This is a genomic window from Blastocatellia bacterium, assembly GCA_035275065.1.
Taxonomy (GTDB): domain Bacteria; phylum Acidobacteriota; class Blastocatellia; order UBA7656; family UBA7656; genus DATENM01.
On sequence record DATENM010000037.1, the window covers coordinates 1 to 57,671 of the forward strand.

General features: G+C 62.8%; 43 protein-coding genes (1 of these 43 running past the window's edge). 9 read left to right on the forward strand and 34 right to left on the reverse strand.

Features of this window, described 5'->3' with window-relative positions:
* The first annotated feature begins 202 nt into the window (after window positions 1-202).
* The 5 genes from VJ464_07890 (at window position 203) to VJ464_07910 (ending at window position 11,528) form a co-directional block, all read left to right on the forward strand.
* Window positions 203-2,647 (forward strand): ABC transporter permease, encoded by a 2,445-nt coding sequence (locus VJ464_07890; GenBank protein ID HKQ05034.1) that lies wholly within the window; start codon window positions 203-205, stop codon window positions 2,645-2,647.
* A gap of 24 nt (window positions 2,648-2,671) precedes the next feature.
* Window positions 2,672-5,089 carry an ABC transporter permease gene (locus VJ464_07895; GenBank protein HKQ05035.1) on the forward strand — a complete coding sequence of 806 codons (2,418 nt, stop codon included), beginning with the start codon at window positions 2,672-2,674 and terminating at the stop codon, window positions 5,087-5,089.
* A 120-nt stretch (window positions 5,090-5,209) separates the two neighbouring features.
* A complete protein-coding gene (locus VJ464_07900) occupies window positions 5,210-6,382 on the forward strand; it encodes a hypothetical protein (protein ID HKQ05036.1) in 1,173 nt (390 codons plus the stop codon).
* 86 nt (window positions 6,383-6,468) lie between these two features.
* Window positions 6,469-8,955, forward strand: coding sequence for an ABC transporter permease (locus tag VJ464_07905; protein HKQ05037.1), 2,487 nt, complete (start codon window positions 6,469-6,471; stop codon window positions 8,953-8,955).
* 116 nt (window positions 8,956-9,071) lie between these two features.
* Window positions 9,072-11,528, forward strand: coding sequence for an ABC transporter permease (locus VJ464_07910; protein ID HKQ05038.1), 2,457 nt, complete (start codon window positions 9,072-9,074; stop codon window positions 11,526-11,528).
* 57 nt (window positions 11,529-11,585) lie between these two features.
* Here the strand turns inward: VJ464_07910 and VJ464_07915 are convergent, their stop codons facing one another.
* From VJ464_07915 to VJ464_07990, 16 genes are all read right to left on the reverse strand, one after another.
* Complete coding sequence (locus VJ464_07915; GenBank protein ID HKQ05039.1) at window positions 11,586-12,362, reverse strand: lytic transglycosylase domain-containing protein; 777 nt, start codon at window positions 12,360-12,362, stop codon at window positions 11,586-11,588.
* A 20-nt stretch (window positions 12,363-12,382) separates the two neighbouring features.
* Complete coding sequence (locus VJ464_07920) at window positions 12,383-13,399, reverse strand: hypothetical protein (protein ID HKQ05040.1); 1,017 nt, start codon at window positions 13,397-13,399, stop codon at window positions 12,383-12,385.
* A gap of 206 nt (window positions 13,400-13,605) precedes the next feature.
* Window positions 13,606-14,256, reverse strand: coding sequence for a hypothetical protein (locus tag VJ464_07925; protein HKQ05041.1), 651 nt, complete (start codon window positions 14,254-14,256; stop codon window positions 13,606-13,608).
* A 141-nt stretch (window positions 14,257-14,397) separates the two neighbouring features.
* A complete protein-coding gene (gene rfbC / locus VJ464_07930; protein ID HKQ05042.1) occupies window positions 14,398-14,958 on the reverse strand; it encodes a dTDP-4-dehydrorhamnose 3,5-epimerase in 561 nt (186 codons plus the stop codon).
* A gap of 21 nt (window positions 14,959-14,979) precedes the next feature.
* The gene (gene lhgO / locus VJ464_07935) at window positions 14,980-16,170 is read right to left on the reverse strand and encodes an L-2-hydroxyglutarate oxidase (GenBank protein HKQ05043.1); all 1,191 of its coding nucleotides are present in this window, start codon (window positions 16,168-16,170) and stop codon (window positions 14,980-14,982) included.
* Window positions 16,171-16,248: 78 nt separating this feature from the next.
* Window positions 16,249-18,174: a nucleoside-diphosphate sugar epimerase/dehydratase gene (locus tag VJ464_07940; protein ID HKQ05044.1), complete on the reverse strand. Its 1,926-nt coding sequence runs from the start codon at window positions 18,172-18,174 to the stop codon at window positions 16,249-16,251.
* 7 nt (window positions 18,175-18,181) lie between these two features.
* A complete protein-coding gene (locus VJ464_07945) occupies window positions 18,182-19,294 on the reverse strand; it encodes a DegT/DnrJ/EryC1/StrS family aminotransferase (protein HKQ05045.1) in 1,113 nt (370 codons plus the stop codon).
* A complete protein-coding gene (locus VJ464_07950) occupies window positions 19,291-19,941 on the reverse strand; it encodes an acetyltransferase (protein HKQ05046.1) in 651 nt (216 codons plus the stop codon). The genes VJ464_07945 and VJ464_07950 overlap by 4 nt, the downstream gene beginning before the upstream one ends.
* Window positions 19,938-21,797 carry a sugar transferase gene (locus tag VJ464_07955; protein HKQ05047.1) on the reverse strand — a complete coding sequence of 620 codons (1,860 nt, stop codon included), beginning with the start codon at window positions 21,795-21,797 and terminating at the stop codon, window positions 19,938-19,940. Before VJ464_07955 ends, VJ464_07950 begins: the two co-directional genes overlap by 4 nt.
* The gene (locus tag VJ464_07960; GenBank protein HKQ05048.1) at window positions 21,797-23,974 is read right to left on the reverse strand and encodes an alginate lyase family protein; all 2,178 of its coding nucleotides are present in this window, start codon (window positions 23,972-23,974) and stop codon (window positions 21,797-21,799) included. Before VJ464_07960 ends, VJ464_07955 begins: the two co-directional genes overlap by 1 nt.
* 7 nt (window positions 23,975-23,981) lie before the next feature.
* Entirely contained in the window at window positions 23,982-24,719 is a 738-nt protein-coding gene (locus tag VJ464_07965; protein ID HKQ05049.1) for a methyltransferase domain-containing protein, read from the reverse strand.
* 32 nt (window positions 24,720-24,751) lie between these two features.
* Complete coding sequence (locus VJ464_07970; protein ID HKQ05050.1) at window positions 24,752-25,999, reverse strand: glycosyltransferase family 4 protein; 1,248 nt, start codon at window positions 25,997-25,999, stop codon at window positions 24,752-24,754.
* Window positions 26,000-26,005: 6 nt separating this feature from the next.
* Window positions 26,006-27,157, reverse strand: coding sequence for a glycosyltransferase family 4 protein (locus tag VJ464_07975; GenBank protein ID HKQ05051.1), 1,152 nt, complete (start codon window positions 27,155-27,157; stop codon window positions 26,006-26,008).
* 21 nt (window positions 27,158-27,178) lie between these two features.
* Complete coding sequence (locus tag VJ464_07980) at window positions 27,179-28,561, reverse strand: hypothetical protein (GenBank protein ID HKQ05052.1); 1,383 nt, start codon at window positions 28,559-28,561, stop codon at window positions 27,179-27,181.
* 15 nt (window positions 28,562-28,576) lie between these two features.
* The gene (locus VJ464_07985) at window positions 28,577-29,851 is read right to left on the reverse strand and encodes a glycosyltransferase family 4 protein (protein ID HKQ05053.1); all 1,275 of its coding nucleotides are present in this window, start codon (window positions 29,849-29,851) and stop codon (window positions 28,577-28,579) included.
* A gap of 80 nt (window positions 29,852-29,931) precedes the next feature.
* Complete coding sequence (locus tag VJ464_07990; protein ID HKQ05054.1) at window positions 29,932-30,972, reverse strand: radical SAM protein; 1,041 nt, start codon at window positions 30,970-30,972, stop codon at window positions 29,932-29,934.
* 165 nt (window positions 30,973-31,137) lie between these two features.
* Here VJ464_07990 and VJ464_07995 point away from each other — a divergent pair, with 165 nt between their 5' ends.
* Window positions 31,138-32,475, forward strand: a complete 1,338-nt coding sequence (locus tag VJ464_07995; protein HKQ05055.1) for a hypothetical protein — start codon at window positions 31,138-31,140, stop codon at window positions 32,473-32,475.
* Window positions 32,476-32,485: 10 nt separating this feature from the next.
* Here VJ464_07995 and VJ464_08000 read toward each other — a convergent pair whose 3' ends face one another.
* The 18 genes from VJ464_08000 to VJ464_08085 form a co-directional block, all read right to left on the reverse strand.
* A complete protein-coding gene (locus VJ464_08000) occupies window positions 32,486-33,475 on the reverse strand; it encodes a glycosyltransferase family A protein (GenBank protein ID HKQ05056.1) in 990 nt (329 codons plus the stop codon).
* Window positions 33,472-33,882 (reverse strand): cupin domain-containing protein, encoded by a 411-nt coding sequence (locus tag VJ464_08005; GenBank protein HKQ05057.1) that lies wholly within the window; start codon window positions 33,880-33,882, stop codon window positions 33,472-33,474. Before VJ464_08005 ends, VJ464_08000 begins: the two co-directional genes overlap by 4 nt.
* On the reverse strand, window positions 33,879-34,805 hold the full coding sequence (locus tag VJ464_08010; GenBank protein HKQ05058.1) for an NAD(P)-dependent oxidoreductase: 927 nt from the start codon (window positions 34,803-34,805) through the stop codon (window positions 33,879-33,881). Before VJ464_08010 ends, VJ464_08005 begins: the two co-directional genes overlap by 4 nt.
* On the reverse strand, window positions 34,793-35,938 hold the full coding sequence (gene rfbG, locus VJ464_08015; GenBank protein ID HKQ05059.1) for a CDP-glucose 4,6-dehydratase: 1,146 nt from the start codon (window positions 35,936-35,938) through the stop codon (window positions 34,793-34,795). The genes VJ464_08010 and rfbG overlap by 13 nt, the downstream gene beginning before the upstream one ends.
* A complete protein-coding gene (gene rfbF, locus VJ464_08020; GenBank protein HKQ05060.1) occupies window positions 35,902-36,690 on the reverse strand; it encodes a glucose-1-phosphate cytidylyltransferase in 789 nt (262 codons plus the stop codon). Before rfbF ends, rfbG begins: the two co-directional genes overlap by 37 nt.
* Before the next feature lie 2 nt (window positions 36,691-36,692).
* On the reverse strand, window positions 36,693-37,592 hold the full coding sequence (locus VJ464_08025; GenBank protein HKQ05061.1) for a glycosyltransferase family 2 protein: 900 nt from the start codon (window positions 37,590-37,592) through the stop codon (window positions 36,693-36,695).
* A gap of 14 nt (window positions 37,593-37,606) precedes the next feature.
* Entirely contained in the window at window positions 37,607-39,184 is a 1,578-nt protein-coding gene (locus VJ464_08030; GenBank protein ID HKQ05062.1) for a flippase, read from the reverse strand.
* 132 nt (window positions 39,185-39,316) lie between these two features.
* Window positions 39,317-40,435, reverse strand: coding sequence for a DegT/DnrJ/EryC1/StrS family aminotransferase (locus VJ464_08035; protein HKQ05063.1), 1,119 nt, complete (start codon window positions 40,433-40,435; stop codon window positions 39,317-39,319).
* The gene (locus tag VJ464_08040; GenBank protein ID HKQ05064.1) at window positions 40,435-40,854 is read right to left on the reverse strand and encodes an FdtA/QdtA family cupin domain-containing protein; all 420 of its coding nucleotides are present in this window, start codon (window positions 40,852-40,854) and stop codon (window positions 40,435-40,437) included. Before VJ464_08040 ends, VJ464_08035 begins: the two co-directional genes overlap by 1 nt.
* Before the next feature lie 108 nt (window positions 40,855-40,962).
* Window positions 40,963-43,389 (reverse strand): polysaccharide biosynthesis tyrosine autokinase, encoded by a 2,427-nt coding sequence (locus tag VJ464_08045; protein HKQ05065.1) that lies wholly within the window; start codon window positions 43,387-43,389, stop codon window positions 40,963-40,965.
* A 104-nt stretch (window positions 43,390-43,493) separates the two neighbouring features.
* Window positions 43,494-44,558 (reverse strand): polysaccharide biosynthesis/export family protein, encoded by a 1,065-nt coding sequence (locus VJ464_08050; GenBank protein HKQ05066.1) that lies wholly within the window; start codon window positions 44,556-44,558, stop codon window positions 43,494-43,496.
* A complete protein-coding gene (locus VJ464_08055) occupies window positions 44,555-45,940 on the reverse strand; it encodes an O-antigen ligase family protein (protein HKQ05067.1) in 1,386 nt (461 codons plus the stop codon). The genes VJ464_08050 and VJ464_08055 overlap by 4 nt, the downstream gene beginning before the upstream one ends.
* A 311-nt stretch (window positions 45,941-46,251) precedes the next feature.
* Complete coding sequence (locus VJ464_08060; GenBank protein ID HKQ05068.1) at window positions 46,252-47,529, reverse strand: tetratricopeptide repeat protein; 1,278 nt, start codon at window positions 47,527-47,529, stop codon at window positions 46,252-46,254.
* A 462-nt stretch (window positions 47,530-47,991) separates the two neighbouring features.
* Window positions 47,992-49,194, reverse strand: coding sequence for a CapA family protein (locus tag VJ464_08065; GenBank protein HKQ05069.1), 1,203 nt, complete (start codon window positions 49,192-49,194; stop codon window positions 47,992-47,994).
* Window positions 49,195-49,973: 779 nt separating this feature from the next.
* The gene (locus VJ464_08070; protein HKQ05070.1) at window positions 49,974-50,852 is read right to left on the reverse strand and encodes a hypothetical protein; all 879 of its coding nucleotides are present in this window, start codon (window positions 50,850-50,852) and stop codon (window positions 49,974-49,976) included.
* A 77-nt stretch (window positions 50,853-50,929) separates the two neighbouring features.
* Window positions 50,930-51,514 (reverse strand): sigma-70 family RNA polymerase sigma factor, encoded by a 585-nt coding sequence (locus VJ464_08075; GenBank protein ID HKQ05071.1) that lies wholly within the window; start codon window positions 51,512-51,514, stop codon window positions 50,930-50,932.
* 68 nt (window positions 51,515-51,582) lie between these two features.
* Window positions 51,583-54,060: a CHAT domain-containing protein gene (locus VJ464_08080; protein HKQ05072.1), complete on the reverse strand. Its 2,478-nt coding sequence runs from the start codon at window positions 54,058-54,060 to the stop codon at window positions 51,583-51,585.
* Window positions 54,061-54,420: 360 nt separating this feature from the next.
* Entirely contained in the window at window positions 54,421-54,699 is a 279-nt protein-coding gene (locus VJ464_08085) for a hypothetical protein (GenBank protein HKQ05073.1), read from the reverse strand.
* 370 nt (window positions 54,700-55,069) lie between these two features.
* Between VJ464_08085 and VJ464_08090 the strand changes: the two genes are divergently transcribed.
* From VJ464_08090 to VJ464_08100, 3 genes are all read left to right on the forward strand, one after another.
* A complete protein-coding gene (locus VJ464_08090) occupies window positions 55,070-55,768 on the forward strand; it encodes a sigma-70 family RNA polymerase sigma factor (GenBank protein ID HKQ05074.1) in 699 nt (232 codons plus the stop codon).
* A gap of 7 nt (window positions 55,769-55,775) precedes the next feature.
* Window positions 55,776-56,480 carry a zf-HC2 domain-containing protein gene (locus VJ464_08095; protein ID HKQ05075.1) on the forward strand — a complete coding sequence of 235 codons (705 nt, stop codon included), beginning with the start codon at window positions 55,776-55,778 and terminating at the stop codon, window positions 56,478-56,480.
* 283 nt (window positions 56,481-56,763) lie between these two features.
* Window positions 56,764-57,671: the 5' portion of a glycosyltransferase family 39 protein gene (locus VJ464_08100; protein ID HKQ05076.1), read on the forward strand. The gene runs 778 nt beyond the window's last position; 908 of the gene's 1,686 nt are visible here — the first part of the coding sequence; the start codon lies at window positions 56,764-56,766; its stop codon lies off the right edge, out of view.

Genomic DNA, 57,671 nt, shown 5'->3' on the forward strand with positions numbered 1-57,671 from the left:
TGACCCGATGACCTACGCCGCCATCGCGCTCGTGCTCGCCGCGGTCGCGCTCGTCGCCGCCTTCCTCCCCGCGCGCCGCGCGACGAAGGTGGACCCGATGGTGGCGCTTCGATATGAGTGATGAGTGATGGGTGACGAGTGATGAGAGAAGGCGGGCCGTGTCTTCCTCTCATCACTCATCACGTCCTTCTGAGGCGAAGCGATGGAGACGTTAATTCATGACTTGCGTTTCGGCGCCCGGATGCTGCTGAAGAATCCGGGCTTCGCCTCGGTAGCGGTACTGACGCTCGCCCTGGGGATAGGGGCGAACACGGCCATCTTCTCGGTCGTCAACGCGGTGTTGCTGAGGCCGCTAAAGTACAAGGAACCGGACCGCCTCGTCTGGTGGTGGGAGCAGCAGCCCCAGCTCGCCAGGGCGCCGTTCTCGCCGGGCGACTTTGTCGATTTTCAGACGCAGAACCAGACCTTCGAGCAGGTGGCCGGGATCCGCGACATGCTGCTGACGTTGACCGGCGAAGGCACTCCCGAACCGCTGCGCGGCGAGATTGTTTCGGCCAACTACTTCGACATGCTCGGCGTCGCCCCGGCGCTCGGTCGCGTGCTGCAAGCCGACGACGGGCAAAAGGGCGCGCCCCGCGTCGCCATCCTCAGCCATCCCTTGTGGCAGCGGCGCTTCGGCGGCGACGCCAGGGTGATCGGCCAGAGCCTGCGCATCAGCGGCGAAGACGTGACGGTCATCGGCGTCATGCCGCCCGACTTCCAGGCGCCAGCCGAGCGCGCCGAAATTTGGGTCAACCCCCATGCGACGGTGCCGGATTTTGTGTTCACTGAACGCAACGAACAGTGGCTGCAAACTCATGGCTCGCATTTCCTCAAAGTCATGGGGCGGCTGAAGGCGGGCGTCACGCGCCAGCAGGCGCAGGCTGACATCGATGCGATCTTTGACCGCATACATCAGCAGTACCCGCAGACGGCCAACCACACCGTCCGCCTCGTGCCGCTGCACGAACGCATCACCGGCCAGCTTCGCTCGGCCCTGTTGATTGTCTTCGGCGCGGTCGGGCTGGTGTTGCTGATTGCCTGCGCCAACGTCGCCAATCTGATGCTGGCGCGGGCCACCGGGCGCTCGCGCGAGATGGCGATTCGCGCCGCGCTCGGCGCCAGCCGCTGGCGCACCATCAGGCAGTTGTTCACCGAGAGCCTGCTGATCGCCCTGGTCGGCGGCACGGTCGGCGTGTTGCTGGCAGCGTGGGGAGTCCGGCTGCTGGTGTCGCTCAGTCCCGCCGACACGCCGCGGCTCAACGAAATCGGCCTCGACCTGCCGGTGCTGGCTTTCACGCTGGCGGCGTCGCTGCTGACCGGCATCCTGTTCGGCTTCGCGCCGGTGTTGTTTGCCTCGCGCATCGACATCAACGAAACGCTCAAGGAAGGAACGCGCAGCGTTTCGGGAGGCGGGGCACGGCACCACTTGCGCAACGGGCTGGTGATGGCCGAAGTCGCCCTGGCGCTGATCGTGCTGGTCGGGGCGGGGCTGCTGGTGCGCAGCTTCATGCGCTTGCAGGCGGTTGACCCCGGCTTCAACCCGGATCACTTGCTGACGATGCGGGTCGGGTTGATCGCCCCGCAGTACGGGAAGCCTGGCGTGCGCCTGCAATTCCTCAAGGCGCTCGGGCCGAAGCTCGAAGCCATCCCCGGCGTCGAGTCGGTGGCCATCGGCACCGACTTGCCGATTGCCGGCACCAACAGCTCCAGCAACCCCACCGTCGAAGGCCGCGCCCCGAACAAAGAGGGCGAAGAGTTGATCGCCGGCATGCACATGGTCAGCGCCGGTTACTTCAACGCGCTCGGCATCCCCTTGCTTAAGGGGCGCGAGTTCAACGACCGCGACAACGAGGACGCGCCGCCGGTGGCGGTCGTCAACGAGACGATGGCGCGGACGCTCTGGCCCGACCAGGACCCCATCGGCAAGCACTTCACCTTTGATTCGCCAAAGTCGCCGAACTTCCGTTGGACGGAAGTCGTCGGCCTGGCCGCAGACGTCAAGCACGATGGCTTGAACGTCGAATCGGGAATGCACGCCTACCAACCGAACCTGCAAAACCCCTGGCCGTTTGACACCATCGCGCTGCGCTCGCGGCTCGACGACGCGGCGCTGCTGGCCGCCGCGCAGCAAGCGATTCAGACGCTTGATCCCAACGAGCCGGTCTTTGAAACCAGGGCGATGAGCAAGATCATGTCGGAGGCGGTCGCCGAGCGCCGCCTGACGCTGGCGCTGTCGAGCCTGTTCGCCATCGTGGCGCTGCTGCTCGCGGGCATCGGCATCTATGGCGTGATCGCTTACTCGGTGACGCAGCGCACGCATGAAATCGGCCTGCGCCTGGCGCTGGGGGCGCAGCGGACGGACATTCTGCGGCTGGTGCTGAAGCATGGCGCGCTGCTGGCGGTGACCGGCGTGGGCGTCGGCGTGGCGGGCGCACTGGCGGCCACACGCTTGATGCAAAGCCTGCTCTTCGAAGTCAGCGCCACCGACCCGCTGACCTTCCTCAGCATTGCCGTGCTGATCATCTGCGTGGCGCTGTTGGCCTGCTACCTGCCGGCGCGCCGCGCGACGAAGGTCGACCCGATGGTGGCACTCAGGTACGAATAAGAGGGACTGGTCAAGGAGAAACTTATGAACACACTCTGGCAAGACCTGCGCTATGGCGCGCGAATGCTGTTCAAGAATCCTGGCTTCACGGTTGTCGCGGTCTTAGCCTTGACGCTCGGCATCGGCGCAACGACGGCCATCTTCAGCGTCGTCAATTCGGTGCTGCTCAAACCGCTGCCCTACCCCGATTCCGAGCAGCTCGTTTTTTTATCCGAGTCGCATCCGATGATCGAAGGGATGTCGATCTCTTACCCGAACTATAACGACTGGCGCGCCCAGAACGAGGTCTTTGAAAACATCGGCGTCTATCGCCGCCAGAGCTACAACCTGACGGGCACGGGCGAGCCCGAACGGCTGACCGGCGGCATGATGTCGGCGGATATGTTCGCGGCGCTGCGAGTCAATGCCATGCGGGGCCGCGTCTTTACGAGCGATGACGATAAGGTGGACGCCACGCCGGTCGTCGTTCTGAGCTACGGCCTGTGGCAGCGGCGCTTCGGCGGCGACCCCGGCATCCTCAATCAACAACTGACACTCAATGAGCGCAGCTACACGGTCATCGGCGTGATGTCGCCCGATTATCAGTTCCCGGCCCGCGTCGAGTTGTGGACGCCCGTCGGGCTGTCGGCCAAAAACCCCGGCTGGGAGAGTCGCGGCAATCATCCGGGGCTCTACGGCATCGCCCGCCTCAAGCCGGGCGTAACGCTTGAGCAGGCCCGCGCCAACATGGAGAGCATCGCCGTCAACCTCGAAAGGCAGTACCCCGATTCCAACACCGGCAACCGCGTGTCGATCACCCCGGCGCTCGAAGCTTTTGTCGGCGACGTCCGACCGGCGATGCGTGTGCTGCTCGGCGTCGTCGCGCTGGTCTTGTTGATCGCCTGCGCCAACGTCGCCAATCTCTTGCTCGCCCGCGCTACATCAAGGCAGAAAGAGATGGCGATACGAACGGCAATGGGCGCTAGCCGCTGGCGCATCATCCGCCAGTTGTTGACCGAAAGCATCTTGCTATCTTTCGCCGGCGGGGCGCTCGGCCTGCTGCTGGCGAGCTGGGGCGTGAAGCTAATCATCGCCATCAGTCCGAACAGCATCCCGCGGGCGCGCGAGATCGGCGTCGACAATCGCGTGCTGGTCTTCACGATTGCCATCGCCGCATTGACCGGCATCATCTTCGGCCTGGTGCCGGCGCTGCAAGCCTCGAAGCCCGACCTCAACGAAACGCTGAAAGATGCCGGGCGCGGCTCGACGGGCCGCCGCCACGTTCTGCGCAACGCGCTGGTGGTTGCCGAAGTGATGATGACCATGATGCTGCTGGTCGGCGCCGGCTTGATGATTCGCAGCTTTTACCGCTTGCAGCAGGTTGATCCCGGCTTTAATGCTGACAACCTGCTGACCTTTAACGTCGCGCTGCCGCCGCAAAAATATAAGGAAGAGGCGCAACAGGTCGCCTTCTTCGAGCAGCTTGCCGACCGTCTGCGCCAGTTGCCGGGGGTCGAAGTGGTCGGCCTGTCGTCGGGCCTGCCGCTCGGCAACAACGGCTGGCAGACGTCGTTCGTCATCGATGGTCAGCCGCCGCCCGATCCCGGCAAGACGCCGCTCACCGAAGCCGCCGTTGCCACGCCGGATTACTTCCGCGCCATGGGAATTACGCTGCTGAAAGGGCGCTCCTTCACCGCCGCCGACACCAAAGACACGCCGCGCGTCACGCTCATTGACGAAGAGTTCGCGCGCCGTTACTGGCCGGACGAAGACCCGATTGGCAAACGCCTGCGCATTGGCGGCAATAACCCCAATAATCCGACCACCGAAATCATCGGCGTCGTGCGCCGCGTCAAGATGGACGGCTTGAAGCAGGATTCGGATCGCGTGCAGTCTTACTACGCCTTCCGCCAGCAGCCGAGCAACGGCATGACGGTGACCATTAAAACCACCGGCGACCCGATGGCTCTGGCCACAGCGGCGCGCGAGCAGGTGCTAGCCATTGATCCCAATCAGCCGATAGCCAATCTCAACTCCATGCAGAAACTGCGCGCCGATTCGATTGCGCCGGAACGTTTGAACCTGATGCTGTTCAGCAGCTTTGCGGTCGTCGCGCTGCTGCTGGCATCGGTCGGCATCTATGGCGTGATGTCGTATTCAGTGACGCAGCGCACGCACGAGATCGGCATCCGCATGGCATTGGGCGCGCAGCCGCGTAACGTGCTCGGCATGGTCGTGCGACAAGGCATGGTGCTGACGATTGCGGGCCTGGCGCTCGGACTTGGCGGCGCACTACTAGCGACGCGGCTGATGGCGAGCCTGCTGTTCGGGGTCAGCGCCACCGACCCGTTGACCTTCATCGCCATTCCGCTGCTGCTGGCGGGAGTGGCTCTGGGAGCCTGTTACGTGCCCGCCCGCCGGGCGACGAAGGTTGACCCGATGATCGCGCTGAGATACGAATGATCCGATTGCGGATTGCGGATTGCGGATTATCGAACTTGCTCTGGAGTTTTATTAGCTAAGAAGAGAATCCGCGGTTCCAGATTCCGCAATCCGCAATCCGCAATTCAAAGGGGAATTATCATGCTTAAGAAATCACTCGCTTCACTCTCTCTCTTGATGCTTTCTGCCGCCGTCTGCTCGCTGCCGCTCGTCTGCGCGGCGCAGGCGACGAAGAAGTCGTCGAGTTCGACAACCCACATCGAACACTCCAACGATACCGACGAAAACCGCTGGACCTGGCACCAGATTGACGACCACGTCGATCTGCAAGTGACGATTCGCGGCAAGGTCGAATTCGCCGAAGACTACAGCGACATCACCGCGATCTCGCCAGCCAACGGCGAGCTGCGCATCAGCGAGCGGCGCGGCGGCGTGACCCGCAAGTTCGAGGCGACGCCGGGCGCCGACGGCATCAAACGCGCTTACTCGGTCAATGGCGAGCCGAAGCCGCTGGACGCCGAGGCCCGCGCCTGGGTCGCGAAAATCCTGAACGCCACGGTGCGGCAAGGCGGCTACGACGCGCCGGCGCGCGTCACCCGGCTGCTCGAACGCGGCGGGCCGAGCAGCGTGCTCGCAGAGATTTCCAAGCTTGAGGGCGACTACGTCAAGCGCCTCTACTTCAGCGAGCTGCTCAAGCAAGGCAACCTCGACGCCGAGACGGCGCGGCTCGCCTTGCGGCAGGCGGCGCGCGAGATTTCGTCGGACTACGAGAAGGCGGAAATGCTCATCCGCATGGCCGGCACCTATCTGCGCGACGACCGCTTCCGCTCGGTCTACCTCGAAGGCGCCGGCACAATCCATTCCGACTACGAGCGCGGGCGGGCCTTCAAGGCGGTGTTGAAGAAAGACATCCTCGACAAAGACAACCTGCTTTTCGTGCTCAACTCCGTCAACGTCATCAAGTCCGACTACGAGAAGGCCGAGTTGCTGGTGAAGCTCTCGCACGTCTTCCCGTTGGATGAAAGCTTACAGTTGGCGTTTCTCGACGCCGCCAAAACCATCAAGTCCGACTACGAGAAGGGCCGCGCCATCACGGGCCTGCTCGACACCAATCCGGCGAATCAACAAACCTGGCTGACCGTGGTCAAGGGGGCGACTCTCCTCGACTCGGATTACGAGAAGGCGCAGTTGCTCATTCGTGTCGCCGACACCCACCGGCGCGACGAGACGGTTCGCGGCGCGGTCGTGGACGCGGCGCGCGGCATCCAGTCCGAGCATGAGCGCGGGCGCGTGCTGTCGGCCATCTATCGATAGAGCGGCTTTCGGCTTGATGTGGCGCAAGGCTGTTAGCTTGCGCACGGACTCGCGCAAGCTAACAGCCTGCGCCACATGAGGGTGCGATGAGTAACCTGGTTCACGACATTCGTTACGGCCTGCGTGTGATGACGAGAAGGCCCGGCTTTACTTTAATCGCCGTTCTCACCCTGGCCTTAGGGGTCGGCGCCAATACGGCGATCTTCTCGGTGGTCAACGCCGTCTTGCTGCGCCCGCTGCCTTACCGCCAGCCCGAACAACTGGTCAAGGTCTTTCAAGCCGCGCCCTCGTCGGAGAAGGACGCGGCGCCGACGGTATGGTCTTACCCGCGCTTCGAGGTCTTGCGCGATCAGAGTCAGAGCTTCGCGGCCATCGCCGCATGCAGTCAGATGGGCCTCAACCTCACGGGCACAGACGAGCCGGAGCGTTTGCAGGCCGAGCTGGTTTCGGCCAGCTACTTCCCGCTGCTCGGCGTCGAAGCCATCGCCGGGCGCACCTTCAGCGAAGACGAAGACCGCAAGGGTGGCGCGCAGCCTGTGGCGCTGCTCGGCTACGCGCTCTGGCAGCGGCGCTTCGGCGGCGACCCGGCAGTCGTCGGCAAGACCATCGAGCTAGACAAGCGCAGCTTTACGATTGTCGGCGTGATGCCTGCCGGGTTCAATGGGCAACAGGGCACGGCGCAGGTGTGGCTGCCGATCACCAACGCGCCGCTGCTGCGTTACCCGCGCGTGCTCGTGAACGCGCGAAATTACTGGTTAGAGGTGGTGGCGCGGCTGCGGCCTGAGGTGACGGTCGCGCAGGCCCAGCAAGAGATGCTGAACGTCAGCGAGCAGATCGAGGCGGTTTATCCCAGCCCGTCAGAGCGCGGGCCGGGCGGCTCGGCGCGGCCTGTGGTGACGCTGCGGTTTTGGCGCGATGCCAATGTTGATCCGGCGATTCGCCGCTCGTTTATTATCTTGCTGGCGGCGGTCGGCTTTGTGTTGTTGATCGCCTGCGCCAACATCGCCAACCTCTTGTTGACGCGCGCCGTGTCACGCGAGCGCGAGATCGCTATTCGCCTGGCCGTCGGCGCCAGCCGCGCGCAGATCATCCGCCAGTTACTCACCGAAAGCGTGATGCTGGCGCTCGCAGGCGGCGCGCTCGGCCTGTTGATCGCCTGGTGGGGCGTTGACCTGTTGACCAGTTTCAAGCCGAGCGATAACGCGCAATTCTGGTCGAGCTACACGCGCACCTTCGACTTCTTCAAGATTCATCTCGATGGCCGCGTGCTGGCTTTTGATCTGGCGCTGGCGCTGGTGACCGGCTTGATCTTCGGACTGCTGCCGGCGTTGCAGGCGTCGCGCCCGAACCTCAACGAGGCGCTGAAAGAGACCGCCGGCAGCTCGGCAGCCGGCTTCCGTCCGCAGCGCCGGCTGTCGCCGCGCAGCCTGCTGATCGTCGCCCAGATCACTTTATCGTTTGTGCTGCTGGCGAGCGCCGGGCTGATGGTGAAAAGTCTTCTGCGACTGCAAGCCGTCAACCTCGGATTCGCGCCCGCCGGCGTCGTCACCATGTCGCTGTACGGTCGCGGCGTTAAGCCGGAGTTTTACACGCAACTACTTGAGCGCGTGCAAGCGATGCCGGGCGTCGAATCGGCAAGCCTCGGCTCGACCGCGCCGCTGCTCGGCTATTCGAGCATGACGGTGATGGACGTGCAGGGCCGCCAGGAGGGACAGCCCGCCTTCGTCGGCCTGCACAGCGTGTCGCCCGATTATTTTGCGACGCTCGGCATTCAATTGATTCGCGGGCGCGTCTTCAGCGCGCAAGACCGCATCGGCGCGCCGCGCGTCGCCGTCATCAACCGCGCCGCCGCCGAGCGCTACTTTGCTGACGAAGAGGCCATCGGCCAGCGCATCAAGCCTTACGTCGGCGCCGAGTACCCGAACGCCGAAGAGTTCGTCGAGATCGTCGGCATCGTTGATGATGTGAGATATGGCAAGCTCGAAGAGCTGATCGGCCCCGACGTCTATCTCTCATCTTTGCAGCCGACCGACGCGGCTTCTCTGCTGATTGTGCGGACGTCTGCGGATAAAGCCGGGCTGGTCGCCGCCGTGCGCCGCGAAGCCCTGGCCTTAGACCGCAACGTGCCGGTGACGCGTGTGCTGACGATGGCCGAGCGCAGCAACGAAGTCACTTCGCGCACACGCTTCATCGCCTTGCTGCTGGGATTGTTCGCGGGGCTGGCGCTGCTGCTTTCCGGCATTGGCCTCTATGGGGTGATGGCTTACAGTGTGGTCGTGCGGCGGCGCGAGATCGGCATCCGCATGGCATTGGGCGCGCGGCCCGCGGACGTCTTCCGGCTGGTGATGCAAGAAGGCACAATACTGGTGGCCGCCGGCTTGATCGTCGGAGTCGGCGCCGCTTATGCCGCGACGCGTGTGCTGGCGAGCCAGTTGTACATGGTGAGCGCCACTGATCCGACAACCTTCACCTTGATCGCGCTGCTGCTGACTGGCGCGGCCCTGCTGGCCTGCTACCTGCCGGCGCGCCGCGCGACGAAGGTTGATCCGATGGTCGCGCTGCGCTACGAATAGGGGTTGGGTGTTGGGTGCCGGGTGTTGAGGAAGAGGGCGCCGCGTTGTCCGGCACACATCACCTGACACCTATCACCCGGCACCCAACACCCATTACCCTCACTGGAGGTTTGCTGATGGAAACTTTGATCAAAGACATTCGCTTCGGCTTACGGATGCTTATGAAGAATCCCGCCTTCACGGCGGTGGCGGTCATCTCGCTGGCCTTAGGCATCGGCGCCAACGCGGCGATCTTCAGCGTCATCAATGCCTTCTTGCTCGCGCCGCTGCCGGTCGCCGAGCCCGCGCAATTGGTGTCGCTCTTCACCATTGATCAGAAGAATCCCGGCCCGTTGCCGGTGTCGCATTATAACTTTCTCGATTACCGCGATAAGACCGACGTATTCGATGGCCTGGCCGCTTACAACTTTGCGGCGGTCAATCTGAATCGCAACGCCGGCGAAGGGCGGCAGCTATTCGCTGAAGTCGTCACCGGCAACTACTTCGACGTGCTCGGCGTCAAGCCGCTTTATGGGCGAACCTTCTTGCCCGACGAAGACCGCACGCCGGGCACGCACCCGGTCGTCGTGCTGGGCTACGGCTGCTGGCAGCGCGACTTTGGCGGCGACCCCGCGATTGTCGGACAAACCATCTCGCTCAACCGCCTTGATTTTACTGTGGTCGGCATTACGCAAAAAGATTTCACCGGCACAGACATCGGCGGCTCGCCCGACATGTGGATTCCGATGATGATGCACCGCGAAGTGCAGCCCGACCTGGCGATGTTTTATGACGCGCGGCGCGGCCTGGCCTTCACTGTGGTCGGGCGGCTGAAGCCGGGCGTTTCGCTGCCGCAGGCGCAATCGGCTGTCACCGCGCTTGCCGGGGAGCTGGAACGGCAGTACCCGCAAGACAACGAAGGGCGCAGCGTCCGCCTGGTGCCGCTGCTCGAAGCGCGGCTCGACCCGCAGGGCAATGGCGACACCGTCCGAATGTCGGCGTTGCTGATGAGCATTGTCGGCATCGTCCTGTTGATCGCTTGCGCCAACGTCGCCAACCTCTTGCTGGCGCGCGCAACTCGGCGGCGGCGCGAGATTGCGATCCGCGTGGCCATCGGCGCCAGCCGCGCGCGGCTCATTCGCCAGATGCTGACCGAGAGCCTGGTGCTGTCGCTGATTGGCGGCGCGGTCGGCCTGCTGGTGGCGTTCTGGACTAAAGATGTCATTAGCTCGCTGGTGCCCTTCGGCGGCGGCCCGAATGCCAGCGCCATTCAATTAGACGGGCGGGTGATTTTCTTCACACTCGCCATCACGCTCTTAAGCGGCCTGCTGTTCGGGCTGGCGCCGGCGTTGCAAGCATCGAAAGCCGATCTGGTGCCGACGCTCAAAGGCGACATCACCGTGCCGGTCGGCCAGCGCGGCTTCCGCTTGAACCTGCGCAAGGTGCTGGTCGTCTTGCAGGTGGCGCTGTCGCTGTTCGCGCTGATCACCGCCGGATTGTTCGTGCGCAGCCTGCAAAAGGCGAAAGCCGTCAGCCCCGGCTTCATCACCGACAACGTCGTGCTGATGGGCTTCAACCTCGGGCGCGAAGGCTACAGCGAAGCGCAGGCCCGCCAGTTTCACCGCTTGCTGTTGGAGCGCGTTTCGGCGCTGCCCGGCGTGCAGGCGGCGACGATTGCGCGTGACCGCCCGGTGAGCTTCGGCCTGCTGCGCAGCGTCTTTCTCGAAGGCCAGGAGCCGGCGCCGGGTGGGCGCGGCGTGCTGGTGCAGACCAACGACATCGGCCCGCGCTACTTCGAGACGCTCGGCATTTCGCTCGTTCAAGGGCGCGACTTCGCCGAAACTGACGACCAGAAAGCGCCGCCCGTGGTCATCGTCAACGAGGTCATGGCCAAACGTTTCTGGCCCGATCAGGACGCCGTCGGCAAACGCTTTAAGTTTTTCGGTGATAAAGAGTACCGCCAGGTCGTCGGCATCGCCCGCGAGGTCAAAGTAACCAGCCTTACAGAGCGCCCGCGCCCGCTGGTCTACATGCCGCTGGAACAGGATTACGCGCCGCAGGTGAACTTGCACGTCCGCGCCGCCGGCGATGCGACGCAGTTGATCGCGGCGCTGCGCGGCGAGATTCAATCGCTCGACCCGAAGCTCTCGGTGCTGAATGTCGAGAATATGAGCGAGCGCGTCAATCAATCGCTTCAGGGCGAGCGCACGCAAGCGACCTTGTTTGGGTCGGCAGGCGTACTGGCGCTGTTGCTGGCGGCGGTCGGCCTGTATGGCGTGATGAGCTACATGGTGGCGCAGCGGACGCGCGAGATCGGCATCCGCATGGCGCTCGGCGCAAGTCGCGGCAACGTGATGGGGCTGGTATTAAGACAGGGAGCGCTGATGGTTTCGGCGGGTGTGGTCATCGGTCTGGGCGCGGCCTTCGGGCTGACGCGGCTGGTGGCCAGCTCGCTGTTCGGCGTCACCGCGGTTGACCCGCTGACCTTTGCCGGCACCTCGCTGGTGCTGGTGCTGGTGTCGCTCGCGGCGAGCTACGTGCCGGCGCGGCGCGCGACGAAAGTTGACCCGATCATCGCCCTGCGCTCTGAGTAAGGTCGCTTACAAATCGTCCAAAGGGATGAGTGAAAGATGTGATCGGCGGGCGGCGATTCAGTTGCCGCTTTTGGCGGCATCGCCTGACGTGGAGGTGAAGCGGATGATTTGATTGTAGGAAGGGTTGGCGTCCGCTTTCGGCGGCTCGGCGGCGCTGGGGGCGGCAGTCACGGGAGGTGCGGCAGCGGTGGCCGGCTGGCTGGTTGCGGTGCCGAGATGCAGGCCGCTGTAGCGCATGTAGATCGTCCGCACGTAATTCTGCGTCTCAAGGAATGGCGGGATGCGGTTGCCGTAGAACTCGACGGCGCCTTCGCCGGCGTTGTATCCGGCCAGCGCCAGCCGCACGTCGCCGCTGAAGCGGTCGAGCAGCCAGCGCAGATACCTGGCGCCGGCGAGGATGTTTTCGCGCGGGTCGAAGATGTTCTTGACGCCGAAACGCTCGGCGGTCGCCGGCATCAACTGCATCAAGCCCGAAGCGCCTTTCGGCGACACCGCCATGCGATTGAATCCCGACTCGGCGCGCATCACCGAAACGATCAAGCAGGGGTCGAGGCCGTTTTGCGTCGAGGCTTCGTAGATCATCGAGTCGAACGCCACATTGCCGGTCGAGATGTGGCGGCTGGTCGAAGCGCTCGGCACCTTGAGCTGAGCTGATGCCGGGGTGGCTGCCGCGTCAGCAGCCTGACGGTGCAGGCCCTCTTCTTTGCGCGCGCGCTCCTGGTCTTCAAGCGACATCGGCACGGGCGGGCGCGGCGGCGGCTTCAATGTCGTCTGTGCCCGCGCCGCGAGCGGAAGCGCCAGCACCAGCAACATCATGACTACGGCTTTCGACATACCGGCCAATTCTATCACACTTACTGAATCGTAACGTGAGTTATTTCCAGATGGTCATCGGCGCGCAGGTAGAAGGCCAGCTTGTCCTTGGCGTCCACCTGTTTCGGGTCAAAGACGACGATGCCGGTCAGGGTCTCGCCCGCCGCCAGCCGGTTCTCCGACTTGTTCTGCACCACCTCGACGGTCAGCGGCTTGGTCTCTGTTCCGGTGGCGGTCTCAAGGGTCAATGCGTTGAAGGTGAAATCTTCGGCGCCGGCGTTTTGAATCGTGTAGCGAATGTAGGCCCTGTCTCCGAGCAACATGACGCGCGACGGATCAAGCGAGACGATGATCTTTTTCTTGGTCGTCACCTTCGGGTTAGCGATGCGAATCTCGCGCAGCAGCATCAGGGCTTGCACGAAACGGCGGTCGGATTCCTGGGTGGCGCGTTCTGACGACTGGCGGCTAGCCTCGTTGATGCGGACCTCGGCTTCGCCGGCGATGCGGTCGGCCTGCTGGCGAGCATTGCGCAGGATTTCATCGGCTTTGCGGCGGCCCTGCTCTTCGGCATCGGCGCGGATGCGGTCGGCGTCGGGACAGGGGCTAGAGGGACTGGGCCGCGTCCCGTCCGTGCCGGCGGAAGTCGCGTTCGGCGTCGCATCGGTGACATTGATGACGCGGTGCGCCTGCGCCGGCGGCACAATGTTCAAATCGAAATTGTAAGTGCGCTTACCATCGCCGGTTTTGACGAACATATTGCTCTGGCCCCTGGCGCCGACCGGCTTGACGTAGATGTCGTTGCCAGGTTTTTGATCCGAACCGCTGCGGGCGACGACGAAGGTGCCTTTGCCGTCTGCCGCGTTGTAGAGATCGCCGCAGATGATCTCGGCGACCGGCTCAGGAAAGGCAATGCGCGTCGAGATGCCGACCGACGTCTTGACGACGCCGATCTGGTCGGGGCCGAGCTGTAAGGTGACGATGGGCGATTGCGCCAGCGCGGCGCTGGCCAGCGTCAGCACACATAGGACGATGAGAGGAATAAATCGCGTGAACTTCAATTGCGCCTCCTCGGATTGATCATGATTTCGCTTTGCGCCGCGCCGCAGGTTGGCGGCGCGACAGACGCTGTTGTGGCAAGACATTCTGGCAAAAGCGCTTCGCTCGGGCAAGTCGAAAGCGGAGCCGGGTAAGGAAAAGCCCCGGCGCTAGATTCGCCGGGGCTTTCTGAAAATCGCCGGCACCATCTCCGTGCCGGGCGGCGGGCTCAAGAAGCGCTGACCGGCTGACGGCCCACTGCCGAAGTGTCGCCATTGCCGAGCGCCACACCGGCGGCAACTGCCGCGCCGACGCCAAGCAGCGCTAACAGCCCAATCAGCCCGGGCCCAAGCAGCAAGCCAGCGGCTTTGCGGCGGCCGCATTCAATCATGATGCTGCTGCCGGCCGGCGCCGTGAATTCCACCGGGTCGTCAAAGCTCTTGTCTTTGTTGGGAAGGATGGTTTCAACCTTCGGGACGGTCACATTCACCTGGCCGGCGCGGTCTTCGATGCGGACTCTGCCGCCGCAGGTCGTCCGCCCTTGAATCATTCCCGCTCCGCAGTTCATCGTCAGCGTCGTGTGGTGGCCAAGCTCAATGCGCCCGAGCGCGCCCAGGTCAATGATGACGCCGCCATTATCGCTCGTCGAAATGACGCTGCCATTCATCACTGTGGCGCCGGTCTGGGCCTCGTTGCCATTGACCATCACCTTGCCGCTTTTGATCGTCAAGGTGCCGGTGCAATCCTGCACGGCGGCAGGGTCGTTGACAGGTATTTTCACTTCATCCGCCGCGAAAGCGCGCAGCGTGAACAGGCTGGTCACGGTGAAGGCCAACAGGAGGCTGAGCAGTGTTTTCAGAGTTCTAAATGGCAATCTCATAACCCTTCCTTCAACAGCAATCGCTCGGGCAAGTGATGGCTGTGCAACGCCGAAAATGGCAGCCTCAGAATAGGACATGGGCTTGCAAAAGTCAACGGTTTTTTCCTTTTTATTCTTCTGTCAACAATAGTTGTACGGCGACTAGGATGCTTCGTAAACCGGCAGGTCGGCTGCCTGAATGTCGGCGAGCGGCAGGTGCGCCAGGTCTTTCGGCGAAAGCAGGGGATGGGCGATGCGCCAGTCTATGGCGAGCGCCGGGTCGCTCCACAAGATGCCGCGCTCATACTGCGGGAAGTAGTAATCGCTGCACTTATAAAGAAACTCGGCGGTCTCGGTCAGCACCGCGTAGCCGTGCGCGAAGCCCGGCGGCACATAGACCATGCGCTGATTCTCGGCGGACAGCTCCTCGGCAATGTGCCAGCCAAATGTCGGCGAGCCACAACGCACGTCGACGACAACGTCTAGCACCGCGCCTTGAATAACGCGGCAGAGCTTTGCCTGCGGGCGGTGGACCTGGTAATGCAGGCCGCGCAGCGTGGCGCGCACAGAGCGGGCATGGTTGTCCTGCACGAAGCGGTCGCGGATGCCAAGCTCGGCAAATTTCATCTCTTGATAGCTCTCAAAGAAAAAGCCGCGCGCATCGCGCCAGACTGTCGGCTCGATCAAACAGACTTCCGGCAATGGCGTATCGATTCGTCTCATCGCTTATTACTCATAGCTGATTCAGAACTGCGCCGCCAGCTTTTCGACGATCAGATGGCCGATGGCCAGCGCCGCGGTGGCTGCCGGCGACGGCGCATTCAGGACGTTGACCAAACGCGGCTGCTCGGCGACAGCGAAATCATCCACAATCGCTCCCGCCGCGTCAATGGCTTGAGCGCGCACGCCTGCGGGCGCTGGCACCAGATGACGGGCGCGAATCTCCGGCACCAGCCGCGCAAGCGCCCTCACAAATGCCGACTTGCTCAACGAGCGCCACATCTCGTGCGCCCCCATGCGCCAGTGTTGTCGCGCCAGTTTCAAAAAGCCTGTGTAGGTGATGGCTTCAAGCAGGTCGCCCGCACGCACGTCGCGCTTGCGGTAGCCTTCGCGCGCAAACGCCAGCACGGCATTCGGGCCGCATTCGACGCCGCCTCGGATCATCCGCGTGAAGTGGACGCCGAGGAATGGGAAACGCGAGTCGGGCAGCGGATAGATCAAGGCCCGGCAGAGCGGCTCGGCCTGGCCGGTCAATTCGTAATACTCGCCACGAAACGGCACGATCCTGAGCGGCGGTCGCACGCCCGCCAGCCGCGCCACGCGATCCGCGTGCAAGCCGCCGCAGTTGACGGCGTAGCGCGCCGCGAACGCGCCCGCTGTGGTTTCGGCGACAATTTCTGTCGCCGTTGTTTTCAGGCCGGTGACCTGCGCCCCACAGCGGACTTCGCCGCCGCGCTCACGGACGCGCTCGGCCAGGCGCTCGCAAACCGCCCGATAATCCGTGATGCCGGCTTCAGGTACATGGATGGCCTGCAATCCTTCGGCGTGCGGCTCAAGCTCGCGTAACCGCTCGCGCCCGATGATCTCGCAGCGGACCTGATTGGCCCGCCCGCGCTCGTAAAGCGACTGCAAAAGGGCAAGCTCAGATTCATCAACGGCGACGATGACCTTGCCGCAGAGGTTATAGGGGATGCCCTCGCGCTCGCAGAAGGCTTGCATCGCCTGCTTGCCGGCGCGGCAGGCCGCCGCCTTCAGCGAGCCGGGTTTGTAATAGATGCCTGAGTGCAAGACGCCGGAGTTGTGGCCCGACTGGTGCGCCGCCAGCCGCGATTCTTTTTCGAGAACGATGACCGACAGGCGCGGGTACTGTTCGGTCAAGCGGTAAGCCGTCGCCAGCCCGACGATGCCGCCGCCGATCACCATCACGTCATGCATGGCCGATTCATTAGTGTGGCGCAAGGCGGTTAGCTTGCGCGAGTCACAGCGCAAGCTAACCGCCTTGCGCCACATGGTCTAATCCGCCGCGCCGGTAGCGCACTCGACCTCAGCGAGCTGCGCCTCGGGCAGAAACTCGCTCAACGAGCGCCGCAGTTCCGCGTCCTGTCCGTTCTCGCTTAAAGCCGCGAGGCGCGCCAGCAGCTCGCGCACCTGTCCGGGCGGGTGAACGGCGAGATGGCCGACAAAGATTTTCGGGTGGCGGGTTGTCGCCAGGCCCTCTTCAGCGATTTCAAGCTCTTCAAAGAGCTTTTCGCCGGGCCGTATGCCGCTGAAGACGATCTCCACATCTTCGCCGGGCCGCAGGCCCGAAAGCGCGATCAGGTCTTTCGCCAGATCGAGAATGCGCACGGGCTGTCCCATGTCGAGGACGAAGATTCCGCCGCCGTCGCCCATCGCCCCGGCCTGCAAGACCAGTTGACTGGCTTCGGGTATCGTCATGAAGTAACGCACCATCTCCGGGTGCGTGACCGTCACCGGCCCGCCTTTGCGAATCTGCTCGCGAAAGATGGGAATCACCGATCCCGCCGAGCCGATGACGTTGCCAAAGCGCACCGCCACGAAGCGCGTTCGGTAGCGTTGATTCAAGTCTTGCACGACCAGCTCGGCGACGCGCTTGGTCGCGCCCATAATCGAAGTCGGGCGCACCGCCTTGTCGGTCGAAATCAACACGAAGGCTTCGGCCTGCTGCTCGCCGGCTAGCTGTGCGACCAGGCGCGTCGCCAGCACATTATTCTTCACGGCCTCGGTGACGTTGCCTTCCATCATCGGCACATGCTTGTGAGCAGCGGCGTGCAACACGACCTGCGGGCGATAGGTCTGAAAGATGGCGCGCATACGCACCGCGTCGCCGACGTCTGCGACCAGGGCGACGATGCGCAGCGCCGGCCAGGTCTCGCGCAGCTCGCGATCAATGTTGAAGAGGGCGAACTCGGCGCGCTCGACCAGCACCAGTGTGGCGGGCGCAAAGGCGGCGATCTGCCGCGCCAGCTCTGCGCCAATCGATCCGCCCGCGCCGGTCACCAGCACCACCTTGCCGGCGAGAAATTGGCGCGTCTCCGCTTCGTCCAGGTGAACCGGGTCACGCCCCAGCAGGTCTTCGATCTGCACGTCGCGGATGCGGCTCACCTCGACGCGCCCCTGGAGAATTTCATGCAGCGCCGGGATGATGCGGACGCGCACAGGGATGCGCTCGCACAGCTCGACGATGCGGCGAATCTCCTGGCCCGAGGCACTGGCCAGCGTGATGACGACGTGATCGATCTTGAGCTTCTCGACCAGCTCGCGCAGATCGTTGGGGGTGCCGAGAACACGCACTCCATAAATCACCGAGCCTTGTTTATCGGGGTCCTTATCGATGAAGCCTTTGACTTCGATGTCGAGGTTGCCGCGGCTGCGAATCTCGCGCGCCGCCAGCGCCCCTGCGCGGCCCGCGCCGATCAGCAAGACAGGTTTCTTCGGCAGGCTGCGCGCCGTGCCGGTCTGCAACTGTTTCTCGTAACGCTCGTAGAGGGCGCGGCGCAGGACGCGCATACCAAGCACGCCGCCAAAGGCCAGCAGCGTGTCAACCAGCATGACCGACAGCGGCACGCGCCATTGATGATACTCAGCGGGCAGGGCGACGCGGATGAAGAGGATCGGCAGCAGCGCCCAGTAAGCCGCGTTGACGAAGGCGCGCACTTCGGCCATGCCGATGAAGCGCCAGATGAAGGCATAGACGCCGGCCAGTGCCAGCGCCCCGAATTGCAGCAGCACGACATAAGGCAACTGGCGCAGCGCCGCCAGCCAGTTGTCTCGCGGCACGTCGAAATCGAAGCGCAGCAGATAAGCCAGCGCAAAGGCGGCGACCAGCGTGACCAGATCGATGGCGAACTGGACGCGGCGGTTGAGCAGCCACGCCCACCAGACGCGCGACCGATTTCGGATGGCGTTTGCTTCGATCATAAAACGCTTATTCTTGTGCGGCCTCGGCGAGCGCGGCGACCACTTCTTCAATCTGCGCGTCGCTGAGGTTATTGTGAAACGGCAGAGCGATGGTGCGGCGCGCCACCGATTCGGTGATGGGCAGCTCGCCCGCCGCGTAGCCGAAGCGCTCGCGGATGTAAGGCTGCAAATGCGCCGGCGAAAAATAGCCGCGCACGGGGATGCCGCGCGCTTCCATTCGCCGCATCACCGAGTCACGGTCTAAGCCTTCGGCAAGCGTCACCACATAAACGAACCAGCTCATGCGCACGTCGGGTTTGACCGCGGGCGTTCGCAGCCAATCGAAGCGCGCCAGCCGTTCGCTGTAGCGTTGCGCGACCTGCGCGCGCTTCGCCAGGAACGTCTCGATGCGGCGAAGCTGACTGACGCCGAGCGCCGCCGACATCTCGTCCAGGCGGTAGTTATAACCCAACCGGTCATGCTCAAGCCAGGCGCCCATCTCGCCGCGCCCCTGGTTGCGCAAACTGCGGCAGAGCCGCGCGATGTCGTCCGAGTCGGTGACGATGACGCCGCCTTCGCCGGTCGTGATCTGCTTGTTGGGGTAGAAGGCGAAGGCCGCCGCGTCGCCAAAGCGACCGAGCTTCGTTCCCTTGAAAGCGGCTCCCAGAGCCTCGCACGAGTCATCAATGATTTTCAGGCTGTGGCGCTCGGCGATGCGGCGAAGGGCGTCCCAGTCCGCCGGGTGGCCGAATACATCAACCGCCATGATCGCTTTGGTGCGCGCGGTGATCTTACGTTCAAGGTCTGCCGGGTCGAGGTTGTAGGTGTCGCGTTCGATCTCGACGAAGACCGGCATCGCGCCTTCATAAAGAAAGGCGTTGACGCTGGCCGCGAAGGTGAACGATGGCACCAGCACGTCGTCGCCCGCGCCGATGCCAAGCGCTTTAACGATCAGGTGCAGCGCCGCCGTGCCCGAGCTGACCGCGACCGCATGGCGTGTGCCGACGTAATCACAAATGGCCTGCTCGAACAGGATCGTCCGCGGGCCAAGCGCCAGCCGCCCTGTGCGCAGTACGCCCAGCACCGCTTCAATGTCCGAGTCATCGAGGTCCGCAGAGGCCATCGGAATTCGCTCGTTCATCGTCCCTCTTTGTCTAAGACCTTTGCCGGGACGCCGACCGCCGTAGCGCCTGCCGGAATGTCGCCCGTGACCACCGCGCCCGCGCCAATGGTCGCCCACTCGCCAATCATTCGACCGGGAATGACCGACGCGCCGATGCCGAGAAAAGCGCCGCGCGCGACCTGCACCTCGCCCGCCAGATGGCAGCCCGGCGCGATGTGAGCGAAATCACCAATGCGGCAGTCATGGTCAACCGTCGCGCCGGTGTTGATGATGGCATGCGCGCCGATGACCGTGTCGGGCTGAATGACGGCGCCGGCAAAGACGACAGCGCCATCTCCGAGTCTCACCGAAAGGTGCAAGCAGGTCTGCGGGTGAACGGCGATGACCCACTCGACGGTCGGCAACTGTGCCTGCAAGCGCGCGGCTAATCGCATTCGCGTCGCGTTGTCACCGATAGCAAGAACCGCGCGGCGATAGCCTGAGCCTGCGAAGTCGTCGAGCGGGCCGCGGACTTCGACGCCGAGCAGACGGCTGCCTTGCTTGCTCCGGTCATCATCGAAGACGGCGGCGACCGTAAAGCCCGCGGCCTGCAATGTGGCGATGACGACTTTCGCATGGCCGCCGGCCCCGAGCACGGCAATGGCGTCGGGCCGCGCGGCGCTCACTGGTCTTTCCCTTCCGAGCCGATGAAGAATGGCATGGTGGCGTGGCCTTCGGCGCTGATGCCTTCACGCTTGCAGAGTTGCGCGAACGTACGCAGTAGGATGCTCAGGTCAAGCCAGAGACTCACACGGTCAACGTACCAGACGTCGAGCTTAAACTTGTCTTCCCATGCCAGCGCGTTGCGCCCGTTGACCTGCGCCCAGCCGGTCAAGCCCGGCTTCACCTCGTGCCGCCGCGCCTGCTCAAGGGTGTAGCGGTCGAGGTATTCCATCAACAGCGGGCGCGGGCCGACGAGACTCATCTCGCCGCGGAGGACGTTGAATAGTTCGGGCAATTCATCGAGGCTGGTGGCGCGCAGGAATTTGCCGAAGCCGGTCAGCCGCTGGCTATCCGGCAGCAAGCGACCCGCGTCGTCACGCGCTTCGGTCATGGTGCGAAACTTCATCAAGGTGAAGGCGTGACCGTTCAGGCCGGGCCGCCGCTGGCGAAACAGAACCGGCGAGCCGAGTTTGACGCGCACCAGTACGGCAAGCAGCAACAACAACGGCGCGAGCAGGATGAGCGAGGGAATGGTAAGCGACAGGTCGAGCAATCGCTTGCCCACACGCCGGTAAGACAGCAGACGAAACGGCTGCCGACGGCTTGCGGCCAATCGCCGGAGCAGGGCCGCGAAATCATCAGTCTGCCCGCGGCGGTCGAAATGCTCGGTGACATAAGCGCGCGCGCGGCGGCCCATCTCGGCGGCCTGCTCGCGGTCGGCGCTCAAGGCCAGCACCGCTTCGGCCAGCCCCGCGTCATCGCCCGGCGGCACGAAGACGCCGCCCGCCGCCGCTTCGATCACCTGGCGAATGACGCCGTCAATGGCCAGCAGCGTCGGGCGACCGGCGGCCATGTAATCAAAGACTTTGTTGGGATAGGTGGTGCGAAACATCGCGATGTCTTTGAGCGTCGCCACACAGGCATCGCTTGCGGCCAGCACCGTAGGGATGGCTGATTTCGGGCGCGCACCGGTAAATGTGACATTCGCCACATTCAACTGGCGGGCGAGCGATTCGAGTTTCGGACGCTGTTTGCCATCACCGACCAGCAGGAAATGAATCCGCGAATCTTCATTGAGTCGCGCGGCGGCGCGCAGGATCACTTCGATGTCGTTGGCCAGCCCCAGCGCGCCGGCGTAGGTGACGACGAACTTGTTTTGCAGGCCGAACGCTTCACGAACGCTCGCGCCCCTGGCCTCCGGGTCAAACATCGTCGTGTCCGCGCCGTTGGCAATCAGGGTGATCTTGTCGGGCGGCACGCCTTTGTCAATGAGATAGTCGCGATAGGCCGGCGAATTGACCAGCAGGTGCGCGGCGCGGCGATAAAGAAACCGCTCTAGCCGGCGCGACAAAACGATGAGCCCGCGATTGCGCAGCACGCCCATGTCTATGGCAAACTCCGGCCACAGGTCACGGATTTCCAATAGCAGCGGGCGGCGACGCGCGAAGGCAATGAGCCACGCCGACAGCCCCTGAAAGATCGGCGGTGACGTGCCCATCACCAGATCAACCCGACCGGCCCGCCAGGCGGTGCGAATCGCGTCCAACATGAAACTCAAAAATGACACGACGCGCCAGACGAAGCTGCGGTGCAGCGCCGGGTACGCATAAGCGCGCAGGACGCGCACGCCATCCAGATTCTGTTCTGTAACCTTCGCATCATCATCAACCGCGCGTTGGCCGGTCAGGTAACTGAGACGGCTCGCCACAACAGTGAAATCGATGCCGCGCTCGACGGCGCTTTTCGCCAGCTCGTAATGGCGCGTGCCGCCCGGCTCATTCGGGCCGACGAACGCTTGATGGATCAACAGCACGCGCATCACGCCATCTCCAATCGGTCGGTCAGCGCGCCGTCAATCGCGGCTGAAGCAATCAACCGCTCATTGGCGCTTGCGTCCAGATGAACAACTGCTCGCCAGCCGCTTGATCGAATAACCAGCGAGCCGGGCGCTGCGGTAACCGAATAATCGTCGGGCGCAAAGATGGTGATGAACGCGGCTCGCGCGGCGTGACATCGCAAGTCCAGCGAGAGCGCCGGCTCGCGGTCGTAGTAGTAAGCCGAGCGCCAGCCGCGCGCGCTGCGCGGGTCGGCCCGCATAATTGAGCAGCGCCCCGCGCCCGACAGATCGAGCAAGCGCGCCGCGTACGCGCCCGCCGCCGTGTGCAGGGTCAGCCGGTGCTGCGCCTCATCCCATGCGAACGGCAGGTCGGCAAAGAGCCACTGCAAACGGTAATCGTGATCCGCTCCGCCGAGCAATTGGTCCGCGACAACCCAGCACTCGTCGCCGACGCGCATGACCGCGCGCCGGTGCGCGACCGGCGACGGCAAGCGCCGGTAGCCATCGTGTTCTCCATGCCAGTAGACCAGATGGCCGCCCGCCGAGCGCCGGTAATCGGTCATCCCACCGCGCAGCCACGGCAGCCAGAGAAAGCGGCCAGCGCGCTCCATCTGGTCACAGCCGTCCACCATGACCGTGTTGTGATACGCCGTGCGCGCTAGCTCGTTATCCCAGGGCGCGGGCGCGTGATAGCTGAAGGTGCCGGCGTCCGTGGCAATGTTTTCGCCGCGCCACCACAGGTCAACGTGCAGCATATCGGCTTGCGCCGGGCGATCTTTAAACGTCGCGGCGCGCACGAAAGCGAAGCCGGCGGGCGAGCGCAATGTGTAATAACCGCCACACTCGGCTTGCAGGTCGGCGCGCGGCGGTGGCGCCACCGGCGCGGCGAGCGCCCGCGGGCCAAACAGCCAGAGCAGGTCTTCATCCCACGGCCCCGCCGCGTAACAGCGAGTTTGATCAATCAAGTAATGTGTCGCCTGCACGACCGGCCTGTAATCTTGAAAGTCGCCGTTGTCGAGCGGCAGCACCAACGCGCCATCGTTGTGGCCATAATTCGGCACGCGCCCGCTCGTTGTGTCCTGCAATTGATAAAGGAAATCACCGGCACGGGCGATGCGATGCTTCAACTCGTCGCTGAACGGCTCTCCCAACAACTCGCCGAGCCGCAGCGGCCACAGGTAATCGTGCAACATCAAGCGATGATAATTCGTCGAGTGCTGCGTGAACGCGCCGTCGTCATAGATCAGCTTGCGCCCTTCGGATTCGAGCGCGGCGCGGCCTCGTTGCCTCCATGACGCAGCCGCTTTGAATTCGCGAAAGAGTAGCCCGACGGTGTAGAGGCCGGCGGCTTCGCTGATGCCGTGATTGTTGCCCTGGCTGAGCGCGTGATCGAAATTGGCGGCGATCCGTTCAGCCGTTATGGCAATCATCTGCGCAAGACCGCCGACGCGCGCCGCCGTAGTTTGTGGCGAGTCGAGAAAGGCATAAAGCGCAAAGCACCAGGCCATCACGCGAAACGCTGCCTCCTGGCCACACTTCCAGTTCGCCCCCTGCTGCGGCGGATTGTTAACGCGCCAGTCTTCCGCCGCGCGCCAGAATTGTTCAACGTAATCTTCATCACCTGTACGCCAGTAGGCGCGAGCGAGCGCGTAGGCGTAGGCGAAGCGCGACGGCTCCCAGATGATTTTGATGTCGCCCGAATCGAAATCGCCGATGCGGCTCCAGTGCAGGTCAGCCGCGCCGCGCTCGCCTGTGAAGGGGTTCGCATGCCAGTCGGGCGGAAAGCCGGTTTGCGCCGTGCGTCGCTCAAAGTAACGCAGCCGGCCTTGCTTGATCTGCGCGGCGATTATCAGCGGCGTCGTTTCGGCTACGTCGTCCCAGGCAGCGAAGAGAGGTTGATAACGCTCGCGGTCGGCGCTTGCAAAGAAGAACGGCGGCGCATGGCGCTTTCGGTAATCAAGATAACGCTCAGGGTCGGCGAGCGCCGCGTCTTTCAAAAACTGTTCGAGCGGTTGTGCCTGCCAGGCGCGCGCCGGCAAACGCCATGCAATGGCGCCGCTGCGCAGCCGCGCCGCGTACCCGACACGATGCGCCAGCCAGCGCGGCCCGAAGTGCTGCCAGAGATGATACAGGCGCGAGGCCGAAGACATGGAGATCATCGTGTCTTTATCGCTGCTTTTGAAATTGCAAGAGCAGCATGTACTTTCCGCACTCAGGGGCTCGCCCGCCGGTCGTATCAGCAGTCGTATCCAGGGCGGCGCTGAAGCCCTGGCGCTCGGCCATCTCGCGCCACTGCCCAGGCGTCAGGCGCTGCCGCGAAACGCTCAAATAGATCAGATAACGCTGCGCCGCCGGTATGAGCTTGAATGCCGCTGAACGGGCGAGCCGCACCGCCAGGGGGCGGAGAAATTTTTCGAGCTTGCGCCGCCGGTTCCGCACGTCCGGCGCAGTAAAGATCAACCACCCGCCGGGCTTCAGCACACGGTTGCATTCGCCCAATACGGCATCCGGGTCATGGAGGTATTCGAAGACGCTCGTGGCCACCACCGCTTCGAACGCCGCAGAAGTCAGCGGCAAGCGTTGCCAGTTTGCAGACAACCGCAGCCAGCGAATCGGCGCACCGGCAAAGGCCCGCTGGCCTTCTTCAATCATCTGTTCGGCAATGTCGCACGCCGTCACGTCGTAGCCTTGCCGGCTGAGATGAAATGCGAGATTGCCGGTGCCACAGCCCAGGTCAAGAATCGCGGCGGGCCGAGAGAGCCTTTGCGTGATGAGCTGCCCGACCGCATGAAGGCGATGCCGCAGCGGGCCATTGTCTTCATACTTTGCCGGCCAGGATGCGGCTTTGTCGTTGAACAGCCGTTGTACGGCGTTCGGCTCCTGGCTTTTTGTTGCTGTGCTCATGTGAAAACGGCTGTCGCCTGAGCGATACGCGCCTAGCAACGATGACCGGCGATCATATCGAGGTAGAACTGCTCGGCTTGTTGCATCACGCGCTGGTATTCGGCGCGCTCTGCGATCAATCGCCCATTGCGCTCGCGGGCCGCTTGCCGCAATGGCCCGTCGTCGAGCGCGCGAATCATCGCGGCAGCCAGCGAATCAGCGCTGGTCGCATCGCAGAGCAGACCGTTCACGCCATCGTCAATCCACTCGCAGACCGATTCGATGCGGCCCGCGACCGGCAAGCAGCCGCACGCCATCGCTTCGAGCAGCGTGTTCGGCGTGCCGTCGTGCAAGGAAGGCGAGACGGCCACCTGCGCCAGCCGAAACAGCGCCGGCATCTGGTCACGCGCCACTTGCGGCAGCAGGCGAACGCTTTCAGCGAGGCCGAACTGCTCGACCCATCTCTCGGCCATCGGGTTGCCTTGCATGGCGACGCACAGGAAGACCGTCCGCGGATGCTTGTTTAAGACCGCGGGCAGGGCGGCAAAGAATGTGTCTGTGCGCACGTAGTTGCGAAAGCCGCGCGGGTTGATTATCACCGGCGCATCGGTGGCGATGCCGAGCTGCTTCATCAAGGCGGCGTTCGGCTCGCCCCGGTGAAACAGCGACGAATGAATGCCGCCCGCAGTCGGCAAGATAATCGTGTTCTGCAAGTTTTGAAATCCCCACGCCTGGGCGGCGAGATCGAGGTCGCGCCGGCAGTCGCAATGCAAGGCGTCGGCACGTTGCAAGACGCGGCGCGTCTGCCGGGCAATGATCGGGTAGCGGCTGGCGAACAACGTCAGATCGTTCCCCCAAACCGACACCAGCAGCGGCAGAGATTCTACGGCGGCCCGCGCCGCCAGCATGCCTTCAAACGGGATGCGCATGGCGTGGACGACATCCGGCGCAATCTGCCGAATCAACCCTCGCGCCCGTTTGATCGCGGCGGGCAAGGTCAGCGGGCCGGCCCACATTCGCGCCGCCAAAACCGATTGTGCCAGTCGGCCCTTGCGCAAGCCCGCTAGCCGCCGCGCCCACCGCGAGCGGTTCTGGCCGGCAGCGCCATTATGCGGCGTCGCTTCGGCGGCCAGCAGCCCGGAGAAAGCAAGTGGGAGTTGATAGACCATTGCCCCGGCAAACGCCCCGGCGTCGCACGGGTAGGTCGAGAGGATGTGAACGTCATGACGGCGCTCGATGAAATAATTGATCCAGCCCTGAGCGATGGGACTGCGGGCGTCGGCGACAAAGAGAATTCTCACATCGGCTCAATCGGCGGCCTGTGCGGCAGACAGCACTGTCCAGGGCGGCACCGGCTTTTCATCGGTACAGCCCATCATGTGATTCAGACAGTCGATCAGGTAAGGCGACACCGCTTCGGTCGAAACCCGCTCGCCCATCATCGCGGCATTGATTCGCCATCGCGGCCAGTCGGTTTCTTGATCGAGAAAATCGCGCAGGCGGTTTCGCAAATCGTCGGCGTCGCCGGCGCGAAAGACATAACCGTTCTGCCCCGCACGGATGAGATCGGCAGCGCCACACTGGTCAGAAACAATCGCCGGCACGCCGACCGAAAAGGCTTCGTTGACGACGACGCCCCAGCCGTCCCAGCGGCTCGGCAAAACCAGCAGGTCGGCGGCTGAGAGGCGCGCAGGGATGGCGGCAGGCGATATGCTCGGCTCGAAGCGAACGCGCCGGGCGAGTCCGCTTCGCTCAACCTGTGCGCGCAGCGCCGGCAAGCCGTCGCCCTCACCGATCAATGTCAACGTCACGCCTTGAAACTCATCGAACAGCGGTTGCGCGGCGCTTAGCAGCAGGTCGAGCCCTTTGCGCGGAATCATCTGCCCGGCGAAAACGATCTCGCAGGCGCTCTCTTTTTTCGCGCCCGCGGCACGCGCCTGCCCCCGCGCCCGCGAGCGGAAATATCCAAACGGGTAGATCGCCGCCTGCCTGACGCCTAGCTGTCTGTAGAAGTCTGCGGCGAGGTGCGAGACCGGCAGCAATCCGCTTGCCCGCGACGCCAGCACGCGCCCGAGGCCGCCGCGCAACGCCCGCTTGATGGCCGAGCGCCGCGGGTGTGGGTCGGGCGCTTCGGAATAGATGGCATAGCGGCTGCGGGCTGTGGCCAGCGTGATGAGCGCCGCCGTGAAAGCCGGCTCTGCCCAGATGCCGTTGACGATATGCAGGCGGCGGCGCGCCGCCCACGCCAGCCGCCGGGCGTCGCTCAAACGATGCTGCGGATCAAGGAAGCGATGCGCGTAGCCGTGCAGGTCTTCGTCCCAACCGAGCCGCAAGCGGTCGGCGGGCAAACGCTTCGCGAAGATCACCTGCAAGTCCACCCGCGCCGAAGCCAGCAGGCTGCGGAACAGGTCGCCCTGATAAAACGACGGGTAGTTCATCCAGACGGTCAGCGGCAACATGCGTCTCAGGTGTAGACTCGATTACTGCGCCGCGGAGTTGGCCGATTCCGGCACGTCGTAAACCGACATCAGCTTTTTCTTTCGCCGCGGCAGAATGTAGTGCAGCAAGACGATGATCATCAGCGGCATCATGTTCACCCAGGTGAAGACGATGATCGAGGTCAAGCCGTCGCGGAAAACCTGTATCAGGTTGCAGGCGATCAGCAGGTAGCAGAGGCGGATGACCGTGTAATAGTTGCTGCGGTAGGCGCGAAAATAGATGCGCGCCAAACCGTAGGCCAGCAGCATCGGGATGACCACGATGCCGACGTAGCCAAAGTTGACATAGGATTCGCCCAGGAAGGTCACGATCATACCGAGCGCGCCCATTGGCCGCCACGGCTTTGAAATGTCTTGAAGGTAATCGGCGAGGCCGGGCTTGTCGGGCCACCACTGGTGCGGCACCGGCAGCGTCAGCAGCGCCAGATAGGTCGAGCCGTAATAGTAATGGCCGGCATCATCCATCAGCGACAGGGCGCAGGCGAACTGGTCGAGGAACTGCTGGTCGGGCGCTTTGACGGCGAGCGCCAGGTTGACGGTCTCCGCCGAAGTCACGACGATCTCGTTGACCGAATTGCCTTCTTGCGCCATCTGACCGATGCTCTTGAGCGGGAAATAGATCAGTATCAAACCCACCAGCACCGCCGCCAGGTAGAGCGGCGGCCAGCGCAAGCGGCGGCGGTCGAGAAAGATTTGAATCAGCAGCAAGATGGGAATGAGGACCCGGAAGCGGTGATAGCCCTGGTAGGCCATGATTAACAGGTAGAGGCTCATCGGCACGAGCAGCCACCAGCGGAAGCCGTACCAGTAAATCAGCGCCAGCAGCGCCAGCCCCGCCCATACCTGCATGATGAAAAAGTAATTCGAGGTCTGCCACTCGCCCGGCTCCAGGGCTTCGCCGATGGCCGACAGACCGGGCACGTTGGCGAAGGCCAGCAGCCCGAAAATCCCGAGCGGGAAAGCGACGGCGACGACCGCCCAGATGTAACGCAGCGACAGGTTGGCGCTCCCCTCTTCGGCGACCGGCGCGCGCCGATGCTTTTTCAAATCGTCGGCAGAGGCTTTGACCCAGGCGGCGGTCATGACGACCAGCGCCAGATCGCCGAGCAGCGCGGCGCGAACGATTTCGCCAGGCGTGACGGCTTCGATGAATCCTTGATATTCACTGAACAAGGTTTCGGCGCCAAACATCAAGCCGAACAGTCGAAAGGTGAAAGTGTAGAGATGAAAGAAGAGATAGATGGTGCCGGGGTGTGAATGCGCCAGCCGTCCATACTTCAACAGCAAGACGACGCAGATGATGACCGTCATCACATCGATCAAGGCGACGACGGGGATGTCAATTCCGGGTAGGTTGCCGAACACGACTGCTCCTGATGATCACCCGACACCGACATGGGACGAAGCGACTTCGCCGGCCGGTGCCGTGACCATTGTTTGATACGCCGCGCGCACGCCGGCGCGGAAGCGCTCCCAGGTGAACTGCCGCGCACGCGCCGCGGCGGCTTCGCCCATGCCTGCGAGCGCGGCACGGTTCGCCATGCCCCATGCCAATTGTTCGGCGATGGCTTGTGAATCGCGGATGGGAACGATCCAGCCGTGCTTGCCGGGCTCGATCACGTCCGGTCCGCAGGTATGCGGCGTGGTGATTACAGGCAAGCCGCACGACATCGCTTCAAGAATGACATGGCCGAAGCCTTCGGCGAGCGAGGGCAGCGCAAAGACGTCGGCGCTGTGTAGCTCGCGAATCAACTCGCCATGCGATAAGCCGATTTTGGCTTCAACGTCGAGGTCCGTATACGCAGCCAGCAATCGTGTGTCAACCACGCCGCGCCCGCATAGCCGCACGCGCAGGCGCTTTGATTTGAGCAGGCGAACGGCGTCGAGCAAGTACGCCAGTCCTTTGCGCTGCGACAGGCTGCCGACATAAACCACGGTGAACGGGTGGTCGGCGGCTGGTGGTGTGAGGCGTGGTGTGAAAGCGACAGGGTCAACGCCGTAAGGAACGACATGCACCTGTGCGGCGGGGATGCCTTGATCGATGAGCGTCTGCGCCGTGAAGCGGCTGGCGACGACCCAGCCATTGGCCAGGTGCGGCTCACTGGCCAGCGCCGCGAATTCGGCCTCGGAAAGCCCCAGCTCATACTCGGCCAACAGCGATGCCTCTGCCCGCGGCACGCGCCGGATTTCTTCAAGCAACAGAGCGCGCACCGCCTGCGGGTGCGGGTGGAGCTGAAACAAGAAGCGATGCGCGGGCCGCGCCGCCGCCGCCTTGAAGGCCGCGCCGGCGTAATAGCTATAACAAAACAGCGCCGCCCCTTCGCTGAGCGCCGTCTGCCTCGCCTTGCGGCTCAAGGCTACATCTTTATAGCGATTGAGCCTGAGCGTGCGCGCCGCTTTCATCAAGGCGGCGGCGGCCCATGCTCTTGCTGATACGCGAACGCGACCGCTGTCTAACCCGGCGCAGTAGCGCGCCGCAATCACACGGCGCGGCAACAGGGCGCCTGCCGAGCGCGCAAACCATCTTTGATCGGCGGGCCAATACACGTCGGTCACCAGCGAATGCAAGAGCCCGGCTTCGTCGAGCGCCAGCGGCAACTGATAATGATCGCGCGCGCCCGCCAGCGCGACGACGGCCTGTGGAAGAGATTGCATGATCGGGGTTGCGGCGCAGACGACGGAGTTGATTAGCCCGCGCATCCGCGGATCGCGCACATTGAATCGTGACGACCGGCTCAATAGCGCAGCTTTCTTTTAAGCACAGGCCGCATTGCCAAACGTAAGCCGCCGCGCAACAACGAGCGCGGATTTGATAGCCACCGCGACAGCGAGCGCGTCAGCCGCGTCGAGACGTATTCGCTGACGTTGCATGTGGCGCACGGGCCTTTCTTGGGGCCATAACCACGCAAGCCTCGCCGCCATCCGGCAAGGCGCACATACGCATCAACCAGCCCCGTGCCATTCGTGCCGATCTTAGCGACCACGCCGCCCTGATGCGCCGGGCTGTCGCTGCGCAACTGGCAGCAGATGACGACCGAGCCATCCCAGTCAATCACCAGGTGTTTGTAAGGCGCATAACATGGGGCGAAGCGCGCCGTCTGCCGGGCGATCTGAATCAGGCCGCCGCGGTCGGATAAATCCAACGCCTTCATTGACGCCACATTGCGGACGCGGGAAACGACCTCGGTCTTTTCCGAGGCAATCCGGTAAGCCAGCTCCGGCCGGCGCGACAGCAGCGACGCGGATCGCTGAATGCGCCGCAACAGCTTGTCGTGATAGCGCCCGGCGGCTTCGTGGTCATACGCTTCGTCATCCGGGAAATAGACATCGAGCCAGAGCCGATCAAGCCCGGCCTCTTCAAGCTGGCGCAGGTAATCGGCGTCCAGGTAATCGCCGTTCGAGTTAATCGCAATGCGGGCGCGCGGCGCGGCCTGGCGCACCTGGCGAATCCGCTCGATGATCTGTCGTTCGGAAAGCGGCTCGGAGTAGCGCGACCAGACGATGGTGCCGCGGTAATCCACCGCGCGCAGGCCCTCAAGAATCGCCTGCCAGGCCGCTTCCGGCATCGCCAGTTTTTCGCTCAAGCGGTCAATAAAGCTATTCGGACAGAACGAGCAAGTGCGGTTGCAGTAAGACGTGGTCTCCCACTCGATCAGCTCGACATATTCACGAAATAGCGCCAACCCCTCAACGCCCGACAGGTCAAAACGGAAATGGCGGTCGTCGATCCGCAGCGAATTTCTGACGACTGCGCCAATCGAGGTCAATGCCTTCATCGGTGTCCGTCTTAATCGAGCGTCACGAGATCAAATCATGCCCGGCGCACAAGGGCGGCGCTGATACGCGAGCCCGCGCCCGCCATTGCAAAAGCCATGGCGAATGGATAGATTATCCGTCGCATGGCGCAGCCGGGAGATGAACCCTACAAATCGCAAAGTCTCATGATGAATTCTGAAGGTCAGCGCAATGCAGCGCAGGCGGGCGAGGGTCGCGCCGCGCGCCTGCCGAAAGCCCTGACGGTATTGCTGGCCGCAATGGCTTCCGCCTACCTGTTGCAGATCGCCACGCCGCTGCGCGTCGATCACGACTCCATCGAGTACCTGACGGTTGCGGCTTCTATCGCTGATGGGCGAGGCTTCATGCTCAATGGGGCGCCGGCTTTTGTTCCCTATGGCTACCCCCTGCTGGTCGCCGGTCTCGAACAGCTAGGCGTAGCGGCGTCCTGGTGCTTCGTGCTGCTGAATTGTCTTTTTCTCGGCCTCGGCCTGACCTGCGCGTTCCGCGTCTTAAAGCATGCTTACCGGTTACAGTCGAGGATGGTGACTGTCTGTATGATTGCCAGCCTGTCTTCGTTCGTGCTGGTCAAGCATGTGACCCGTCCGGCAACCGATTGCATCTTCTTCGGCTTATTCTTTCTATCTTTGTATTTGCTGGTCAGAGTCGAAGAGGGCGCATGGTTTACCAGCAATCTTTTGCTGGCGTTGCTGACCATCTTTGTCGCGATCAATTTCCGCAGGGTCGGCATTGCGCTGGTGCCTGCGCTGCTTTACGCCTTGAGGTCAAAGGCGCTCAAGCAGCCGGCGCTTGCCAATCTCGTCAGCCGTTTCAGGTACGCGCTGATCGGCCTGAGCATCATCGTTCTGATCATCGTCGCGGCGGCCCTGTTCAGAACCCGGCAGTTCCAGGGCGCGCTCGACGCTTTCGACGAAAATGGCGGCGCGAAAAGCTTGCTGTTGATTTTACAGTACCGGATCACGGAGCTTGGAGAGCTGGTTCTCAACCTGCCGGCGACACGGCTCTCCAGATTGAGCCCCTTCCTGTTCATCTTATTCGGCCCATTGCTGGTGATGATGATCGCGAAGTCGCTACACCGCCATCGCCATTGCCCGACGGTCACCGACATTGCGCTGCTCGCCTACATCGGCACGTTGTTTTTATGGCCGTTTTACGACCCGCGCTTCTGGATGCCCTGCATCCCTATCCTTGCGGCAATCGCTTGCAGCGAGCTCTGGCAACCGGCTTCCGTTACAGCGGGCCGAAGAATCGCTCAAGGGTATTTCGGCTGGCTCATCTTAACGGGCCTGGCGGCGCTGGCCTTCACGACGCGCATCACCTTTTCCGGTTCGAACTTCGCCAATCTCTACGGCGACCGAACCCTACAGCCGAGCTATGAATACGCCTTCAAGGGGCGGGCCGAAGGCAAAGTGATTGATGAGGCCGTCGCGGTCATCAAGCGTTACGGCGGCCCGCGCAATCCTTCGCCCGCGGCAACCGAATAATCGCATCGCCCTATCCCGGATAGATCAGCGACGTGGGAACCCGGTGACGCAAGGCTTCGATTTTGGGCGATTCCTTCTTCAGATTTCTTGCGATCAGCACGGGCAGCGCCGGCCACCACCAGACCGGCAGTCGCATGATGACGCGCAGCGCGTTGGCAAAGCGCTTTTTCAACAGCTCGATCATCACAGTCGAGGCGGCAACCGACAGGGGCTTCAAGCGCGCCTTGAATAGCGCCGCGGGGCCCAATTCGAGCCGCACCGCATCACCCTTGAGGAACTCCTTGTAAAAGAGCCGGTAATCTTCGACCGAGCGCAAGCTGCGGCGCGCCGACGCCGCCACCTGCGCCGCGTGTATGCGGTTGATCGTCAGTTGGCGCGGGACGTAAACAAAATTCCATTGCATCAGCAGGCGCTGCCAGCAGAAGACATCAAAGTGTATGAAGCGGCTCTCAAACTTCGGCCCTTGCTCCCAGGCCCGCTTTCTCACGGTCGCGGTCGTCAGCGCCGGCAAGGGCACACTCGCCGTGCCATTCATCAGTTGCCGAATCATCTCGCGGCCATCGTAACGTTGCGTTGTCGCCGCTTCATCTTCCACCGCATAGCGAATGCCGTTGGCAAACAGCCAGGCTTCGCCATTGCCGATCAAGCCGACCGAGTCGTCGCCGTTCGCGTTGATGATGCCGTGTAGCGTCTCCATGCACCTGGGCTGCATCAGGTCGTCATGACACAGCAGCTTCACCCAGTCGCCCTGACAGAGCGACACGGCGCGATTGACGTTCTCTGCCTGCGCCAGAAAGTCATCCGCGCGATGCACACGAATGCGCCGGTCGCGGCGGGCATAGTCGTCGAGAATCGCCGGCGTCTGGTCGGTCGAGCAGTTGTCCGAGACAACGATTTCAAAATCACTGAACGTCTGCGCCAGCGCGCTGTCGAGCGCTTCAGCGAGATAGTCGGCGCCGTTATAAACCGGCAGCGCCACCGATAACCCTGGCGTCTTCATAGCAGGCTCATCGCCACCGTATCGTCGGCTTCGTACAACCGGTCGGCATAAGCGACCAGCAGCATCCGAGCGGCGGCGGCCTCAGGATTCTTGAAGGCGTGCGCCAACCCCGCGGGCACATAGACCGTCTGCGGGGTTTCGGCGTCCAGCCATAGCTCGCGGCTTTCGCCCGTCGTCGGGTCGTGCAAGCGCAACTGCGCGCGGCCCACGACAACCGTGAACCATTCCGCCGTGCGCCGGTGGTAATGATTGCCGCGCACCTCCCCCGGCTCGGCCATCGTCAGGTAGACTTCGCCGGTCTGCTCGGGCAGTCGCGCTTCGCGGCCATCGATCACTTTGAGAAACCAGCCGCGCGCGTCTGCCTTCAACTGCCGGGGAATGATCTCGACCTGGTCGAGCAAGCTCATAGCATCGCCTCGACGGTTTGCCGCAGCCCTTCTTCAAGGCTGATGGCTGGTGCCCATCGCAGTTCTTTGGCTAGCCGCTCAATGTTCGCCGCGTAGAGCATCGGCTCCTCGTGGCGATATGGGATTCGGCCAAAGGCGAGCTTTGGCGCGACCCCTCGCTCTCGCAGGATGGCGGCGATAGTCTCGATCAGGGTCCGCAAACGAATGGCGTGGCCCGCGCCGAGATTCAGAATGCGCAGCCTACCCGCGGGCGGCAGCAAGAGGGCGCGCCAGAAGGCTTCGGCGACATCTTGCACATAGACGTAATCGCGCACCTGCTCGCAGCCGGTCAGTTCAATCGGCTCGCCGCGCCGGCTGCGCGCCACGATGTAAGGCACCAGGCGCGGCTCGCTGTCGCCCGGCCCGTACACGTCAAAGATTCGCAACAGGGTGATGGGCAGCCGCGACGCATAAAAGTGGGCGCACAAGGAGGCCGCCGCTTTGGCGACGCCATAAGCCGACAGCGGCACCGCCGGGTCCGTTTCAACGAAGGGGCGATCTTGCGGCGTGTACTCCAGGCCCGAACCGGCGAAGACAATCAGCGGTCGGTCGGTCAGGGCTTCGGCGGCGGCCAACAGGTTTTCAGCGCCGATGACGTTGGCCTTCAGCATCGTCGCAAGCGTGCCGCGGCCAGGCGATGCGCCGGCTGCCGCCAGATGAATGATGGCGTGCGGGCTGACTTCAAGCAGCAGGGCGCGCAGCCGCTCGCGCTCGCACAGATCAACCTGATAGTTGTAATCGGCTGATGGCGCGCGGCCGGTCAACGAGACATTGTGAATCTCGATTCCGCCCCCTTCGGCCAGGCCAATCAGGTGACGACCGATGAACCCCGTGCCGCCGGTCACCAGCACGCGCTTGCCGCGCCAGACCGTCAGACAGTCCATCGCAGTCCTTTGGCGGCGGCGGCGCGCTCATAATTATCGAGGTCGGCAAGGCAGAGATCACAGGCCATGCGGTCATCCGCCGGCTCGGCGTAGAAAGCGCGATACCAGGCCACCGCGCGCTCAACCGCCGAGTGAAAATCCCAGACCGGCTGCCACCCGAGTTGTGAGCGCGCTTTGTCAATCGCCAGCAGCAAGCGACCGGCTTCGTGCGGCGCGTTCGCAATTTCGGAAGCCTGCCAGTCGCCCGCGCCCCACGCTTTGACGAGCGCGTCGGCAAGCTCGGCCACCGTGTAGGTGTCGGTCACCGGCGGCCCGAAGTTCCAGCCCGACGCGAAAGCCGCGCCCGCTGCCGCCAGCCGCGCCGCCAGCCAGAGATAACCCGACAGCGGCTCAAGTACATGCTGCCAGGGACGAACCGCGGCGGGGTTGCGCAGGATTAGCGGCTCGCCTTGCGACAGGGCGCGCATGGCATCAGGCACCAGCCGATCTTTTGCCCAATCGCCGCCACCGATGACATTGCCGGCGCGCGCCGTCGCCAGCCCGACGCCATGCGCATCGCTGGGCGACGGCGGAAAGTAAGCCCGGCGATACGAGGCGACGGCGATCTCCATCGCGGCTTTGCTGGCACTGTAAGGGTCGTGGCCGCCGAGCGCGTCGGTTTCGCGATAACCGTAAGGCCACTCGCGGTTCTCGTAGCACTTGTCTGTCGAGATAATGACGACCGCGCATGGATGAGAGAGACCGCGCACGGCTTCGAGCAGCGACAGCGTCCCCATGAGGTTGACTTCATAGGTCGCCAGCGGATTTGCGTAGGATTCGCGCACCAGTGTGTGCGCCGCGAGATGAAAGATGAAATCGGGTCGGCTGCGCGTAATCGCTTGTCGCAGGCGCTCGCGGTCGCGAACGTCGGCTTCGATATGTTCCAGGCGACCGGCAAGGCCGCACGCTTGAAACAGGCTAGGGGTGGTCGGCGGCGGCAATGAATAACCGACGACGCGCGCGCCCAGCCGTTCGAGCCACAGCGCCAGCCATGCGCCTTTGAATCCCGTGTGCCCGGTGATGAAAGCGGTCTTGCCCGCGAACGCGCCGGCGAACATCACCAGACCTTCCAGGGCGCGGCACCGCTCGCCCACAGCTCGTTCAGGATGCGCCACTCGCGATAGGTGTCCATCGGCTGCCAGAAGCCGTCGTGAGCATACATGACCAGTTGGCCCTCGCGCGCCAAACGCCCCAGCGGCTCGCGTTCGAGAATCAGTTGCTCGTCTGAGGCGAGGTAATCCCAGACACGCGGATCGAAGACAAAGAAGCCGCCGTTGATGTAGCCTTCGCTGGCCTGCGGCTTTTCGGCGAATTCATTGACGATGACCAGGCCGCCGCGCTCGGCCGTATCCATCACGCCGAACCTGCCGGGCGGGCGCACGCCTGTGACGGTGGCAACGCGGCCATGCGAGCGGTGAAATTCGATCAGCCGGGCGATGTCTAAATCGGCAACCCCATCGCCGTAGGTCACGCAGAACAGCTCGCCGCCTTCGAGATACTTTCTCACTTTCCAGAGCCGCCCGGCGGTCTGCGTGCGCTCGCCGGTTTCGGCAAGCGTGACGCGCCAGTCTTCGAGCGGCCCATCATGAAAGTCGACCGCGCGGCGCTCGCCGAGGGTGACCGTCAAATCCGCCGCGACGGCGTGATAGTTGAGAAAGAATTCTTTGATCGTCCAGCCTTTGTAGCCGAGGCAAAGGACGAAGTCATTGACGCCATAGCGCGCATAGAGCTTCATGATGTGCCATAGCACAGGCCGCTCGCCGATGCGAATCATCGGCTTGGGGATGTCGTCGGCGACCTCGCGAATCCGCGTCCCTTGCCCGCCGCACAGAATCACCGCTTTCATATTCAATCTCGTATGGCGCTGACGTAGTAAGGAATGGTGCGCAGAAAGTCGCCGGGGAATTTGAGCATGAACTTGGCCAGCGCCTTGAAACTGGCGGGCTCTAATTTCAGCCTTTGCCGGATGAGCTGATTCATCACCCGGCGATTGTAGCCCAGCTTGATCAGTTGCCGGTAAATCTCTGGCACCTCCTTAAACAGCACCTTCACGTCACGGGCGCGCCAGGAAGGGCGCGCCCACATCGCGTCGCACATCGGCTCGGCGAGCAGGTACATCGGGCCGCGGCTCGCCGCATAAGCGGCCATATACAGCGCCAGCGCGAAATTCTTCGCGGCGTCGGGCCAGGCCGACAGGCTCTCGACGGCCAGCGCCCGGTTCAAGATGTTGACGCTCATGAAGACAATGCCGTTTTCGTCTCGCAACAGGCATTCTTCGACCAGCGGCATCGCCGTCGCGGTATAACGATCCTGGGGATATTCATAAAACCGCTGACTGATGACCTGGCCATCGAGCGTGTTGACACAGCGAAAGTTCATGTGGAGCAGGGCGATCTCGCGGTTCGCTTCGAGCAGGCGCAAGCCGGCGCTCACGACATCCGGGCGCATCTCGTCATCGTCGCTCACCGTCCAGACATATTCGCCGGCGGCCTGCTTGACGCAGAAAGCTATGTTGCCGGGCAGCTTGATGTTGCGCGGGTGATGAAAGATTTTGATTCGCTCGCCAAGCTGCGCCTGCCATTTCTTACAAACGTCTACGGTCAGGTCTGTCGAAGCATTATCCGAAACGATCAACTCACATTCCTCCCAGCGGTCGCCGATGCTGCGCACCGCCCAGGCGATCTGCGCGTCGAGGAACGCCGCGCGGTTGTAGGAAGGAATGGCGATGGTTAATCGCGGCCTTTGCATAGCAAAGCTCACCGTCACAGCCGCTGGCTTAAGATATCCGTGGCGCGCCAGCGCATCATGGCTTGCAGCCACTGTTGTTCTTCAAGCGTCAGCACGCGCTTCCAAACAATTGCCGCATAGCCGCTTAAGGCAACCAGCGCCGAACCGGCAATCCACAGCGGCGACCAGCCATTCAACACCAGCGGCATCGGCGTGAATAAAATACCTAGGGCCAGCCAGTAACTCCGCGGCTGCGCCGCAAACGGCGACGCCGGAAAACCCGAAAGCCGTCGCGCCAGCCACACCAGCAAACTCGTATCGATCAACACCCGCAGTGACCAGGCGATGGCCGCGCCGACCGCGCCATAGCTATACGTCAGGACGGCCGCGCCGCCGAGGTAAGGCAACAGCTCCGCCAGATGAAGGCGCGCCACGACATCGCTTCTGCCGCAAGCCATCAGCAAAAGATAAGGCACATAGGCGACGATGCTGAACATCAACCCGGCGACCAGAATATAGAATGGCAGGACGCTCTCGCGGCCATAATCCGGCCCCGCCCACAGCGTCAAAAACGGCTTGGCGATGACGCACAGCAGCATCCCCAGCGGCGCTGTCCACAACAGGTTGCCGCGCAGCATCCGCGTAGAGAGCCGGCGCAGCGGCTCGCGATCCGTTTCCGCCTGCAAGCGGCTGAAGGCCGGAAACGTCGCGTCGGCCACCGCAATCGACAGCACCGTCAGCATCCCCGCGAGATTGAAAGCGACTGAATAATAGGCGAGGCTGCTGACCGAGGCGAAGCGCGCCACAAAGAACTTTTCGGCATGCGCCAGCAGCGTCGAGGCCAGCGATGAAGTCACCAGGCCCGCGCCAAACCCGGCCAGCGGCTTAATCAGCGGGCGGGTGATTTGTGGCCGGGCGAGGCGCGGCAACAGCCGGCGCGCGATCAACGCCTGCAAGAGCGCGCTGACCAGAGCCATGCCGGTTATCACTGAGACTGCGCCGACCAACCCCGCCCCCCGTGCCAGCACCACTGGCACAAGTAAAAGCTGCGCGGTCAGGCAGCCCGAAATCACCAGCGCGTTCCAATCCATCCGCAGGCGAACCAGTTGCGGCGTGTTCATCACTCCGGCAATCACGCGGAACACAAATCCGAGCGCGGCGATCCTGAGCGCCAACGTCGCCACGGTTTGCAGCGACGCCGGCAACTTCAATGCATGCTCGACCAGCGGCGCGGCAATCAGCATCAGACTGCCACTGATTAGCACCGCCGGCACCAGAGCGAGCAACAGCGAAGTCCAGACGACCGCCGCTTCGCCGCGCCGATCATGGCGCGCAAAGGCTTCGCCGCCGAACCGCGTTGACGCCATCCCCATGCCCAGGTCGGCGAAAGCCAGATAGCCGATCAAGGCGTTAATCAGCGACAGCACGCCATACTGTTCAGCGCCGAGCAGGCGAATGACGAAAGGCGTCGCGATAAAAGCGGCGAGCAGCGCGACGCCCTGGCCGCCGAGCGTCCACAGGCTGCCGCGCACCACTTTCGTCGCCATGCCGGCAGACAGATTGGCTTGAACAGCGGCGCTCGCCATCGCGCCGCTCACGGGCTGATTGCTCATCGGCTTGCGGATTTCAGGTGGAAGTGGCGCAAGCTAACCGCCTTGCGCTAGTCCGTGCGCAAGCTAACCGCCTTGCGCCACATCATCGCCGCCATTGCAGATGGCTCGATAGATTGAGAAGACCGAAGAGGGTTAAGCCTCGAAGGCGCGCACCGCCTCGACGACGCGGCGCGCATCGTCCGCCGACAGGTGTGGCCCGATTGGCAGGCTCAGGGCTTCGCGGTGGATCGCTTCGCTGATCGGGTAAGTGCCCGCTTTGAGGCCGAGGTCGGCATAGGCCGGCTGCAAATGCGGCGGCACCGGGTAATGAGTCAAGGTCTGAATGCCTTGCTCCCTCAGATGTTGCTGCAAGGCGTCGCGCCGCTGGCAGCGCACGACAAACAGGTGCCACACCGGCCCCGCGCCTTCGGCCACCAGCGGCAGCGATACCCCGGCGTCGCGCAAGCTTTCAAGATAGAGCGCGGCGATCTTCGCGCGCCGCGTGTTCCACTCATCAAGGTGGCGCAAGCGCACACGCAGCAGCGCCGCCTGCATCTCGTCGAGGCGGCTGTTGACGCCCTTCACATCATTGTAATATTTCTCACGCGAGCCATAGTTGCGGAGCACGAGCAGCTGGGCGGCCAGGTCATCGTCATCGGTCGTGATGGCCCCGGCATCGCCGTAAGCGCCGAGGTTCTTCGTCGGGTAGAAGCTCCAGCCGGCGGCGTCACCGAGCGCGCCGGCGCGCCGACCCTTGAACCGCGCGCCGTGCGCTTGCGCCGCGTCTTCGATGACCTTCAAGCCGTGCCGGCGGGCGACCTCGTTAATCGCTTCCATCTCGGCGGGCTGCCCGTAAAGATGCACCGGCAAGATCGCCTTCGTCCTACGGGTGATCGCCGCTTCCAGGCGCGCCGGGTCGAGGTTATAGGTGCGCGCGCCCGGCTCGGCCATCACAATCGTCGCGCCGACAGCCGACACCGCCAGGCAGGTGGCGATGTAGGTGTTCGACGGCACGATCACTTCGTCGCCCGCGCCGATGCCATAACTCCGCAGGATCAACTGTAAGGCTTCAAGCCCGTTGCCGACGCCGACGCAATGCTTGACACCGCAATAAGCGGCCCACTCCGCTTCAAACGCTCGCACTTCCTGGCCGAGGATGTACCAGCCCGAATCGAAGACGCCGAGGCTGGCGGCATCCAGCTCGTCCTTGAGTTCCAGATAGGCGGCCCGCAGGTCGAGAAAGATCACCTCAGATTTGGCTTTCGTCATCATTATTGTTCGCTCACCAGCTCGATGAACTCGTCATAATCCCTGATGTATTCCTCGCCGTCATAGTTTTCGGAACACAGCACCAGCAATATCGCGCCGGCAGAAAATATCTGTGCCGCCCAGACGCGCGGCGGTAAGAGGAGCGCCCGCGCCGGGTCGTCTAATATGATCTCATCACGGCGTTGCCCATCGTCAACCGTTACAATGACGGTCCCGTTGATGCCGATCAGCGCCTGGCTGACCTGCCTGTGCGCATGTTCGCCGCGCCGCTCGCCCGCCGGCACGTCGAGAACCACGAAGAAGCGCCGGGGGACGAACGGTAAGTGCGCGCCATATTCGCCGAAGATGAGACTGCCGCGCGCCTCGCGCGTGACCGGCAAATGGATGAGCTTGACGGCAGGAACAGCGGTGTCTTCAGTCATTCAAAAAGTAATAGGTGACCAGAAGTGATGAGTGATGAGTGAGGAGAGTGAAGCGCCCAATGCGCCTCCTTCCCACTCATCACTCATCACTCATCACTTCCCCGCTTGTCACTCGCTTCCGGCACGGTTGCCGTAATTCGTGTAGTAGCGGTCGTAATAGTAATTATCATAACCTTCGCGCCGCAGGTCGACGTTGTTCAGCACGACGCCAAAGATTTTCGCGCCGACGGTTGCCAGCTCCTGGCGGGCGCGGCGCACCAGATCGCGCGTGCTCTTGCCGCCATGCACAACCAGAATGACGCCATCAACCATCGTCGCCAGAATCACCGGGTCGGTGACGTTAATCAGCGGCGGCGAATCAACGATGATGTGATCATAGCGCCCGCGCAACTCGTCGAGCATCTCTTTCATGCGGTCGCTGATGATCAGCTCGGCGGGGTTCGGCGGAATCGGCCCGCACGGCAGCAGCGACAGGTTCTCTATCGGCAACGGCTGAATCACCTCGTCGAGCTTGACCTGCGCTTGTGATAGGTAGGTCGAAAGCCCTTGCTGGTGCTCGACGCCTAAGACCTTGTGCGCGGTCGGGCGGCGCAGGTCACAGTCAACGATCAGCACCGAAGCGCCGAGCTGCGCCAGACTGATGGCGGTATTGATGGCGGTCGTCGTCTTGCCTTCGCCGGGCTGGCCGCTGGTGATCAGCACGATCTTCGGCGGCTGGCCCGCTGCCGACAGCAATACGGACGTGCGCAGCACGCGATAGGCTTCTGCCGCCGACGATTGCGGATCGAGCGTCACCAACTGATAGCCGGGCTCGCCGGTGCCGGTCGTCGCCGCAAGCATTTTGCGGCCACGCGCGCCGAGCCGCCGCGTCATCCCTCCGCCGACCGCCGGGATGACGCTCAAGGCCGGCAGTTGCGCATAGCGGCTGACGTCTTCGACCGTCTTGATCGTGTTGTCGAGGTATTCCAGAAAGAAAGCCAGGCCGATGCCGATGCCCGTGCTCAACAGCAAGGCCGCAAAGATGCTGAAGCCGCGCCGCGGGCTGATGGGCGCGACCGGCACTTCGGCGGCTTCGATGATCCGCAGGTTGTTCTGCTGCTCGACCTTCTGCGCCTCTGCCTGGTTCGTCTTGTTGAGAAAATCCTGATAGAGCTGCTTGTTGACCTCGACCTCCTGCTTGAGCAGCGTGTATTGAATCTCTGCCTGATTCTGCACGGTCGCTTCGCCCTTGGCGCCGACGAGCAGGGCTTTGAAGTTCTGCTCGTCGCGCAGGGCGCGCTCGTAGTCGGTCTTGAGCTTATCTTCAAGCGACCTGAGGCTGTCGTCGAGCTGTTTCTGAATCACATCGATCTTTTCGTTGACCTCTTTCACTCTGGGGTTGTCGTCGCCATACTTGACGCTCAACTCGGCCTTTTGCGACTGCAAGTCGGCCATCTGCTTCTGCATCTCGACCAGCTTCGGCGACGACTTGAACAGCAGATCGGCGTAGGCCTCCGGGTTGTTGCGCACGCGGCCCTCTTTGACCTCCTGATAAAGCGACTCTTTCAAGACGCGCTCGGACTCGGCGCGCAAGGCCTCGTCGTGCAGCCGCGCCAGCTTGGTCGTCGTCAGCGTGCCGCTCTTGTCTGTGAGGAAGATGCCGTGCTCGCGTGTGTAGGCGGCGAGCTTCTCTTCGGCCTCCTGAACTTTGGCCTTCAAACGGTTGGTCGAATCGTTGAGCCACTTGGCGGCGTCGGTAAACTTCGCCGTCTTGCTCTCGAAGTTGCGCGACAGGAAGCTGCCGGCAATGCCGTTGGCCACCAGCGCGGCCACCTCCGGGTCGGTGTGCGAATAGGCGATGCGCAGAGCGCGTGTCTCTTTAACCGGCTCGACCGTGATGCCGCCGTTGAGCATGGCGATGCAGGCTTCGATGCGCTTCTTGGCTTCGGGCGTCGGCTTATCGAGCTTGGGGGTGTCATTGGCGGTGACGACAGCGTTCAGCGGCTCGGCGGCGGGCTTGTCGTCAGGGTGAGAGGCCAGCCCGAAATGCTCGCCAATCATGTGCAGTGCTTCCCAGACAGACTTCTTGCCGCCGGCTCGCATGAACTGCGGATTCTGGTCGAGGTGGTTCTCGATGACGACGCTTTCGAGCAGCGCGTGGCTGCGGACCAGCAACATCTTGGTCTTGATGTTGACCATATAGAAGGGGTCGTAATCGTCGCCGAAGATGTTGCTCGACTGGCCGAGACGCGACACGTCCTTGCCGACTTCGATCAGCGTCGTCGCCTGATAGATATTCCGTGTGCGGTACATCTCGATGGTGACGAGCGTAGTGATGACGAACATCAGCGTCAGCACCAGCCACTTGCGCTTGCGCAGGGTGCGCCATAGCTCGCGCAGGTGCATGCGGCCATCGCCGCCGCTGCCATAGCCATACCCGTAGCCGGCGCCATTGGGATAATGCGGGCGCAGGCCGGCGCTGTCGCGGGCGACGGCTTCAAGCGGCGCGGCAGCGGGCGGCGGTATCTGTTCGAGCTCGACTCTCTCGTCTGCCATCAGAAACCCTTGCGGATTGCGGATTGCGGATTGCGGAATTTGGAACCTCGGAATAAGACTGAGAATGAAGTTCGATAATCCGCAATCCGCAATCCGCAATCGCGTCAGCGGATGAACGGGCCGCGCTGCGCCGCGCCCATGCCGAGCGCTTTGAGGAAAGCGTTGCCGATTGTCTTGCTTTTGCTGTTGGGCACCAGCACGATGTCGCCGGCCAGCAGCGGGATGTCATCCTTGCGGTTCTTCATTACCGCGCCGATGTCTACCTTGATCTCTTCGCGGCGGCCCGTGGCCGGGTCCGTGCGAAAGATGATACCGTCGCCGGTGGCGGCGTTGAAGGTGGTGCCCTGCGCCAGCGCCATCGCCTGCCGGAGCGTCGTGCCTTCGCTCAAGGGGAACTGCCCCGGCGCGAAGACTTCGCCGGCGACAAAGAAGACATCAGCCGGCAGCACGTTGATGATGTCGCCGGGCTCAAGGTAGATCTCTTTGTTCTCCAGCCCCAGTCCCTTGAACATGCCATTGATGTTGACCGCGCGCACCGTGTATTCGGTGTCGTCTTCAGCCGAAGCCGCATCGGCGGGCGCACGGCTTTCGCCCGCGGCGGGCGCCGCTTTCTTGACCTCGTGGAGGACGATGGCCGTCGAGCCGTGATTATCGGCGGGGCCGCCGGCAACCGTCAGCAGCTTGATCAGTGACGGCTTGCCCTCAATCTGATAAACGCCCGGCTTTTTCACGGCGCCGAGGATGAAGAAGGCGCGGCTGTTGAACTGCTTGACGAAGACCATGACGTTCGGGTCTTTCAGGTAGCGGCCGCGCAGTCCGTCGGTGATCTCTTTAGCCAGCTCGTCGGTTGTCTTGTCTTTGGCCTTGAGGCGCTTGAGGTAAGGCATCAAGAAGGTGCCGTCAGCGCTCACTGCCGCCGTGATCGATAGTTCCGGCGCGTCGTCCACCTTGATCTCGATAACGTCACGCGGGCCGATGCGATAATCCTGATCGGTGGCAACCAGGATTGTCGGTGCCGCGCTCATCTCGCCGCCGCCCGTGGACGGAGGCGGTTGAATTTTCGGCTGCGTGCGGGTTTGCGCCGCTGCCGCCAGTGTAAAGAAGACCACACAGGCCAGAGCCAGCGTCCATAAAGGTCGCGCGTGAGCGGTAGGGGTTCGACTTCTCATAATGAAACTCCTGTAGGCAGGCTGCCGGCTTCGAGGCGCGCGGCGCGCGCCGCCCGGGCCACGGGTTTGCGCTCCGTTACGGTTGCGGCAATGCGCGAGACCAGCGCCGACAGAAAGACAAATAACAAAGCGTTCGAGGGAATCTGCAAATTGAAATCAAAGGCGCTGTGAATGAGCAGCGCGAACAATCCGGCGCCGCTGCCCAGCGCCAGGCCGGCTTCGAGCGGGTCGTCGGCGCGCGTCGCCCGCCACACACTGCTACCGAGCAGCACGATGAACCAGAGCGCCAGCCCGCCGGCAATGATGCCGCCGTCACTGAGCGCCTGCAAGTAATCGTTGTGCGCGTAATCCACCTTGTACATGCCGTCGTGGTGCGCAAAATTCGGGAAGACCGTGTTGTAAGCGCCAAGGCCGACGCCCAGCAGCGGGTGTGCGCGTACCATCCGCAAGGTGTCTCGCCAAATCTCGCGCCGCGAATAGAAATCTGCCGGCGTGTTGGAATCGCGCTCGATGGCGTCAATCGATTCGGCGGCGCGATTGATCAAGCCTTCCGCGCCGATCCAGAAAACGCCAACGATAATCGTTAACGCAATCGCCATGGCGCCGCCCAGGCGTTTGCCGACATCGACCGCTCGGGTGAAGCGTGAGGGCACGATCACCGCATCGCGCACCATTCGACCGGCGCGGCGCGGCTTGACGCGGCCACTCATCATCGCCACGAAGGCGATGCCTAAGATGACGCTCATCACGCCGCCGCGCGACAACGACACAAAGACGCTGATGGCCATCAGCACGCCGGCGAATCCGTAAAATAGCCATGACTGGCGGCGCACGGCGCGCGCCGCGATCAAGGCGAACGGCAGCGGCGCCAGCATCTCCATATAGCCGGCGTAGTGATTACGGTTGGGAAACGGCCCGAAGGCCAGATAAGGGGTCGGCCTCACCCAGTAGATTTTCCCTTCGAACGTGAAATACTGCACCAGCGCGAAGACGGCCAGCGACAGACCATAGGCCACCAGCAGGTTGACGAGCAGGCCGAGGCGCTCGCGCGTCGCAAAGAAATTGGCGGCGAGTAGGAACGCCGCCAGCATGAAAAAGATCGCCATGGTGGCGCCCCATGTCGCCTCGCGGTCGAGCGACAGGCCGAAGCCTTGCACGATACCGAGCGCGCACAGCGCCGCCAGCGGCCACGCGGTCATCGGTACAGCAATCTGAATTTCTTTGTCGGCGACCCACTTCGCGGCCCAGAGCAACAGCAGCAGCGTGATTAACACCTCGAACAGCCCGACTGACCACGCCTCGTTGGCGCCAAAGGCCAGCGCCGTGAAGACCAACGCGACGAGCAGGCCACCGGCAATCGCTTTGTCGAGAATCGCGCCCATACAAAATAAAGAAGTCAGAAGTCAGGAGTCAGGAGCCAGAATTTTAATGCAAGTCGCGGCAAAACTCGAACCATAAAACCGGATCGGGGCAGCCGGCTATTCTGACTTGCAGGGCCAATCCGTTCTGCGAAACAGGGACGAAAGAAAAACACAGAGACAGAGAGACACAGAGGTATGGAGGCACGGAGACAACACGGCGTCTTCTCTGTGTCCCCTCCGTGCCTCTGTGCCTCTGTGTTTAATTCATCTTTATGAATGTCGAGAACTGAATGCCCCTGTCTGACTTGTGACTCACGGCTTCTGACGGTTTCCTACTCTTCCTTGATCGTGAAGTCGTCGAGCCAGACGGTGCCTCTGGTCGGGTTGTCGTAAGCGTACTTGGGCCGGCGCTTGACCGACAGATAGACCGCCGACGAGCCGGCGGCAACGGCGGGAGCGATAAAGCTCAGCGTCACCGGCTTCCAGTCGCTTGTGCCTTCGGCAATCGCGTCCGACGAAGCGACCCAGTTGCCTGAGCGGTCGGTCACCACGATGCGCGGCCCTTCGGGCGTCTCCAGCTTATCGCTTTTCACGTAACCTTCAACACGATAATGGCCGCCGGGGCGAACGACGATCAACTGGCGCACTTCGTCGTTGAGCGTCGTCGTGTCGCGCCCGACGAATTCGACTTTCAGCGAGCGTTCGCCGCTGTGGCGTGTCGTTCGATCAATGCGCAGGCGGGCGTATTCGCTGGCCCCCAGTGTCCAGTCGAATTGCGAAAAGTTCTTCAGGATGTCGGCTTCAAAGCCGCCGTTATAGACGAGCGCGCCGCCCGCATTGCCTTCGCTCACCAGGCTGGCCCAGAGATCGTGGGCGATGGTTGTATTGCCGGCGGCGATCAGCGCGTCGAGCAACTGCGCGCTCTCGATTGAAGCGAGCCGCGCCGCGCGATCAATGCTGCGAAAGATGGTCGCCGCCTCGACGACTCGCGACTGGCGGACGAGAAACTGCGCCAGTTGCAGGCGACGCCGGGGGTCGTCGCCGGCAACCGTCTCGACCGCTTCGACGTTGCCGCGAGTGACGCGCCAGACCAGATCGAGCGTCACCGGCAACGCTTGCGGATTTTTATCCATCGCGACATGAAACTCGTCTATCGCGGCGGCCAGCTTGCCCTGGCGGAGCAGCACGTTGGCCAGACGATAATGCACGTCGCGGTCGTTCGGGGCGAGCCGCAGGGCGTCGCGCAGCGCCACTTCGGCGGCGGCGCGGTCGCCTTCGGCCTCCTTGACCGAAGCGAGAATCAGCCGCCAGCGATAATCCACGGGCGACAGCTCGACGGCGCGGGCGGCGGCGCGGTCAGCGCGATTGAGGTCGGGGTCGGCGGCAAATAGCTCGACTTCGGCCAGCCGCGCATTCAGGCGCGGCGAGTCGGGCAAGTAAGCGGTGCCCGCCAGCAGCCAGTCGCGCTCCAACATAAAGCGGTCATCGGCCAGCGTGCCGATGACGAAACGCGAAAAGACGATCACCAGCAGTAACGCGCCTGCGGCGAGCGCCAGCAGCAACACCGCCAGCCGCGCCCCCGCATGTTTTAGTTCGAGATGGATCGTCATACACGCCCTCGGTGAAGGCAAAAATCGAACGGCAAAAGGCCAACGTGTCGGCGGGACAGACCACGCCCGACGATGGTTAAGCCCGTCAGGGAAGCCGCTGGCGCGGCCTTCAGATTGACACTCAGACTCATAGCGCGATGGGACGGGGAGCAGTTGTCAGAACTTTAGCGCCATGCGGCACCCAGCCGAGCGACACAGAGTCTCAGGGATAGGCGTGCTTGCCTGCGAAAGAACTCAGCTAGTTTCGCGTGTTTGCATCTTCAGGGCGGGATGCCATGAGACTCCCCACTCATTATGCTCGCGCCGGATTTCCTAACGTATTCAGCCCGAAACCAATGCCGGAATACCGTAAGCGCCAGAAAGCATAATGTGGGGTTTGCGGGCTTGTCAACATGAGCAAACCGGCGGCGTCGGGCTCGGTCAATAGCCGCTTTGAAAACGCCACGGCGCTCGCGACAATCTTCATTTGTCGCGGGCCAACGGCGCGCTCTCGGCAGGCGGGCTGATCACGCCATCGGCGCTGATCCGCACGGCGCTGGCGCCGAAATCCTGCTGCGAGAGTTGCGTCAGTAGCGGGATAATCGCCCGGTTGGGATCGAGGCGCGGGCCGCCCGGTCGCTCCTGCCTCACCGGATGGATGCGCCCGCCGAGAAACCGCCCATCGGCGGCCAGCCTTGCTTGCAGAATCAGCGACAGACCTTGTGGGCCGGAGAGGTTGAACGAGCCATAGGTCGCAAAGTTGCCGAGCGAGTAGGCAATCAGGTGGCCGCGATAGATCTCCATGCCGCGCACGACGTGCGGCCCGTGGCCGATCACCAGCGCGGCGCCGGCATCGATGACGGCGTGGGCAAACTGTCGAAGGTTGCCGCGGTTTTCGCCGAGGAATAGCTCGCTCGCATAAGGGACATGCTGATAACCGGCCCCTTCGCCGCCGCCGTGAAACGAGACCACGACCAGGTCGGCGCGAGTCGCCAGATCACGGACGAGCTGGCGGGCCATTTCGATGTTGTTCAGATTGTATGAGGTGTCATAGGTGGTGAAAGCGATCAAGGCGATCTGCTTGCCTTTAACCCGCAGGTGGGCGATGTCGCCGACTTCGCCGGAATGCGCGATGCCGAGACCGTCGAGGACTCTTTTTGAGCTTTGCCGGCCCGCCGCGCCAAAGTCGAGGGCGTGATTGTTGGCCAGGCTCATGACATTAAAGCCGGCTTCTTTCAGGTAGCGGCCATAGCGCGTCGGCACCCGAAACGCATAGCAGCGTGACGACGCTTCGGGGCATTTCGTTGACGTGCCGTCGTCAACCATCGGCCCTTCCAGGTTGCCAAAGGTAATGTCTGAAGCCGACAAAACGGGCGCGACTTCGGCAAGCAGCCCTGTGCCGTCATCAGGCGGCAGCCAGCCGCCATTGGGCCAAGCCGACCCCAGCATGACATCGCCGACGGCGGTAAAGCTGATCTCGGTCTGCGACGGGTGCGTCGGTTCAGTGGCCGGCTCTTGCTGTTGCGGCGAAGCGAGCGCGGCGAGACCGGCAGACTTCGCAAAGGTGGCAGACTTCGCCAGGGTGGCAGACTTTGTTGACGGCTGGGAATGCCTGGTCGTTCCCTGTGCCAGCACGCTTGCGCTCACCAGCGACAGCGCCAGAATCATTGCGAATGTCGTTCGCATTATTCGTTTCGCCTGCATCATCCCTCCTGTGACCGCCGGCCCGATCAACTGCCGCGTTGTGCGCGGGAAATGGCCCGGCCTCGCCTTATGGTTTCGCTTGCTTGCGTTCCGCCCAATGGCCCTGAGATGCCTGTCGCTACCTGAGTCAGACTGGCCAATCTATTTTAACCTGAGTTCGACGAAACTACACCAGTGGCGATCAATTTTTCAAGCGGTTTGGCGAAGAAGTGGATAAACAGCGCCGGCAAGACGGACAGATGACAGGGCGCGGCCCGCGCGGCGCAGTCACTCGCCGTCCGCCTCGGCACACCACGCCGATGTCGAACCGCTAAGCGCAGGCTTACGCCCTCAGGCCGCAGCCGGCAGCAATTGATGTTTGAATTGGGCCGGTCCAGTTGAGGCAGCGGCATAACTCCACGCAAGGGATCCCTCTGGGACGCATCGGAACATTTCACGATACGTAGTAACTACCCTCGCCGCAGAGTTCTTTAGGCTGCTCGTGTCAATTTATGCGAGCAACTGCCAACTGATTAAACAGGACTATTGCTCTCACAACCTTAACCGACTGCCTCGCGATTGGCTGTGACCTGCTCAAAGGAATACTTTTGCAGGCTATAGCCAGTCAAATAGAAAGTGATTGGCAGTGGGAGATTATTACAGGAATGTTAAAAAAAATCGCAGCGCCCACACACGAGGCTCAAAGGCGCTGGCGCAAACGCCGGCAATGCCAGTCCGCGCCCGTCGCCTCGCGCCCGGCCCGCTTATCGGCAGGCATGACCTCAGGAGGTTTTCTTTAGCACGAAAGGATATTGGCCGATGACCGCGCGCCCGCCTCCCGGCTTGACGCCTTCAACGGTCAAAGAATAATTGCCGGGCTGGAAGCGCTCCGGCTTGAACCAGGCGGAAAGCGTGTCATGGCGATTCGGCGTCAATCTGCCACTCCAGATCGCTCGGCCAGAGCCATCGACAATTGTGCCGCGATAGCTCTTATATTCCCCTTCCCCGTCCAGCGTAAGCATGATGGCGAACAGGGAAGCCGAGCGCGGCACGATGACTTGATTGATCGTTTCCGCCGGCTCGCTGCCGCGCACCGAGATCAACGGGGCGACAATCAGGTTGCCGCCAACAGTCATCGTGCGACTGCCTTCTGCCTCTAGCTGGCCGTGCCGCGCCGCCTCGTCCGCCAGCCTGGCTTCAAGGGCGCGGCGCTGTTCGGCCTGCTGCGAATCCTCTTCGCGACGCTGGCTCTCTGCCGCCATCGCCGCCTGCCGCTCGCCCTCGTAGCGGCCCTCCCACTGCGCGGCAAGCTGCCTGGCCAGATCGGCCTCGTTCCGTAAGCGGCGTGTATAACCGACCACAATGATGGCGCTGATGATGGCCGCGATCAGCAGGCCGGCGACGGCCAGCGCAAAAGGCCAGCGCAAGAACGTTTGCAGAAAAGGCCGGAAGCCGCGCGCCGGCGGCGGCGCAATCGGCCATGACTGCGCTGCCGCCACGCCGCGCAGGTCTTCGAGGAAGGTCTTCGTCAGTTGCAGGCGGGCAATACATTGCGGGCAATCAACGAAGTGCGCTTCGAAGCTGGCGCTCTCTTCCGCCAGCAGCTTCCCCATGAGATAGCGGTCGATCAAATCAAATTGATCTATTTGCTGATGGTTCATTACCGTTCAAGCAGTTCCATATTGAAAGTGTCAATAAAAGCGCAATTATGACAGCCCGACAAAAACTTCTTCTCGCCTCAGGGTTCACCGAAGCGCTTAATGTAAAGTTCCCTGTACCGGTTGAGGGCCCGGAACCGGACGCTGTTGAATTGCCGACTGCTCAATTTAAGGTCGGCGCAAATCCGCTCTTTGTCTTCTTCGGCGATGTAGTAGCGAAACAGCACCTCGCGGTCGCGCTCGACTTTCAGCTCATCGATCACCTGGCGGACGATTGCGCCGCGCTCTTTCTGCAAGAGCGCGGCGAACTGGTCCGCCCGCGGGTCACGAATCTGCTCGGCCTCGCCGATCTCTTCCTGGTTGACCTTCCGGCGCAGGCGGCGGACGTAGTCAAGGGCGAGGTTCTCTGCCACACTGCAAATGAAGCCGGAGAGCCGTTCGGGGTCGCGCACCTCGCCGCGCCTGATCTTTTCCAGCACGATGCGGAAGGTTTCCTGGGAAAGGTCGTCGGTCACCGCGTCGTTGCGCACGACGCGGCCAATGATGATGGCGATGCCATCCTTGTAGCGCTCAACCAGCTCGGTTTCAGCGTCGGCGTCGCCGGCCATGACGCGCCGCAGCCAATCGAGCCAGTCATCATCTTTGTTTGTCCGAACTAGATTCACCTTTGCCCCCTGGCGGGCCGCTGCCCGCCGCGCCCGCAACCGTCAGTGCGGCGCGCGCCATACCGGCGCTAAGGCTTGCCGACCATAACGAATGATGACCAGTAGTAAGGATGGCGCAGCGCTTTATCGCTGGCGATCATGCGCAGCTTCGCCTGGCGCAGCGCCGCCGCATTGCTCAGCCCGCCGCTCAGGCTCGCATAGAAATCTTTCATCAACTGGCCGGTCGCCCCATCGCTGACATTCCACAGGCTGACGACCACCGTGCGGGCGCCGGCATGGAGGAAGGCGCGGCTGAGCCCGACGACGCCTTCGCCGGATAGCAACTGCCCGCGTCCGGTCTGACAGGCGCTCACCACCACGAGATCGCAATCGAGGTCGAGCTGGGAAATCTCGCTCACATCGAGCAAGCCATCTTCGGCATCGCCCGCGGTCAGCACGACGGCAGAGCGGGCCGGCGTCTTCTCGTCAATCAAGCTGTGGGTGGCAAAGTGCAAGCGCCGATACTGTTTGAGCGGCTCGCGCTTGAAGGCGGCTTCGGTGCTCTGCCTGCCGAGCAGCACCTTACGGCGGTCGGCAGGAAAGAGGCCGGCGATGTACTCTACTTCGTCGTGCGTCCTCGGCAGCGTCGAGAAACGCGGGATGTCGTTTGCCGACAACCGGCGCGTCCGATGACTGACGGCGCGGGTCACCCGCTTGCCCGCCCCGGCCCTGAGTGTCGGCTCGAAAACCGGATCGCCGATGGCCAGCAGCTCCATCTGCCCGCCGCGAGGGCTAGCTGGCTTCTGCCACAAGCCGAGCAGGCTCGCCGAAGGGTTGTTGATGATCTCATGGTCTTCGATTAAATAACGCCCCTTGTGCATCAGCGTCTCGAACGGCAGATAATGCAACAATCCGTCGGGCACGACGATGAGCCGTTGCCCGGGCTCGATCTGTTCGGCCAGCGGGCCGAGCAAGGTGGCGAAGAGCTTTTCGGCCGGCGCGCGCACTTTCTCCAGCTCGTGATCGAGAGTAAGCGACGAGGGCGCTTCGGCGAGCATGTCCAGATACGCTCTGACCGCCTGCTCGATTTGCTGGCGCGGCGGCAGCGTCGCGTAAGAAAGCTTGCCGTGCGCAAACAGCCAGACGTATGAGCGATTCTCCCCGAGCAAGAACTCCGCCAGCACCGTCCGGCTCTGCGCCGTCAGTTTCTGCATCTGATCGGGCTTGGCCAGCTCCGACCAGAGCAGATTTTCTTTGGAATGACAGACCTCCACATCGAGCTGCATCTTCCGATATTCGAACTGTTCATCTTCTAACAACTGGCGCAGCCTGGCCTGACGCTCAGGGCTGAGGTTTGGCTCAAGCAGTTGCAGGCGGCGGGCGGCAATCGCTTGAGAATGCTTGCTCATCTCTGCCGCTTGAGCGTTGTTCACGGATGGCGGCGCCACCCGCCGCGCATCGATGCGGTTGAGGATCATGCGGCCCTTGGCCTTTTCCGCCAGCTCATAGGCATGTGCGAACTGCCCGAGTTCCATCGACAGGTCAATGTATTCCCGATAAGTCGCCTGCCCGGCTTCCCTGAGAGCGAGCGCCGCGGATTCAGTGGCGTTATAAAGCGCCCACCCGTCCCACAGTGCCTCTAACCAGGCGGCGGCCAGCATATATGAACGGAGCGCGCTCTTTTTTTCGCCGATGGCACGCTCGGCGCGAGCGTGACTGAGCTGCGCCAGCCATCGCAAGTTCCAGGCGCGCATGAACTCACCGTGGCTGAAGGCACGGGCGAAAAGCTTATTCGCCAGCCCGAGGGCGCGTTCCGCCAGTTCCAGGGCGGCTGATTTCTGCGCGGCCTGCAAGGCAAGCGCCGACAGGCCGCATAACGCCTTGACCTGCCCCGCCACATTGTCGGCATTCACAGCAATCGGCAGGGCCTCTTCAAAAGCCGCTTTCGCTTGCCCCGCCAATCCCTCTTCCAGACGAATCTGGCCGAGCAGACAGAGCAGATCGGCTTCCGCCGCTTTATTTCCCTGATCGTTTAATTGTCGCGCCTGGCCGATATAGCTAAGCGCCTGGACCTGATCATCCTGCTGATGATAAACCTGTGCCAGCCCGGACAAGGCGAGCAACTGCGCCGGCGTATCATGGGAGCCGCGCGCCAGATCGAGAGCCTGGGTAAAGGCGTGCACGGCCAGCTCAGGCTTGCATAGCTCAGCGTAGACCAGCGCCAGGGCATTCAAGATGTCCGCTTTGACCGAGCCGGGCAGGGATTCGACTTCGTTTGCCTGCCGGTAATAATCGAGCGCCTCCGGGTATTCCAGATCCAGCTTAAAGTAATCTCCCATTTGCAGGGCCGCCCTTGCGGCTTTCTCCGGCTCGCGCCTCAGCACCCATCGCTGCATCGCGAGCTGCACCCGCTGGCGCGAGGCCTCGCGCTGCGGGGTGCCGGCTAGAAAGATGGCCTCCTGGAACAGCACTTCCGGCGGCGGCGACATCTCCTGGGAGGCGTCCGCCGCGCCGCGGCTGTGACCGACGGCGAGCGGAGCCGACGCAGTCAGCAAAACGACCGACATCAGAAACGCGGTGAGGCAAGATGTGTTTTTTTTCGGTAACAAGATACACCCACTTTGACAAGGATCAGAGAGTATACCATCGGGGAGGTGTCAGCGAGAATACCCTGCCTTGATGTTCATGTAAACCCGAAATGGAATGAAAAGGCTAGTACTTAAGGGGCTGATCGACAACAGCAGTTCCCAGTCGGGTTTGCCATGTCGGGCAATCAATCGGCGGGCAACTCGACATAGAAAGCCTGCTCGACATGGCTGCCTTAGGAGGCAGCCATGTCGAGCAAGGCGGAATGGTGAGAGGCGGCGGGATCAAGCCCCGGCGATTCGCCGGTCGCGGACTTGATCCCGCCGGTTATTCACATCGGGTCAATGACAGCCCGATATGCAGTTGTTGTATTGGATGTCACACAAAGAGCCGCCGCCGAGCTGGCATTGAATACGTGCCTGCTCGCAGTCGCCGGCACAGTCGGGCGCGACAGCCCGCGGTTTCTGGTTAGCCGCCCGCGCCGAAGTCTGCGGCTGAAGGCTCAACAGGCTGAGCGCCAAAACCAGCGCCAGCACGAAAATGCGGGCCATGAAAAGTTGACGGTTGCGAGTGGCGAGCGCGCCGGGGGGCGCCGCCAAGGTAACTGAGTTCTTCTCCATTTGTAAGCGCTTCCTTTCTGAAGTCGGGTTTTAGGAAGGCAGGCCGATGCCGCCTCCAAACCTCTTGTGGGCAATTGCCGCGAGGGTCTGGACACGGTGGAGAAGATTTTTTTTTTGCGAGCCGGCGGCGGCGTTCGCACAAGCGGTCGCTATCAGCCAAGGCTTTAACAGTCAGGCGTTATATCAATGACTTTTAATTCGGCCGGGTGTAATCCTGGGCCGCGCCACCGCACGTTCTTCATAGGGCGAAGCCCACGGGGCAGCTTCTTCGATAGCGCCTGTCGCGCTATCCCGGCGAGCCGGCTGGCCCTCTGCCGCAACGGATGTCAAGTTGCCGGCTAAGCGCAGCATCCGTCGCGGAGGGGAGAGGATGACCACGGAAGAGCTTGACTTATGGGAACGCTATGGCCAGGGAGAGGAAACGGCGCGCAAAGCCTTGATCTTGCGTTATCTGCCGATGGTCGAGCCGCTGGCCCGGCGTATTGCCAGGAGCGCCGGCTGGACCGACTGGGAAGACCTCAGGCAAGATGGCATCATTGGACTGATGCAGGCAATGGCGCGGTTCGACTCCAGGCGCGGCGTCGCCTTCAAGACCTTTGCAAGGTTTTATATTCGCGGCGCCATTTTCGACAGCCCGGAACTGACCCGCACCCTGGCTCGACGGCAGCAAGAAATCTGCCGTCAGGTCAGAGAGGCCGAGGCCGAGTTGACCGCGATGCTCCAGCGCCAACCCACGCTTGAGGAGGTCGAGCGGGCGACCGGGCTCAGCGGCGAACAGATCCATACGGCTCTGGACGCCGCCGGCCTGACATTCGCCGGCGCGCTTGACGATGCCGACCCTGAGGCCGTCGCGACAACCGAGCCAGCGAGATCAGAAACGACCGCCCTGGTCCGCGAGGCGCTCGCGCAGCTCACTGAAAAGGCGGCGCGGATCGTCATTTACTATTATGTTGAGGGGCGATCTACCGACGAGATCAGCCGGGAGCTCGATCTGTCTGTGAGTAACGTCACGAAGATTCGCCAGCGCGCCATGCGCAAGCTGAGCAAATTGCTCGGCGAGAAACGCTGAGGTGGGCATGATGAAAACCGACGACCTCAAAAATAAGCTGCGCAGCCTCAAGCTCATTCATCTGACTGAGAGCGCGCTAACCGCCTACTGCGATCAGGAGCTCGATGCCGCCAGCCGCGCCCTGGCCGAAGCCCACATCAAGCAATGTTTCATCTGCGCGCGAAAAGTAGAGTCGCTGCGCGAAGAGGACGAGGCGTTGCAGCGCCGGGAGATTTCCGCTGATGATGTGGCGCTGGTCGAGCGGCTGATGGCCGAAAGCGACCCGCGACGACCATCGCCCACCGACCGGCCCGTCACCAACGCCCAGGGAATCCCTGCCGAGCAGCGGCTGACTGAGTACCTGCGGCCTATGGTCGCAAGCTGGCAGACCTTTTTCAGACAGCAAGCGGCGAGCGGCGCGTTGACGGCGCGAGCGCCGCGGCATCTCGCCGAGCAGGGCAAGGAAGTCTGGCAGTGGCAGAGCGATGATGGGTATATGCGAGCCCGGGCGATGCTCGAAACCAGCACCGACCTGACGATCCATTTCTCTTCGAGCGAAATGCAGCTTGAAGGCGCGCGCCTGCGCGTCCGCCTCGGCCCGGTCGAAAAGCAAACGACGCTGCGACGGGTTTCCGACTCCGAGGTCTACGCCAAAGTCGCGGTGCCGCGTCAGCACCCGCGCAAGATGGCCGCCCTATCTATCAAAGCATCTCAAGGAGGCGAAGCCGAATAAGCCGGCCCGCCGCCGCCGCCCGCCTCTGTGCTTCAAGCCACCTGCGATCTGAGCCGCCCGGCAAACGCATTCGGTTTGAGTTTTCTTATTCGTATGACTACAATGAATCTCTCGCCGCAAACTACTGCCGAGGGGACGCCTTGGTCTTGAACGCGTGTTTACCGCAGCCGGGCCGCCATGTTTTGGTCTGCCCGTCAACCGACTTTCCCGTTTCAGCGTAGCATGACCTTCACGACTCTTTTGGGATGGACAGCGTGTTGAATCTTTGCTGGAGTCACAGGGGATGCGAACCGTAGACGATCTCGAAGTCAGCTTCGCAGATTTTAAGCCGCCTCAAGTAGCCACTCGCCCCGGCTTCTTCGACCGTCTCGAACGCCACCGCCGGCTGGTGATTTGCGGCCTGGTTGTCCTGGCCTTCGCCGCCCGCGCCTACCAGATTGGCGCCGCCAGCCTCGCCGAAGACGAAGCCAACAAGGTCTTCGCGCTGCGCGCCTACGAGCAGGGCGACTTCACAGTTAACACCGAGCACCCGATGGTGATGAAGATGCTCTGTTACGCATCGCTGCAAACGGCGAGCGCCTGGAACCATTTTGCCGGCACGCCGCTGCACCTCGGTATTAGCGAAGAGGCGGCGATGCGCCTGCCGAATGCGCTGTTCGGCGCACTCACCGTGATTCCGCTGCTGCTGCTCACCGCCGCTTTGCTCGGCTTCCGAGCCGGCGTCATCACAGCGCTGCTGTGGGCCTTTGGGATCAACGCCGTCTGGTTTAGCCGCGTTGACAAAGAAGACACGCTGCTCGTCTTTTTCATGTTCTGCGGCTTCTACCTCTACCACCTGGCAAAGTCACAATGGGCGGACGACGAGCGTCGGCAAGAGACGCTGTACGCGCTGGCGGGGGCGGCCTTCGGGCTGATGATGGCGTCGAAATACTTCCCCCACTATTTCGGCCTGAACTCGCTCTATTACACGCTGGTCGGCTACGACAGCCGCAACAACCGCCCGCTGACGCGGCGGATGTGGGGCCGCTACTTCGGCGGATTGGTCCTGGCGTTCGTCATCTTCAACCCGGCGGTCTTCGTGCCGCAGACCTGGCGCTACCTGTTGAAGTACGTCAACGAAGACCTGCTGACGCACCACGGCTACGTTGTGATGGGTAAGCTGTTCATCAACGACGTGTTGCAAACGCCGGG

Excerpts from the sequence above, each read along its gene's own strand:
- VJ464_07940 (HKQ05044.1), bottom strand. The coding sequence starts at position 18,174 with ATGATCGAAGCAAACGCCATCCGAAATCGGTCGCGCGTCTGGTGGGCG.
- VJ464_07990 (HKQ05054.1), bottom strand. The coding sequence starts at position 30,972 with ATGAAGGCATTGACCTCGATTGGCGCAGTCGTCAGAAATTCGCTGCGG.
- rfbF (HKQ05060.1), bottom strand. The coding sequence starts at position 36,690 with ATGAAAGCGGTGATTCTGTGCGGCGGGCAAGGGACGCGGATTCGCGAG.
- VJ464_08095 (HKQ05075.1), top strand. The coding sequence starts at position 55,776 with ATGATGAAAACCGACGACCTCAAAAATAAGCTGCGCAGCCTCAAGCTC.
- rfbC (HKQ05042.1), bottom strand. The coding sequence starts at position 14,958 with ATGAGACGAATCGATACGCCATTGCCGGAAGTCTGTTTGATCGAGCCG.
- VJ464_07995 (HKQ05055.1), top strand. The coding sequence starts at position 31,138 with ATGATGAATTCTGAAGGTCAGCGCAATGCAGCGCAGGCGGGCGAGGGT.
- VJ464_08045 (HKQ05065.1), bottom strand. The coding sequence starts at position 43,389 with ATGGCAGACGAGAGAGTCGAGCTCGAACAGATACCGCCGCCCGCTGCC.
- VJ464_07985 (HKQ05053.1), bottom strand. The coding sequence starts at position 29,851 with ATGCAATCTCTTCCACAGGCCGTCGTCGCGCTGGCGGGCGCGCGCGAT.
- VJ464_08090 (HKQ05074.1), top strand. The coding sequence starts at position 55,070 with ATGACCACGGAAGAGCTTGACTTATGGGAACGCTATGGCCAGGGAGAG.
- VJ464_08085 (HKQ05073.1), bottom strand. The coding sequence starts at position 54,699 with ATGGAGAAGAACTCAGTTACCTTGGCGGCGCCCCCCGGCGCGCTCGCC.
- VJ464_07945 (HKQ05045.1), bottom strand. The coding sequence starts at position 19,294 with ATGAACGAGCGAATTCCGATGGCCTCTGCGGACCTCGATGACTCGGAC.
- VJ464_07965 (HKQ05049.1), bottom strand. The coding sequence starts at position 24,719 with ATGAGCACAGCAACAAAAAGCCAGGAGCCGAACGCCGTACAACGGCTG.
- VJ464_08055 (HKQ05067.1), bottom strand. The coding sequence starts at position 45,940 with ATGGGCGCGATTCTCGACAAAGCGATTGCCGGTGGCCTGCTCGTCGCG.
- VJ464_07890 (HKQ05034.1), top strand. The coding sequence starts at position 203 with ATGGAGACGTTAATTCATGACTTGCGTTTCGGCGCCCGGATGCTGCTG.
- VJ464_07900 (HKQ05036.1), top strand. The coding sequence starts at position 5,210 with ATGCTTAAGAAATCACTCGCTTCACTCTCTCTCTTGATGCTTTCTGCC.
- VJ464_07960 (HKQ05048.1), bottom strand. The coding sequence starts at position 23,974 with ATGATCTCCATGTCTTCGGCCTCGCGCCTGTATCATCTCTGGCAGCAC.
- VJ464_08035 (HKQ05063.1), bottom strand. The coding sequence starts at position 40,435 with ATGATGACGAAAGCCAAATCTGAGGTGATCTTTCTCGACCTGCGGGCC.
- VJ464_08070 (HKQ05070.1), bottom strand. The coding sequence starts at position 50,852 with ATGAACCATCAGCAAATAGATCAATTTGATTTGATCGACCGCTATCTC.
- VJ464_07910 (HKQ05038.1), top strand. The coding sequence starts at position 9,072 with ATGGAAACTTTGATCAAAGACATTCGCTTCGGCTTACGGATGCTTATG.
- VJ464_08025 (HKQ05061.1), bottom strand. The coding sequence starts at position 37,592 with ATGCAAAGGCCGCGATTAACCATCGCCATTCCTTCCTACAACCGCGCG.
- VJ464_08030 (HKQ05062.1), bottom strand. The coding sequence starts at position 39,184 with ATGAGCAATCAGCCCGTGAGCGGCGCGATGGCGAGCGCCGCTGTTCAA.
- VJ464_07905 (HKQ05037.1), top strand. The coding sequence starts at position 6,469 with ATGAGTAACCTGGTTCACGACATTCGTTACGGCCTGCGTGTGATGACG.
- VJ464_08040 (HKQ05064.1), bottom strand. The coding sequence starts at position 40,854 with ATGACTGAAGACACCGCTGTTCCTGCCGTCAAGCTCATCCATTTGCCG.
- VJ464_08010 (HKQ05058.1), bottom strand. The coding sequence starts at position 34,805 with ATGGACTGTCTGACGGTCTGGCGCGGCAAGCGCGTGCTGGTGACCGGC.
- VJ464_08000 (HKQ05056.1), bottom strand. The coding sequence starts at position 33,475 with ATGAAGACGCCAGGGTTATCGGTGGCGCTGCCGGTTTATAACGGCGCC.
- VJ464_07925 (HKQ05041.1), bottom strand. The coding sequence starts at position 14,256 with ATGAGATTGCCATTTAGAACTCTGAAAACACTGCTCAGCCTCCTGTTG.
- VJ464_07915 (HKQ05039.1), bottom strand. The coding sequence starts at position 12,362 with ATGTCGAAAGCCGTAGTCATGATGTTGCTGGTGCTGGCGCTTCCGCTC.
- VJ464_08065 (HKQ05069.1), bottom strand. The coding sequence starts at position 49,194 with ATGCGAACGACATTCGCAATGATTCTGGCGCTGTCGCTGGTGAGCGCA.
- VJ464_08080 (HKQ05072.1), bottom strand. The coding sequence starts at position 54,060 with ATGTCGGTCGTTTTGCTGACTGCGTCGGCTCCGCTCGCCGTCGGTCAC.
- VJ464_07895 (HKQ05035.1), top strand. The coding sequence starts at position 2,672 with ATGAACACACTCTGGCAAGACCTGCGCTATGGCGCGCGAATGCTGTTC.
- VJ464_08005 (HKQ05057.1), bottom strand. The coding sequence starts at position 33,882 with ATGAGCTTGCTCGACCAGGTCGAGATCATTCCCCGGCAGTTGAAGGCA.
- VJ464_07955 (HKQ05047.1), bottom strand. The coding sequence starts at position 21,797 with ATGCGCGTGCTGTTGATCCATCAAGCGTTCGTCGGCCCGAATGAGCCG.
- VJ464_07975 (HKQ05051.1), bottom strand. The coding sequence starts at position 27,157 with ATGTTGCCGCTGACCGTCTGGATGAACTACCCGTCGTTTTATCAGGGC.
- VJ464_08050 (HKQ05066.1), bottom strand. The coding sequence starts at position 44,558 with ATGAGAAGTCGAACCCCTACCGCTCACGCGCGACCTTTATGGACGCTG.
- lhgO (HKQ05043.1), bottom strand. The coding sequence starts at position 16,170 with ATGCATGACGTGATGGTGATCGGCGGCGGCATCGTCGGGCTGGCGACG.
- VJ464_08060 (HKQ05068.1), bottom strand. The coding sequence starts at position 47,529 with ATGACGATCCATCTCGAACTAAAACATGCGGGGGCGCGGCTGGCGGTG.